We start from the raw sequence: 55,036 nt of genomic DNA on the forward strand, positions 1-55,036 counted from the left end.
TCAGGTCCCTGGTCCACGATGGCCAACGCTTTAAGGTCTTCCAGCCTGAAGAGCAGCGCCTGCACCTCGATTCGGTCCCCTTCTGCCTCGATCGGATAGCGAAGTTTCCATTTCTTTTTTGGTTTCTCATCGACTGCGTAAAGCACGATTTCCGTGGAGGGATACGTCAGGCGAAGCCGCTCCGCCTCCTGCTGGTTGAACTGCAGGAGTTCCTTGCGGCGGAAGGAGAGGAGGCTTTTGTTGAGAAAATCTTTCGGCGCCAGATCCGTCAGGAGTACGGCCTCGTCGGATGCCCTCAGCACGTAGAGGGTGGAGGAGAGGGGGCCTGCGTCTCCAATGGAGAGCGTTTCCTGTTTGTCTCCAGCAGTCAGCGTGATGACTGTGGATGGGTGGTCGAGGCCGAACGGCGTCAATGAAACCGGATGGGTTTCGACAAGGCGCGAGACCTTTCCCATGACCAGGGCGCGGACCAAAGCCTGCACCTGTCGCTGGTCGGCGTCGGTTTGAATGGGGGCGGTGATTGTCCAGGGCTGGCCGAGAGTTTGGCTCAGCACCACCTCACCGGATTGACTGCGGACTGTCAGCGCGGAGATCTGAGCTTCGGCGAACGGCAGAATTTGTTTGGTCTGGGTGGCCGTCGCGACTTCGGTCCGTTGCTCAGGGAGTTCAATGAAATACAGGTAGAGCCCAAGCCCCGCTAAGAGGACGGCCAGTATGAGCGTGGGCCAGTAGCGCGCCATGGGATTACAAACGACGCCGCTTCCGCCAGACCAGGAGGCCGCACAGCACGGTCATTGCCGGGAGCAGGATCACCTGGACATACAGCAGAATGCGTTCCTGGAGCGGATTGGGGGTAAAAGGGCGCACGGCAGGGTCTTTGGGGGTGAGGGAAATGAGATCACGTTCTTCCGAGAGCCAACCCACGGTGCGTTGAAAGAAGTCGCTGTTGCCGACGAAGTTGATAAAGCCGTTACTGGCAAATGCGGAGTTGCCGACGACGACTACGGCGGGGCGCGGTTTGCCTTCTTCGGGCGCTTGCTTGGGCGTCAAGGCTGCAGCCAGGGCGAGGGGGCCCTGGACATCTTCCTTTTCGGTATAGCTGACGACGCGCCCTTTTATGTCGGTTTCGGCCCAACTGCGCGGCGAGGTGCGCGCGAGAGGAACATAGTCCCACTCTTTGCCTATTTCCTCCTGGAACGTAAGATGGCGAGCCAGGGGAAACAGCACGGCCGCCGTCAGCTCATGGGTAATTTCATGGTCGGTGAAGGTGCGAACCAGAAGGGCGGTCAGGTCTCCCTGCGCCAGTCGGTCCTGTAGATCGACCAAGACTCCCGGCCCCAACTCGAGGCCCCAGGTTTTGAGCAGGTCGTCCATGTTCGACTGGGTGTCGGGATCGACCATGACCAGGAGGTGTCCCCCCTTGGCGACGTAGGCCTGGATGCGCTCCTTCTCTTCTTTGGTGACCGCTCGCCGCGGGCCGGCAATGATGAGGACATCAGTGTTCTCAGGCACCGCAGATTCCTGCAGCAAGGTGATGGTGCCGATGTCATATCCTTGCTTCTGCAGCACTTCTTTCGTTAAGGCAAGTCCGCCGCGATCGCTATCCTCCAGGCTCCGCTCACCGTGCCCTTCCAGGAACACCACCCGCTTTTTGGTGTCTTTGGACACGCGGACGAGCGCACCGGTAATTTCTACTTCGGCGGGGGACGTAATGCGAACCGATTGTGGGCCGCTTTCAAAAATGGCGATATCGGTTCGGGTAATGCCATAGTTTTGTGCGACTTTCGGCTGACGCTCGGGGTCGATGAATTGGACGGTCAGCTTGGAGCTGGCCTGCCGATAACTGTCGAAGCGTTCTTTATAGGCCTGGTAGCCGGGGTCCTTTTCCCGCGTGAACACCGTGATACTGATATCTCTGGTGAGGTTGCGAAGGACGCGGTACGTTTCCGGCGCAAGCGTGTAGTTCTGATTCTCGGAGAAGTCCCAGCGGATCGAATGCCGAGCCGCCAGGAAGTTCACGATGGCGAGGATCCCCAGAAACAGCGCCACCATCAGCACGCTGTTGGCACCCATGCGGGTCGATCGTTGGGAGGAAAAGGTCTTGAGGCGGTCATAATGAATGGCAAATGCCCAAATCAAGGAGACGAGGGCCAGCCCTTCCAGGACTGTCACGAGCCACAGCTTGTCGGGCACGAGGGTATAGGCGATCACCCCGGCAATCGCCAGCCCGGTTCCAATGGCACCGATAGGAAGGGGGCGTCGCGTCATTTCCATCGTGACGAATCCACTACGCGGTGAGCGAGGAACAACATTAAGACGGTGCCACTGACGTAATAGACCAGATCTTTCGTGTCGACCAGCCCACGGACTAGATGATCGAAGTGTTCCATGAACGAGAGGTAGGAAACCACGTGGCCGGCTGGCGTGTCACCTAAGAGCGAGCCAAGACCGGCCAACAGCCAACACATCAAGAGCAGGCCGAAGCTGGTAAAGGCGGCCACGATTTGATTCTCTGTGATGGATGAGGCGAAGAGGCCGACGGCCAGAAAGAATCCGCCGAGCAGCGCCATGCCCAGGTAGCCGGTCAAAACGGGGTACCAATCAAAATCGCTAAAGAGGGCCAGTGTGAGCGGGACCAAGGTGGTCAGGAGCAGCATCCCGATAAAGACGAGGTACACGCTGATGAATTTGCCGACGATAATCTCGCTGACCCGTATCGGGGCGGTCATCAAAAATTCAAAGGTCCTGAGTTTTCGCTCCTCTGCCAGGAGTCGCATGGTGAGAATCGGAAGAATCAACAGCAACACGAAGCGCATGCTGGCAAAGAGATTGCGGAAGACCAGATCGTTCAGGTTGATCTGCGCGGTGCTCCCCTGCATCTGCATCAACTGGATGGCTTGGGCGCCGGTGAAGACAATATAGAGATAGGCAAGAAAGCCGAAGGTCAGCAGGAACACCCCGCCGACGACATAGACGATCGGGGAGACGAAATACGAGCGCAGTTCCTTGGCGATAATGGCTTGAACGGGTGGCATCGGGTTAGTGTCGCTCGCCTTCGCTTGTATCGTTCGCTTTCGGCAGGCCATCTTCGCGCTGAGTCAATTTGAGGAAGACGTCTTCCAAGGTCATAGAGACCGGTTTCATTTCAAGTAATCCCCAATCCTGTCCCACTGCAAACCGTGCGACTTCTTCTCGTATATCTCTGCCTAGGGCGCATTCGATGAGAATCGTGTGGGGCTCAGACGTCGTCAGTACATGCTCGACCCCGGCGACCTCGCGAAAGCGCTCGAGGACATCCGTCGGTGGAGTTTTGAGGGTCACGCTGATTTTTTCCGATCGCCGGAGCCGGGCAGACAGTTGGTCGGGCGTGTCTTCGGCGACGATCCGGCCGCCGTTGATGATCACGACGCGCTGACAGACAGCCGTGGCCTCAGGAAGAATATGCGTGCTTAGAATCACTGAGTGAGAGCCGGCCAGGCTCTTGATCAGCTCCCTGATCTCGATAATTTGTTTTGGGTCGAGACCGACCGTGGGTTCGTCCAGGATCAGAACCGGGGGATCGTGAATCAGTGCTTGGGCAAGGCCGACTCGCTGGCGATACCCGCGTGATAGATTGGCGATGAGTCGCTGGCGGACAGATCCTAAGGAAAGCCGTTCCATGACACGGTCCATGCCGGCCGTCAGGTCTGCGCCACTGAGTCCGCGCAGTTTTCCGACGAAAGAGAGGTATTCGGAGACTGTGAGCTCTTGATATACCGGAGGGGTTTCGGGCAAATACCCAATTCGTTTCTTCACCTCGTCCGGTTGCTCTGCGCAATCGAACCCCGCCACCTGGGCGGTTCCTTCCGTCGCCGGAATGAAGGAGGTGAGGATGCGCATCGTGGTCGTTTTTCCTGCGCCATTCGGGCCGAGGAAGGCCAAGACCTCGCCTTTGTCGACACGAAAGGTGACGCGGTCAATCGCTGTCAGATTGCCATACCGTTTTGTGATGTTGCGAACTTCGATCATGCAGTCGAGAGGGACGGCAGAATGGGTGTGATTCCCGCTGTTTGTTGATACGGCACGTGGAGTGGCAAATCGAAGTGGATATTACCGACCGCCCTCGGTGCAGTCAAGAGACGTATACGGGGTTCTGTGTTCGGAATGGCAGGAAAAGACCCGGTCCGTCTTTACAGCGTGATGTGTAACTGCTAAAGTTCCGCGACTTTATCCATCCTGTTGCTTCGCACAATGAATGGAAAGAGGTTCGCCTGGGATGAGGAGTGAGTTCAATCAGCCGAGACCCAGCTTGCTCGGCGTATTAGTGATCGGTGCCGCACTCTGCGTGGCTCTTGCCGGACTCGGAAGTTTTTTGACCTCGGTCTATGCCGCCAGCAACACGGTACACGAGATCAAAGGAACGGTTGAAGCAGTCAATCCAGCGGATGACCCTCCTGTCATTGTGGTCAGGGGGCAGCAGGGAGCCAATGAAGACACGGTGGTCGGTGCGGTGCTCAAGCAGGGTGCCACCATCGTGCGTGGGAAAAAGCGGATCGGACTCGATCGGATTCACGCGGGAGACAAGGTGACGTTGAAGTATGTCAAAACTCGCGACGGCCTCGCCGTTCGGTCAATTGTGCTCCACCGCAATTAGCCAATGACTAGGTGCCAGTTATGGATTTGTTACTCACAAGGAGGTAGAGAGATTTTATGATTCGACAGCATGTGGTGCGGGGGATATCTGCGCCGGTGGCCGTCGGGTTGCTGCTCCTGTTGGGCTGCTCCGGAAAAGGCGACATTATTCCGATGAACCTGACCCCGAAAATGCAAACGGATGCCGCCGGTGCGGCTCAGGTGGTAAAGCCTATGGCGGGGCCTCGAGTGACGGTCATTCCGTTTGAAGATGGGAGGGCCGATCGAACCAAGGTAGGGGGTCGGAGTTCGATGTGGGGCGGAGAAACTTACTTTAACGTGTCGAGCGGGAGTGCCGGCGAGGAAACGGCCCAGGCTTTCGCCGACTATCTCAAGCGCAAAGGATGGCAGGCACAGTACGCCAAGACTGCCCCACCGGCATCAGAAGCCGGTCCCGATGTTGTGCTTTCCGGGAAGATTCTCGAACTGGCGGTTGATGCCAAGCGCGGGGTATTTCTTACTGATATTGAAGCTCGAACCAAGCTGGTTATTCAGGCGAGCAACCGAGAAGACAGCAGCTCACTCGTACGAACCGACGCACATTCAGGTAGCCATGACAATGTGTTGTGGTTCGATCCGCAGGATGGGGAAAGTATTCTGTCTGAAGTGTTGGAGAAGAATTTCGAGCGGTTCGTCGTAAACACCAAATTCGAGGATCGAGCTATTCGATTTCGCTAAACCAGGTCGCCGGCGGGAAATCGAACTGTCGGGCTGGCTTGATTTTATATGGTTGATCCGAGAGCCCGACAATTTGGGATTGTGTTCATTCTTGAACCATCAGTAGTTCTGAGCGGAGAGGCATCCTGCATATCGGTGAGCGGAAGAAACTCCCTTATCTAGTCGGTACGTTCTGTTCAGCAAAATTATAGACTTCTTCTTCGTTGAGCCATGAATTCGCTGCCTGTTTGTAGGGGGCATTGCTACCCAGATGGTATTGTCGTCAAGGGGAATCTTGCGTAGCCTGTCATCACTGAGCACGAGAGTCGTTTGACAGACGGTGATGCGTAGGCTTTCACACGAGGTGCTTCTATGGATCTGAATTCCCGGAACCCTTTCCATCGCAAGGCCGGTTACGCTCTGATTACTCTGGCGGGCTGTCTTCTCCTGAGTGCCTGTTCTGCGTTACCGAAAGGTGAGCTCACCCTGGATCTCGGTATTAAAGATCGGGGGGTGGCCTCATGGTACGGCAAAGAGTTCCATGGGAAACTAGCCGCGAATGGGGAGCTCTTCGATATGACTGCCTATACTGCTGCTCATCGCAAATTGCCGTTAGGTAGTGTGGTCCGTGTAGTCAATTTGACCAATGGGAGGACCGTTCAGGTTCGAATCAATGATCGGGGACCTTACGTTGCGGGGCGTATGCTGGATCTTTCGCATGCTGCGGCTCGCGAGTTAGGCATGGTTGAAGCCGGTACCACGGCGGTGCAGATCGAAGTGATTGGAGATCATCGTCCGGTCGTGCAGATACCCACGACGAAGATCCCTGCTGTCGCCGGTGTGTTGTTGAATATGGGTACGCGCGCAGTGAAGCAACATCGTCGCCCGGAGGAGGGAGTTGAACGACCCGCCCTTCCTGTAAGAATGATGCCACAAGAAGCGCTCTATGTTAGGCGTGAGCGCCGTATCGGCAGCATGCTGGCGGCTGACCACACGGCTCACAATACCGTCCCTGTCCTCATCCTCTCCTAACTGAGCCGCACTCCGTTAGTTGACACTTCTGCCCGTACTTGATTAGACTGCCCCTTCTAAAGTAAAGCCTGATTGTGCCGTCATTTCTTACGTTTGTTGATCTTAATTGTTGGAGGTTGAAAGCTGAATGGCAAAGAAACCAGCCGGTGAATCAGACGAAGTCCGACTCAAGAAGAAAGTTGCAGCACGAGTAACAAAAGAAGCTAAACTCTCAGGTGATTCGGCTGCCCGCTCTTTACGTAAACGGCTCAAGCGGGTGCAGCGCAAGCGGCGCGCGCTTGCATTGAGAAAAAAGCATGCGGCTGGAAATCAGACTGAAGCGAAGTCCTAAACGGTTGCGGGATTGACGAATTTGACCGCCACGCCTACCCCTCTGCGGAACAAGGAACATTGATATGGAACACACTGGTGAAAAAGAAGAACAGGCCCAGGCTGTTTCCCCCATTGGCTCAGTTGAGGATGAGACTCTGACAGATCAGGTCTCGGATCAACTGGCTGCGTCCTTGGATTCTTCGGCAGGGGCCCAGGATCTCACTGACCCATTGCAGGAAGTGGTTCTTGAGGAGGAGCAGGTCAAGGACGAGATCGATATTCAAATCGATCTTCTCAAAGATCCCGATTGGGTGGTCAGGCGAGAAGCTGCAATCACGCTGGGAGAAATGGGCGATGAGCGTTGCGTCGAACCGCTCGCTGCGGCTCTTCGCGATGGCGACTGGCAGGTGAGGGAAGTTGCAATTGAGGGGATTGGGCAGATCGGTTCTCCCGCCGTCGAGGTTCTGCTTAAGTTGCTTCGAGATTGGGACGTGCGGAAGTCGGCCATCATGGCCCTCGGGAAAATTCGGGATGAGCGGGTGCTTGAGCCTCTGATGCAGCAGCTCCGAAATGATGAATTCATGGAGGATGCCACCGACGCATTGGTCAATCTTGGTGAGCCGGCCCTGCCTGGTCTGATCAAGGCGTTGAAAGACAAAGAAGAGTTAGTGCGGAAGCAAGCGGTAATTGCGCTGGGGCGTATTAAGTCTCTCGAGGCTATCGATCCGCTGATTGAAATGTTGCAAAATAAGGACTGGTTTACTCGGCTGACGGCTGCTGCGGCACTTGAAGCTATCGGTGACGAGCGTGGTCGCGAAGCGATCAAGCCGTTGCTGAAAGACAGTGATATGGTGGTCAAGATGCGAGTCGAGCGTATTCTTGCAAAGTGGAAGAAGCAACCGGCCGCCGTTTAGCGAAGGCGTCACTTGCGGAGCAGGAGGTCCAGTTCTTTTTGGATGTCGTCCAGCTTCGTGGCAGGTACCTTCTTTCCGAGGGATAGTTCCAGGCGAAGTTCTCTGATTTTTCCTGCCAGCTCTTTGACCTGAGCGTTAGGATCTACCTGTTTTCCCCCACGTGTAACTAGCTCGAGTGAGTCGATAGCCTCTGCCAATTCCCTTGCCGCATCGGTTGTATTTTTGTTGTAAAGTTCGGCCTTCGCTTGCACCACTTTGGATTTTGCGTCGACTAGGCTTTGGCGGCGATGTAAATCCCGTTCTATCCCCAGTGTGGTATCCACGACATTCCGCGAGAAATCCCGCACTGTTTGCTCAAGATTATTCGCCGGCTGTTTCCCCCAGAGGTATCCGAACCCGAACGAGAGGGCTAGTAGCATCAATAGCCCTATAAATCTGAGCATGCTGATTCCCAGCCCCTAGCGGGCGCTCCCTTGTTTGTCTTTTTGTGACAACACATGGATGAGGCTTCCTGCTGAAGTAATGCGGACTGCGGGGTCCGAATCTTGGAGACCGGTTTTAAGGGGCGAGACAAGGGATTTCTGTCGAAGTTTTCCCAGCGCTCGTGCGGCCATGAGTCGCGGGAGTGGTTGTTGGTCTCGAAGTAAAGTTTCAAGCACGGCCAGGGCATTTGGAGTGGTTGCAGCCGCGAGGGCGTGCGCAGCTCCGCCACGTACTGAGGGGTCGGGATGGCGGGCGAGGTCTGCGGCATTCAAAACAGCGCTGGCATCACCGAGTCGGAGGAGTGCCTCGACGGCGCTGATGCGAACGTGCTCATCAGGGTCCCGCAACAGCGGTTGGATAATGCTGCGAGTTTCACTGTCGCCAAGGCGGCCGAGACTAGAAGCGGCGACACTGCGGACGCGCGGGTTCTCGTCACTTAGAGCGTGTGTCAGTGGAGCGATCCCGTCGGTGCTACCGAATTCTCCTAGAGCCCCCGCGGCAAACGCACGGACCGCAGGATGTGGATCGTAGACAGCTTGACTCAAGATCGACAGGCTCGCAGGTCGTCGTAACCGCCCGAGCATGCCTAGGGCCGCCATACGCACCTCAGGGTCTGGGAGCGTGACTGCATTGGAGATGTCGGTCAGGACGTCCGTTCGTCCAAGTTTGTACAATCCTGCGAAGGCAAAGATTGATTCCGGCCCCTCATCGACGCGGGCGATTTCAGTCAGTTGATCCGTTATGCCGGCCACTTTGGCGTCACTGAGGGCATTCATTGCCGCGATGCGGACGCCGGGAGCTTCATCGCGCAGCGCTCGTTTGAGCGCCGAGGAGCGTTCGGCCAGGCCGGCTCGTCCAATGGCCTCGGCCGCGCGAGCGCGGACCAGCGCCGATGAATCCAGCAAGCCGTCTTCGAGGATCGGTAACGTGTCGCTCTCGCCCATTTCCGCCAGCGCCGTGTAGGCAGCGATGCGGATATGTTCCTGCGTATCACGAACACGAGTGACAATAAAACTTCGTGCAATCTCCCGCAGCAACGCGGGTTCGTCCGGACGATTGTTTGCGACGAGTTTGGTGTAGAGTTTCCAGGCTTCCTCAGGCTTTCCGAGTTTGAGATGACTGCGAATGCTATAGCGTAAGACGTCGAGTCCTGGTTGCTGGCCAGGGGGCAACTGTTGCAAGAGCTCCAACACTCGGTTGTATTCGGCCGCTTGGTAGAGCGTCATGGCCTGTCGCTCGAGTGAGGGGACGGCGGGCTTGGGTGAAGATGAAGCCGCCGCTGCCGGGTGGGGAATGGACAAGACGAACAGTGCAACCCCGGCCGGAAAGGCCCAGGTTGCGTGTCGGCGGATTGGCTGAAGATTCGGGCCAGGCCCGCTTATGCTACCACTTGTTTGGAGTACGCGCGGTGGCCGGTGCATACAGCTGCCTCATGTATTCCTTGACCATCCGTTTAGTGCAAAAGCGGGGCGCAACGGTCTTAATGCTCTCTTTGACGATCTGGAGCCATCCGCGTGGAATGCCATCCAAGTCGCGCTGGTAGAACAGGGGGACGACTTCTTGCTCTAGCAAACGAAACAATTGTTCCGTATCGTGAGCGTCCTGCGCCTGGGTGTCCGCTCCCTCGGGTAGGGGTTGAATGCCCCATCCGTTCGCGCCGTTGTACCCCTCATGCCACCAGCCATCGAGGACACTGAGGTTGATCACCCCGTTGAGTGCGGCCTTTTGGCCACTGGTCCCGCTCGCCTCGAGCGGGGCCCGTGGAGTATTGAGCCAGATATCGACGCCTTGCACGAGGTACTTTGCCATATGCATGTCATAGTCTTCGAGGAAAGCGACGTGACCACCGAGTTTGTGATCGTTGCAGAAACTCAGTACTTCGTGAATGAAGTAGCGCCCCGGTTCGTCGGCCGGGTGCGCTTTGCCTGCAAACACGATTTGGACGGGCCTCCACCGATTGTGGAGCAACTGCTTGAGTCGGTCGAGATCTCGGAACAGGAGTGTTGCACGTTTGTAGGTGGCGAACCGCCGGGCGAATCCGATCGTGAGGGCTTCCGGATCCAGCAGCGTTCCTCTGGCGATCGCTTGCATAGGCTGGAGATGGCCGCGAATCCAGCCGTCCCGGGCACGTTCACGGATAAACCGCATCAGTTTGCGTCGTGTTGTTTGTCGAACGGCCCAGAGGGCGTCATCCGGCAGGTCCGTGACCCGTTGCCAGATGGTGGGGTCATCGACCCGTTCTGCCCAATCGGGGCTGAGGTATTTGGCATAGAGCGAGTTCGCTTCCGGGGAGATCCAGGTGGGCGCGTGGATGCCGTTGGTGAGGCTGCGGATAGGAACGAGATCCTGTGCCAGGCCAGGCCACAGGTGTTGCCACATTTGTCGAGAGACGCGCCCGTGCTCGCGGCTTACGCCGTTGACGTGGGCCGACAGCCGCATCGCAAGGGCGGTCATATTGAAGCCGTGTCCGGCGCTTTCCGGCGTTTCGCCCAAGCGCAGGAACTCTTCTCTGGAAAGTCCGAGTTGGCCCCAATAATTACTGAAGTAGCGATCCATCAGGTGAAACGGAAAAATATCGTGCCCGGCCGGAACGGGGGTGTGCGTGGTGAACACGGTGCTCTGCCGAACCAGGTCACTCGCCTCAGCGTGGCTGTGTCCGGTGGTGACGAATTCCCGGATGCGTTCTATGGTCAGGAAAGCCGAATGGCCTTCATTGCAATGCCAGACTGCGGGACTGATACCCAGGGCGCGTAAGATCCGCACGCCGCCGATCCCGAGCAGAAACTCCTGACAAAGTCTGATTTCCTGGTCCCCACCGTAGAGCCGCGCGGAGAGGGCGCGATCTTCGGGCGTGTTTTCAGGCACATCGGTATCGATGAGATAGAGGGACATTCGTCCGTTACGTACTTGCCACACGAGCACGGTAACCTGGCGATGGCCGATCTCGACCTTGATGGAGCAGGGAATTCCCGTCGGCGTCATCGCCTGGTGAATCGGCGAATCGTGTCGATTGAAGGGCGCGTAGGTGGCTTCCTGCCATCCTTCCGGGTTGATACGCTGTTTAAAATATCCTTGTGGGTACATGAAGCCGATGCCGACGAGAGGAATGCCCAAGTCACTGGCCTCTTTGCAATGGTCTCCGGCCAGGATGCCAAGTCCTCCGCTGTAAATCGGGATGGAAATATGCAGCCCGAACTCAGCCGAAAAGTAGGCGATGGGAGAATTCTGGAGCGCGGGGAACTCCGTCGCCGCCCAGGTGTTCTTATTGCTCAGGTATTCGTCGAAGGCGCGTAACACAGCCGAGTATTGCCGGACGAAATTCGGGTCGCCGGCCAAGGTGACAAAGCGTTCAGGTTTCACCCCTGAGAGCAGCTGAACTGGATTGTGATGAGTAAGGAACCAGAGCGTGGGGTCGATGGACTCAAACAGCTGACGCGCCGGTTGATTCCAACTCCACCAGAGATTGCGGGCCAGTTCACCGAGTCGATGCAGGCTTTGGGGAACCGTATCTTGAGGGGGTTGTATGTGGTCGGGTGCTTGCACGACGCCTCCGTGGAATGTGATCGATGCGTGAGGACGGGGACTGTAGGGTCCCGCTTCCTGAATGCTATGTCAGGCGTGTCCCGCTTTGTGCCAGGATGCCCATTGGTCAGAAAAGGCGACGGTGGCGTAGCGCTCTCCGAGAATCTTGGCGACTCGATTCATGGTCGTCGTCAGTTGTTTCGCCTCCTCCTGCGTCAGGTCCTGGCGGAAACGCGGATGGAGCCCCCATCGCGTCTCGACCTCTTCGCCTTTGATGCTCGACATGACACTTACCAGCTTAATATCGGCGCCGGTGGTTCCTCGAGTCGCGCCGCTTCCCCCGGTTTCAGCCGGGTTGGTAGTAGCCTCGGCGGCGATGGGCGGTGTTTGCCCTTCGAAAATCCCGATGAGGGCCGGAATCACGGCGCTGACACAGAGCGTGGCCGCGGCGGTTACGCCCGGGTTGCGCGGCGCTCCGACCGCACGGGCGACGCGATCACTGAAGTCACGGTACAGGTCGTTCTTGGCAGGGCTGTCCTCCGTCACGAGAAACCGGTAACGCTCATAGGTCTGTCGGCTTTCGGCCACGGCTGTTCCGATCGTCAGCACGATTTCCGTCTGGTCGCTGCCGGCGCCGAAGGCCGGTTCCAGGGCTTTCTTGAGCTGGTCGATGACCGTATCCGTCAACTGGTCCATGAATTGCGGTTGTTCTTTGAGCGGGATGTGGAGGGCCGATACACGATCGGTCAGATTGAACATGACGCGTAAGAATTCGAGATAAATGGTCCACTCATCCTGGTGTTTCAGCTTTAAGGCCTGTTCCGGGGCCGCACGTTTGATGACGGAGACGGACTCTCCTGCCACTGCGAGCATGAGCTCCGCCACGGTTTGCATCTGCTGAGCGAATGAATACGGTCTGGTTGTCATAGAAGTCCCCTGCTGGTCCGGCATTATATACAACTCAATTTGAAGGTCCAAGTGTTGATCTCGATGCCTGCGCGCGGAGCAGGCGACTCGCAGCTCTGTCGTTGCAAGGTCTCCGGTGGTATGTTATACAGCGCGACCGCTCCCGTCATGAGCCTCACTGCCCAGTCGGATGCCAACATGGACCGAGAGATCAAGCCCTACATTCTGAAACGGACTTCGGATCAAGACCAGGTCCGGAAGTTCTCGTTGGACTATGCCAAGGAGCTCAACGCGCAGCAGTATGCGGCCGTGACGGCGGCCGATGGCCCTGCGCTGGTCATTGCCGGTGCCGGAAGCGGCAAAACGCGGACGCTCGTGCATCGCGTCGCCTATCTGATTGATTCCGGGGTGGATCCCTCGCACATTTTGCTGCTGACCTTCACGAGGAAGTCTTCGGAGGAGATGCTGGAGCGTGTCGGCGCTTTGATCGGATCGCGCAGCCAGCGAGTTTGTGGCGGCACCTTCCATTCGGTCGCCAACATGCTGCTGCGGCGCCATGGACGAGTCCTCGGGATCGAACCGGGCTTTACGATTATGGATCGCGGCGATGCGGAAGATCTGATCGCTCTCCTGCGCGCCCAATTGGGCCTGAACGAAAAAGATAAGCGATTCCCTCGCAAGGGAACGATTGCGGAGATTTACAGCAAGTGCGAAAACACGCTGCGTGGATTAGAAGAGATTGTCCTCGACGAGTTTTCCCACTTTGCCGATCATCTGGAAGCGCTAGGGAAGCTTCAGCGCGCCTACCAGGCCGCGAAGCGCCAGCGCCAGCTCCTTGATTATGACGATCTTCTGGTGCTGCTGCGGGACTTGTTGACGAAAGATGAGCCTACCAGGCGGGCGATCTCACAGCAATTCCGCTACATTTTGGTGGATGAGTATCAGGATACGAATCGGCTGCAGGCGGAACTCATTCGGAAGCTGGCTGCCACGCACGACAATGTCATGGTCGTGGGTGACGACTCCCAGTCCATTTATGCGTTTCGGGGCGCGACGTTCCGCAACATCATGGAATTTCCCTCCTGGTTCCCCGGCGCCAAGATCTACAAGTTGGAGGAAAATTACCGCAGCACCCAGCCGATTCTGAGCCTGGCCAACGAAATCATTCAGGAAGCCCCCGAGAAATATACGAAGCATCTGTTCACGCGCAAGCTGGATGGACCCTTGCCGGCGCTGGTGGAGGCGGCCGGGGAGAATGCGCAGTCTCGATTTGTGGCCCAAAAAATCCTGGAACTGCGAGAAGAAGGCGTTCCGCTGAGTGAGATTGCGGTACTTTTTCGCTCCAGCTTTCACTCCTTCGATCTGGAAATCGAGTTGTCGCGTTGCGGGCTGCCGTTTGTGAAGCGGGGCGGGATCAAATTCATCGAGGCAGCCCATGTCAAGGATCTCCTGGCTCACTTGCGGGTGGTCGTGAATCCTCAGGATGCAGTCAGTTGGCATCGCGTACTCATGCTGGTCGAAGGGGTGGGTCCCAAGAAGGCGCAGGATCTGGTGGCGGCCATGGTGAGGGTGAACGATCCGTACCAGGTGTTGCGGGACAGTAGCGGTCGTTCGGGCAAGGGGTTGAAAGAGTTGGGGGTGGTGCTTGAAAACCTGTCGAAGAGTGATGATTTGAGTCCGACCGAACAGGTGAATCGGGTGTATGAATATTATCTACCGATCCTCAAAGATCATCATGATGACTATCCCAAGCGGATTCGGGATCTGGATCATCTGCATACCATTGCCGAAAGTTATCCCGGCTTGACTGAGTTCCTGGCTGATTTGGCGCTGGCACCGCCGGACGGCAGTGCTGTGGGCGTGGAACCGTCGGGGCGGGACGATGAGCAGGTGGTGCTGTCCACGATTCATTCGGCGAAGGGGTTGGAGTGGCAGTGCGTATTTTTGTTGTGGGTCGTCGACGGAAAGTTCCCTTCTGTATTTTCTTTCAACACCGATGAAGAGCTGGAAGAGGAGCGGCGCTTACTGTATGTCGCGGTGACTCGGGCGAAGCGCTACCTGTTCCTGACCTATCCGATCAATGTGTACGACCGGACTTCCGGTATGTTGTTGTCCAAGCCGTCGCGATTCCTGGATCACGTGTCGCCCCGTTTGTTTGAAACATTGGCTCTGGTCGAGGAAGGCCATGGGCATGAATGGGGGCACGAGCATGATCGGTACGTCTAGGTCGATCGTTCCCACCGTCTAACTCTGGTTTGGGCTGCCGTACTCCATTCTACGATTCAGGATGAACATGCGTCGGGTGCACGTCCATAGCGGTTGGTTCGGAGCTGTTTTGCCCGCGATGGCTGCGGGGCTGGTACTGGGACTTCTGGTCTTCGGCCAGGCCAGAGCAGAGACGGCCGCGCCAGCTTCGGACCCCTCGCACGTCTGGGGCACATTGGTGGCGGAAGCGAAAGCCCTCCATCTTCCCACTCGGTTCCTCGAACAAATTCCCGCGCAGTTTGTGGCGTTTGAGTTTGAGGATCTGCACGCGTTTGCTGCGGAGTATCACCCGTCCGAGCATCGCATGGTGTTGGATCGATCGCTGTCTTTGAATGCAGCGGGGAGGACCCTGCGTCCATTGTCGCGGTTGACGCACAAGGAGTTGGAAACGCTTTATCACGAACTGTTTCATGCCTACATGGATTTTCTCGAACAGGAGCGTGCGCCGTCGGCTGCCCACGCGTCGTTTATGGCGTTCGCCCGCGAGCGGCAACGGTGCCGCTATCAGCAGGTCCTCATCACGCCGGTGCTCCAAAAGAAAGATTTGAAAGAGGAGCGCTTTCTCAGCGAGACGGAGTCCTGGGAAGCGTTGAATGAAACCTGGGCTGTGTTTGTGGGATGGGCGATCTGGACCCATCTGGAAGTGGAGAAAAAGGGGGCGCGTGAACTTCGATCATCCGGCCGGGCGCTGAATGTTCCGGCTTGGATCGCCCGGCTCAGTCAGGCGGAGCAGGATGCCAGCCTGAGTGGATATTACGAGCCGGAGGATCCGGGTGAAAAGGCGCTGGCACGCAAGCGGTTTCTTGCGCCGGACTTTCGCCTGTCAGCCCCGGAACTCTTATTGCTCATGAAGGAAGTTCTGGGCAGTTCGGCGGACATGATTCGCCAGGCCGGTCAAGTAATGAAGCGCGCGAGGGCTGTGCCGCCCTCAAGTGGAGCCTGTGACACTCCTGCTGCATCGTAGAATTGTTCCTGCATAGAACATACCCCCTTGACAATGGAACGCGTCGCAAATAAAATCGGCTGCTTTCGAAGCCAGGTCAATCCTCATTTCATCAGCGCTCCAGCCCTGTTGTTTTGCTGGGGAGCTGTGCATGGTGGGGCTTACTTTCATTCTTCTTTCCGGGGAATGAAGTCGCTCTGGTTCGGGAATTACTTGAAATAAATAGTATTCGCTTGAGTTTGGGAACACGCGCCTAGCGGGCAGGTACCCAAGTGGACAAAGGGGGCAGACTGTAAATCTGCTGCCTTATGGCTTCCAAGGTTCGAATCCTTGCCTGCCCACCAAACTGAGCGTATTCGACCGAATATCACGTGAAGCGTGTGCGTCCGGTTGGGTAATGATAATGGGCGCGATCCGGCGATGCGCAGGATTGTGTGGTCGAGCGTGTCGCGTCGGATCGTTGGAGTGTTGGTCGGGTCACCGTGGGCGGGCGTAGCTCAGTGGTAGAGTTCCAGCCTTCCAAGCTGGCTGTCGTGGGTTCAAATCCCATCGCCCGCTCCAAATCCAGCGTGCTCGACCGCGGTGCGGACAGAGCGTGTGAGGGCGGACTAAGACTGTGAGTTCAGGGCCCACGTAGCTCAGTTGGCAGAGCACGTCCTTGGTAAGGACGAGGTCACGCGTTCGATTCGCGTCGTGGGCTCCATAGTCAGGTTTGTCCGGTTAGAGTCGCTGTCTGCTGCTGGAGAGCCGGAATATACGGTTAGGGTTCTGGGAAAACAGTGTTTTGAGAAAAGGAGTGAATCATGGCGAAGGCGAAATTTGAGCGACGGAAGCCCCACGTGAACATCGGGACGATCGGGCACGTGGACCATGGCAAGACGACGCTGACGAGTGCGCTGACCAAGATCTGCTCGGATCGCGGGATGGCGAAATTCGTGAGCTATGACGAAGTGGCGAAGGCGAGCGAAAGTCAAGGGCGCCGGGATGCCAGCAAGATCATGACGATCGCGATCAGCCACGTCGAGTATGAGACGGACAATCGGCACTATGCGCACGTTGACTGCCCGGGCCACGCGGATTATGTGAAGAACATGATCACCGGCGCCGCGCAGATGGATGGAGCGATCCTGGTGGTGAGTGCCGCGGACGGCCCGATGCCGCAGACGCGGGAGCACATTTTGTTGGCGCGCCAAGTCGGCGTCCCCTACATCGTGGTGTTTCTGAACAAGGCGGACAAGGTCGATGACAAAGAATTGTTGGAATTAGTCGAGCTCGAAGTGCGGGAGCTGCTGACCAAGTACGACTTCCCGGGCGATAAGATTCCGATCGTGCAGGGCTCGGCGCTGAAAGCGGTCGAAGGGGATCAGGGGCCGTTGGGCGTGCCGTCCATTCTGAAGTTGCTCGAAGCCGTCGATACCTACATCCCGACGCCGACCCGGGCGATTGATAAGCCGTTCCTGATGCCGATCGAAGACGTATTTACGATCAGCGGACGCGGCACGGTCGTGACGGGCCGATGCGAGAAGGGGATCGTGAAGGTCGGCGACGAAATCGAAATCGTCGGCTTGCGGCCCACGCAGACGACCATCGTGACGGGCGTGGAAATGTTCCGCAAGGTGCTCGATGAGGGGCAGGCGGGGGACAATATCGGCGTCTTGCTGCGCGGCACGAAGAAGGAAGATGTGGAGCGGGGCATGGTGTTGGCCAAGCCGAAGAGCATCACGCCGCACACGAAGTTCAAGGCGGAGATCTATGTGTTGACCAAGGAAGAAGGTGGACGTCATACGCCGTTCTTTAATGGCTACCGGCCGCAGTTCTACTTCCGGACGACCGACGTGACGGGGATCGTGACGTTAACGCCGGGCGTGGAGATGGTGATGCCGGGAGACAATGTGACGGTCACGGGCGAATTGATCAGTCCGATCGCCATGGATCAGGGGTTGCGGTTTGCGGTTCGAGAGGGCGGCAAAACCGTCGGCTCGGGCGTCGTTACGGAAATTTTAGCGTAAGAATGCGCGATCAGCGATCAGCGGTCAGCTCACGAAGTGGGGTTGACGGCTGAGCGTTGACGGCTCAGGGGATGGCAAATGCGAGATATCATCGACTTGGCCTGTACGGTCTGCAAGCAGCGAAATTATACGACCCGCAAGAACAAGAAGAACGATCCGGATCGCTTGGAGCGAAACAAGTTCTGTAAGTTCTGCCGGAAGCACATCGCTCATAAGGAAGTGAAGTAGGGCTCCTCTGCTGGGTTGGGCATGGTCCTTGGCTCGGCAGCGCTCATGTTCCGGCTGGAGGGGCATGGTGTCAACGGCAGCACATCGGTCTCCAAAACCGAGAGTCTAGGTTCAAATCCTAGTGCCCCTGCCAAGCCCTTGTTTGTAAGTGAGTGGGTGTCCGGCGTCGGCGAGGCCGGCTCGATAAACTGTCTGAGAAGTTCGGAGAGAGGATTGTAACCGTGTTTCAGCGATTGATCGCCTCTATTCGAGAATTCATCGAGGGTGTGCGCGGTGAACTCAAGAAGGTCTCGTTCCCGTCGAGGACGGAAACGATCGGCGCCACCACGGTCGTGATCGTGTTTTGTATCCTCATGTCCCTTTATCTGTCGATGATGGATTCCGTGCTGGGCTGGCTGATGCGCAAGGTCATTTAGTTGCGTGGTGCGGCTGGACAGGTCCGGCGTTGCCCGGACGATACGATGCTGGATGTTCAGCTGAGAGGAGATGATGAGCAATAAGAACTGGTACGTCATCCATACCTATGCGGGGTTTGAGGGTCGCGTGAAGACCAGTCTCCTTGAGCGCGCAAGTCAAATGGGGCTCACCGAGCGACTTGGGCAGGTCCTGGTTCCGACGGAAGATGTAATCGAGATCAAGGACGGAAAGCGACGCACGTCCCGGAGAAAATTTTTCCCGGGTTACGTTCTGATTGAACTCGAGGCGCCGCTGGCTGATGAAACCTTGCAGATGATTAAGGAGACCCCCAAGGTTACCGGGTTCGTCGGGGGAGGGGCTCAGCCTACACCGCTGTCCTCGGAAGAGGTGGATTCTCTGCTGAAGCAGGTAGATGCCGGCGCGGCAGGACCGCGCGAGCAGGTCCGGTTTATCAAGGGGGACAATGTCCGGATTGTAGATGGTCCGTTCCTCGGTTTTAATGGCGCGGTCGATGATGTGGATGCTGATCATAGCCGGGTAAAAGTTTTTGTAAGTATTTTTGGCCGGTCGACGCCGGTCGAGCTTGGTTTCTTGCAGGTCGAACGTATTTGAGGTCACTGGATTCGAGATGGTGGACTGAGAGCCGTTCTCAGCCCTCGTGCTCAGTCCGCAGTTCTCAGGGAGTAACTCATGGCCAAGGAAGTATCAGCGCAGATTAAATTGCAGATTCCGGCCGGCAAGGCCAATCCTGCTCCGCCCGTTGGTCCGTCATTGGGTCAGCACGGCGTGAACATTATGGAGTTTTGCAAGCAGTTTAACGCCAAAACGCAGAAGGACGGGGATAGCATCATCCCGGTGATCATTACGGTCTATAAGGACCGGAGCTTTACCTTCATCATGAAGACGCCTCCGGCATCGGACCTCCTGAAGAAGGCCGCCGGGATCATCAAGGGGTCCGGCGTGCCGCATAAGGACAAGGTGGGAAAAGTGAGTCAGGCCCAGGTCCGTGAAATCGCGCAGAAGAAGTTGTCCGACCTGAATGCGGCCGATCTTGAGGGCGCCATCAAGATTATCCAGGGGACCGCGCGTAGCATGGGCATCACCGTCCAGTAAGTTTCTGCAGAGTGAACCTCCGGCGGATGTGAAGGAGCAGCAGTATGGGAAAGAAATTGACCGCGGCTCAGGAAAAGATCGAGCCCAGGTTTTATGAGTTGAAAGAGGCTGTCGAGGCTGTCAAGCAGGCGGCCTTTGCCAAGTACGATGAGTCCGTCGATCTGGCGATTCGTCTGGGAATCGATCCCAAGCGGTCGGATCAGATGGTACGCGGGACCACGGCGTTGCCGCATGGGACGGGTAAGAAGCTCCGCGTGCTCGTATTTGCCAAAGGCGAAAAAGAGCAGGAGGCTCGCCAGGCGGGCGCAGATCATGTGGGCTCGGACGACCTGATGGAAAAGATCAAGGGCGGGTGGATGGAGTTTGATTGTGCCATCTCCACGCCTGATTTGATGGCCTCTGTCGGTAAGCTGGGAAAGGTGCTTGGTCCCCGCGGACTGATGCCCAATCCGAAGACCGGCACGGTCACGTTTGAGGTCGGCAAGGCAGTCAGTGAAATTCGCAAGGGCCGTGTCGAGTTCAAGGTCGAGAAAGCCGGAATCGTGCAAGTGCCGGTTGGTAAGGTCTCGTTTGACGTTCAAAAGCTGTATGACAATGCGCAGGCCGTGCTGGAGTCTGTGGTGAAGGCGAAGCCCTCATCCTGCAAGGGCCGATACATCAAGAGTGTGACGATGTCGAGCACCATGGGGCCGGGCGTGAAGCTGGATCCTGTGGCGCTGTCGAAGTTGTGGAGTTGAGAACAGGCAGGTTCTCAGTAAGGGGAGAGGCATGAAGAAAGAAGAGAAGGCAACAGCGATCGCAGAGTTGACGGAAAAGTTCGGTCGCGCCCGCTTGGCGATTCTGACGGAGTGCGCCGGCATGCCCGTCAATCAGATGACCGAGTTGCGCCGGCAGTTGCGCGGCGCCAAGGCGGAGTATTGCGTCATCAAGAATACCCTGGCCGTGCGCGCCTCGACCGGCACGATTCTCGCGGACGCCAAAGATCATTTCAAGGGGCCGACTGGCCTGGTGATCGGGTATGACGATCCGGTTCTGCCGGCGAAGATCTTGCGCGATTTCATTCAGGCTGAAAAGCGGTCTGAGAAGATCAAGGTGACGGTCGGGGTATTGGAAGGCCGGCTGGTGCAGGCTGCGGATCTGAACGCCATTGCGCAGCTGCCGAAAAAGGAAGTGTTGATTGCGATGCTGCTATCGGCCATGCAGGGCCCGATTCGCGGCGTGGTGTACGCGTTGAGCGGAGTGTTAAGCAAGTTTGTGCGAGTCATTGCAGCCATTCAGGATAAAAAGAAAGGGGAGGGCGACATGTCAGCAGCAGGAACCAAGTTGTCACAAGATGAATTGATCAAGGCAATCGAGGGCATGAGCGTGTTGGAATTGGCCGATCTGGTCAAGGGGCTGGAGACGCGTTTTGGCGTGACGGCGGCGGCGCCTGTGGCCGTGGCGGCCGTGGGTGGTGGCGGGGCGGCAGCGGCTCCCGCTGAAGAGAAGACGGCCTTTGATGTGATCCTGGTCAGTGCTCCGGCAGACAAGAAGATCCAGGTCATCAAGGTGGTGCGTGAGCTCACCAGCCTCGGACTCAAGGAAGCGAAGGACCTGGTCGAGGGCGCTCCGAAGCCCATCAAGGCCGGTGCCACCAAGGAAGAAGCCGACACGATGAAGAAGAAGCTCGAGGAAAGCGGAGCGAAAGTCGAAGTTAAGTAACGGTTTACCGGGCGGCAGTGTGAGTTGTCCGTTGGGATGGCGCGGGGCGTTCATCTCCTTATGAGCTTGGAGGGCTAACGAATGTCGGAATCGACTCTTTCGGAGTTTGTCGAACGTAAGGATTTTTCTCGGATTCGTACGAGTATCGATATTCCCGATCTCATCGAAATCCAGAAGCGGTCCTACGAAGAGTTCCTCCAGATGGAAGTCGAGCCGGACCGTCGCAAGGATCAGGGGTTACAGGCGGCGTTAGCCAGCGTCTTTCCCATTACTGACTACAACAACACGGCGGCATTGGAGTTCTCCAACTATTCCTTGGGAACTCCGAAGTACGACGAACGGGAGTGCCTTGAGCAGGGAATGACGTTTGCCGTTCCCTTGAAATTGCGTGTGCGGTTGATTGTCTTCGATAAAGAGGACAAGGGGCCGAAGAAGAAGGTGCTGGACGTTCGGGAGCAGGAAGTCTATGTCGGCGAACTTCCGCTCATGACCGAGCGCGGTACCTTCCTCATCAACGGGACCGAGCGAGTGGTGGTCAGCCAGTTGCACCGCTCGCCGGGCGCGTCGTTCACCCACGATAAGGGGCGGACCCATGCCAGCGGCAAGGTGTTGTACTCTGCCCGGATTATTCCCTATCGCGGATCCTGGCTCGATTTCGAGTTCGACGCACGGGACATTCTGTACGTTCGCATCGATCGCCGTCGGAAAATGCCTGCCACGATCCTGTTGAAGGCGTTCGGGTATAGCACCGACGACCTGTTGCGAATGTACTACCCCGTGGAGGAGATTCGTGTCTCCAAGGGGAAGCTCTACCGGAAGCTTGATCCTGAAATCCATCATGGGTTGAAGTGTTCGACGGAAGTGATGGAGAAGGGCGGTAAGGACCCGCTCGTTCGCGAAGGAGCGAAGCTGACGAAGGTTCTGATCGCCAAGCTGAAGGCGGCGGGCATCAAGGAAATTCCTGTCACTCCCGCCGAGTTGGTGGGGCGCGCGGTGCTGACGGAGTTGGTCGACAGCGGCAAGAAGCAGTCGCTGGCCGAGAAAAATCAGCGTCTGACCGAAGAGATTCTGGAGAAGATCCTTGATAGCGATATCGAGGAATTCAAGGTCATTTATCTGGATACGACCAATGCCACGCTGGTCATCCTCGATACGCTCGACATGGAGCGCACCGGGTCGAAGGAAGAGGCGATGGTCGAGATCTATCGCCGTCTCAGGCCGGGTGAGACCCCGTCTGTCGAAACTGCGCGAGCCCTGTTCGATAATTTGTTCTTAAGTCCGAAACGGTACGATCTGTCGCCGGTCGGACGGCTCAAGCTCAATAAGAAGCTGGGCCTTGATTTCGCCCTTGAGCAGCGGACCCTTACGGCGCAGGACATTGTCGAGGTGGTGCGCTATCTGGTGAATCTCAAGATCGGTCGCGGTGAGATCGACGACATCGACCACTTGGGGAACCGCCGTGTGCGGTCTGTCGGCGAGCTGTTGGAAAACCAGTTCCGGCTCGGCCTTGTGCGTATGGAGCGGAGCATCAAAGAGCGCATGAATCTCCTGGATATGGAGACCGTGTTGCCGCACGACTTGATCAACGCCAAGCCGGTCGTGGCAGCCGTGAAGGAGTTTTTCAGCAGCAGTCAGCTCTCCCAGTTCATGGACCAAACGAATCCCCTCGCCGAGATTACGCACAAGCGTCGACTCTCGGCCCTTGGGCCGGGCGGATTGACTCGTGAGCGCGCGGGCTTCGAAGTGCGCGACGTCCATCCTTCTCACTACAGCCGCATTTGTCCGATTGAGACGCCGGAAGGTCCGAACATCGGCTTGATTACGTCCCTGGCTACCTACGCGCGCATCAATGAATTCGGATTTATCGAGGCGCCCTATCGGAAGGTTGTGAAAGGTCGGGTCAGTGACGAGTTGGAGTATCTCTCGGCGATTGAGGGAGACAAATACATTATCGCCCAAGCCAATTCGAAGGTTGACACCTCAGGTCGACTGGTGTCCGAGACGGTGTCGGCACGTTCAGCCGGCGACTTTATTACTGCGACCCCTGACAAGATCGAATACATGGACGTGTCCCCAAAGCAGGTCGTCAGCGTCGCGACGGCACTGGTGCCGTTTCTTGAGCATGACGACGCGAACCGCGCCCTGATGGGATCGAACATGCAGCGCCAGGCGGTTCCTCTGTTGAAGGCTGAATCGCCGTTGGTCGGTACCGGGATGGAAGCCGTGGTTGCGCGTGACTCAGGCTATGTTGTCCAGGCCAAGCGCGAAGGCGTCGTGGAAAGTGTCGATGCGACCAGAATTGTGGTGCGGGCTGATGCCAAAGAGGGCCGCAAGCGCAACGATTCCGGCCTTGATGTGTATGAAATGATCAAGTTCCAACGCTCCAACCAGAACACCTGTATCACCCAGACCCCGGTGGTTCGGATCGGTGAGCCGGTCAAGAGGGGGCAGGTGCTGGCCGATGGTCCTGCTATCGATCATGGAGAGCTCGCCCTCGGAAAGAATGTGCTTGTCGCGTTCATGCCGTGGGGCGGGTATAACTTCGAAGACGCGATTTTGTTGAGCGAAAAGCTGGTGCGGGAAGATGCCTTCACCTCCATCCATATTGAGGAGTTCGAAGTCGAAGCCCGCGACACCAAGTTGGGCAAGGAAGATATTACCCGCGACATTCCGAATGTCGGTGAAGAAGCGCTTCGGGATCTCGATGAGAGCGGAATTATCCGGATCGGCGCGGAAGTGAAGCCTGGCGACATCCTCGTCGGGAAGGTGACGCCGAAGGGTGAGACTCAACTGACGCCGGAAGAGAAACTGTTGCGCGCAATTTTCGGTGAGAAGGCCGGGGACGTCAAGGATACGTCCCTCACGGTGCCGCCCGGCGTGGAAGGCATCGTCGTCGATGTGAAGATCTTCTCCCGCAAAGGCTTGGATAAGGATGAACGCTCCAAGAGTATCGAGAGCGAAGATCATATGAAGTTGCAGCGCGACCACCAGGAAGAGCTGCGGATCATTGAAGATGAAAAGACCAAGAAGGTCCGCAAGCTGCTGCTTGGTAAAGTAGTTGGACGAGACCTGATGGATCCAGAAACGGGCGATGTCATTCTGAAGAAGAAGGGTAAGCTCACTGCGGAAATTTTGAAGCGGCTTCCGGACGACATGGTGCGGCACATCATTCTCAGCGATCCAGACGAGCAGAAGGAACTGGAGGATGTGGAACGCCGCGCCAAGGAGCAGATTGAAATTCTGCAGACTCTGTACGACGAAAAAGTCGGCCGATTGAGACGGGGCGATGAACTTCCGCCCGGTGTGATCAAGTTGGTCAAGGTCTACATCGCGATGAAGCGGAAGATCCAGGTCGGCGACAAGATGGCGGGGCGTCACGGCAACAAGGGTGTCGTTTCACGCGTGCTGCCGGAAGAGGATATGCCCTATTTGCCGGACGGAACTCCGGTGGAAATCGTTCTGAATCCGTTGGGCGTCCCGTCCCGTATGAATGTGGGACAAATCCTGGAGACGCACTTGGGGTGGGCTGCCAGAGCGTTGGGCATCAAGGTGGCGAGCCCGGTGTTCGACGGGGCTTCTGAGAAAGAGATCAAAGAACTGCTCAAGAAGGCGAAGCTGTCTCCAAGCGGTCAAACGATGTTGATGGACGGGCGTACCGGTGAATCCTTTAGCAGCCCCGTCACGGTCGGATACATGTATGTCTTGAAGCTCCACCACCTGGTGGACGATAAAATTCACGCCCGGTCGATTGGCCCATACTCCCTGGTGACGCAACAACCACTCGGAGGAAAGGCGCAGTTCGGTGGTCAGCGTTTGGGGGAGATGGAAGTGTGGGCACTTCAGGCCTACGGGGCCGCGTCCATTCTCCAGGAATTCCTGACTGTGAAATCCGACGACGTGCCGGGCCGGTCCCGCATGTATGAGGCAATTGTGAAGGGCGAACCGTTCCTGGAGCCTGGATTGCCGGAATCGTTCAACGTGTTAGTCAAAGAGCTGCAAAGTCTTGGGCTCGATGTCGAGCTGGTTAAATCAAAGGACTGATTCTAGTGCTGAGTCTTGAGATCGGAAGCCGAATAGCTCACCACTCAGAACTGCGCTCAGGCGGCCGTTAAGGAGGGATCAACCTTGGAAGGTGTATATACATTATTCGAAAAGCCGCGCGACTCGGTGTCGTTCGACTCGATGCGGATTCGCATTGCGTCGCCGGAAAAAATTCGGTCGTGGTCCTATGGCGAAGTCAAGAAGCCCGAGACGATCAATTACCGGTCGTTCAAGCCTGAAAAGGACGGGTTGTTCTGCGCCAAGATTTTCGGTCCGATCAAGGACTGGGAGTGCAATTGCGGCAAATACAAGCGAATGAAGCACCGCGGTATCGTCTGCGACAAGTGCGGTGTCGAAGTCATTCAATCGAAGGTGCGCCGTGAACGGATGGGGCACATCGAACTCGCCGCGCCGGTTGCGCATATCTGGTTCCTGAAGGGCGTGCCGAGCCGAATCGGGACGTTGCTCGATATGAGCCTCAAGCAGCTCGAAAAAATTCTCTATTTCGAGAGCTACGTCATGGTCGATCCCGGATCGACGAGCATGAGCGAGCAGGAGTTGGTTTCGGAAGAGCAGCTGCGGTCCTTGCAGTCTGAGTACGGGAGCGGTGCGTTCAAGGTCGGCATCGGCGCTGAGGCTATTCGCGAACTGCTCAGGAAAGTCGACATCAACACGCAGTGGGATGAATTGCATGTGAAGGCGAAGGCCTCTGCCTCCGCTGCGCTCAAGAAAAAGTATGCCAAGCGGTTGAAGGTCTTGGAGGCGTTCCGCCGTTCCGGTAATAAGCCGGAATGGATGATTATGGATGTCATCCCGGTGCTGCCGCCGGAATTGCGCCCGCTCGTCCCGTTGGACGGGGGCCGTTTTGCGACGTCAGACCTCAATGACCTCTATCGTCGAGTGATCAACCGGAATAATCGCTTGAAGCGTTTGATCGAGTTGAAGGCGCCAGGTGTCATCATCCGCAATGAAATGCGGATGTTGCAAGAGGCCGTGGACGCGCTGTTTGATAACGGTCGGCGTGGTCGGGCGATTCGCGGGCCGAACAAGCGTCCATTGAAGTCGTTGAGCGACATGCTCAAGGGCAAGCAAGGGCGTTTCCGGCAGAATTTGCTAGGAAAGCGAGTGGACTACTCGGGCCGAACCGTTATCGTCGTTGGGCCGGAGTTGCGTCTGCACCAGTGTGGATTGCCTAAAAAAATGGCGCTGGAATTGTTCAAGCCGTTTATCTTCCACAAGCTGGAAGAGCGTGGCGCGGCCACGACCATTAAGAGTGCGAAACGGCTGGTTGAAAAAGAGCGACCTGAAGTGTGGGATGTGTTGGATGAAGTCATCCGGGAGCACCCGGTGTTGCTCAATCGTGCTCCGACCCTGCACCGATTGGGTATTCAGGCCTTTGATCCGGTTCTGGTTGAAGGCAAAGCGATCCGGCTGCACCCGTTGGTTTGCGCCGCATTCAACGCTGACTTCGACGGAGACCAAATGGCGGTTCACGTGCCGTTGTCCGTGGAGGCGCAGGTTGAAGCTCGTGTGTTGATGATGTCGATCAACAACATTCTGTCTCCGGCCAACGGGAAACCGATTGCCGTTCCCTCGCAAGACATGGTGCTTGGTTGTTACTGGTTGACCAAGGAGCGGGTTGGCGCGAAGGGTGAAGGTAAGTTATTCGGCTCTCCTGAAGAAGCGCGAATTGCTTACGATGCGGGAGCGTTGGACGAGCATGCCCGAATCAAGGTCCGGGTCAACGGAGCGATGGTGCAGACGACCGCCGGCCGCGTCATCCTGGCTGAAATTCTTCCTCCGATGATGCCGTTTGCCGACGCCAATAAGTTGATGACCAAGAAGGAAATGTCGAAACTCATCGATGCGGTCTATCGGCAGGCAGGACATCGCGAGACGGTGACATTCCTGGACAAGATCAAGGATCTCGGGTTCCACTATGCGACCCGGGCGGGCATGTCCATCTGTATCGATAACATGCATATCCCCTCCCGTAAGGAAGACCTCATCGGGAAGGCTCAGCATGAAGTCAACGAAATTGAAAAACAGTATTCCGAAGGTTTGATCACCAACGGTGAGCGCTACAACAAAGTCATCGACATTTGGGCGCACGTCACTGAGCAGGTGGCCAATGAGATGATGAAGGAGTTGGGCGCCGGAGGTGATCCAGCAAAGATCGAATCCTTCAATCCGATCTTCATGATGGCCGACTCTGGTGCGAGAGGTAGTTCGCAGCAGATTCGTCAGCTCGGCGGTATGCGCGGACTGATGGCCAAACCATCCGGTGAAATCATCGAAACCCCGATCACGGCGAACTTCCGTGAAGGGTTAACGGTATTGCAATACTTCATCTCGACACACGGTGCCCGAAAAGGTTTGGCGGATACGGCGCTCAAGACGGCCAATTCAGGTTATCTGACACGTCGATTGGTCGACATCGCCCAGGACGTCATCGTGACCGAGGAGGATTGCGGTACGACGGACGGTATCTTGGTCAGTGCCCTCCTCGAAGGCGGAGAAATCATTCAGCCCTTGGAAGAGCGCCTCCTTGGCCGGCTTGCCGGCGAAGACATTCGCGATCCTGTGACGGGTGAGATCATCGTTTCCTTCAACGAGGAAATCGACGAAGAGCAGGCGAAGGCGGTGGTGGAGGCCGGTGTCGATCGGGTCAAAATTCGATCAGTGCTGACCTGCCAGTCTGCTCGTGGCGTCTGCCGGCTCTGCTACGGACGTGATCTCTCCCGCGGACGTCTTGTTGAAAAGGGCGAGCCTGTTGGAGTCATTGCGGCGCAATCCATCGGTGAGCCTGGTACTCAGTTGACGATGCGTACGTTCCATATCGGTGGTACGGCCAGCAAAGTGGTCGAACAGACGGTGTTGGAGGCTAAGCACGCGGGTCATCTGAAGTACATGAGCCTGGATGCGAAGAAAAACGCCGATGTGCACAATGCGGGCATTGCGGTTCGGAATAAAGAGGGCGAATGGGTCGTCATGAACCGCAACGCCAAAATCGCGATCGTTGACGACAGCGGTCGCGAACGCGAAAAATATCCGGTTGTCTATGGTGCCAAAATCAAGGTGAAGGATGGTGATCGGGTTGATGTTGGTCAGAAGTTGGTTGAATGGGATCCTTATTCACTCACCATCCTGACCGAGACGGGCGGAAAGGTCGCCTATGGCGACATTCTCGAAGGCGTCACCATGAAGGAGGAGTTCGACGAAGTGACCGGACTCTCACGCAAGGTCATCATCGAACAGAGTGGAGCCACGCTTCGACCGCGCGTCTCAATCAAGGATGATAGCGGAAAGACGGCCAAAGTGTCCGGCTCTGGAGGGGCGCCGGTTGCCCGCTATCTCCTGCCGGTCGGTGCGCACATTTTCGTTGAGAAGGGTGCGATGGTGCATCCCGGCGACGTCTTAGCCAAGATTCCGCGTGAAACGACCAAGACCAAGGACATCACCGGAGGTCTCCCGCGCGTTGCCGAACTTTTTGAGGCACGCAAGCCCAAAGAGCAGGCGGTGATCAGTGAGATCGACGGAGAAGTATCGTATGGCGGCTTTGTGAAGGGTATGCGTAAGGTCCTGGTCGACAATAAGATGGGTGACGTCAAGGAGTACTTCATTCCCAAGGGTAAACACGTCAACGTCCATGAGGGCGATTGGGTTCGGGCCGGTGAGCCGTTGATGGACGGGTCAGCCAATCCCCACGACATCTTGGACGTGCTCGGACCAAAAGAGCTGCAGAAGTACCTGGTGGATGAAGTGCAAGATGTCTATCGCTTGCAAGGTGTGTCGATCAACGACAAGCATATTGAGATCATCGTGCGACAGATGCTGCGTAAGGTCAGAATTGAGGATCCAGGGGATACCTCGTTCTTGCCAGGCAGCCAGGTGAGCAAGGGGCTCTTCGATATAGAGAATCAGCGAGTCTTGGAGAAGGACGGGAAGCCGGCTCTCGGCAAGCCGGTCTTGCTCGGCATCACCAAGGCAGCATTGACCACGGATAGCTTCATTTCTGCGGCCTCCTTCCAGGAGACCACTCGCGTGTTGACCGAGGCGGCGATTAACGGACGAGAGGATAATCTCCTCGGATTGAAGGAGAACGTGATCGTGGGCCGGCTTATTCCTGCCGGAAGCGGATTCGAGGAGTATCGGGAGACGTTCGTGGCAAGTGCCAAGGCCCCTGGGGAGTTGTCTGGTGCGCAAGCTCATCCTGTTGCCGTGGGGCAGCCTGCAGCTGGCTCCGTCGGGACTGATTCAGAAAATAATGGATGAAAAGAAAAAGAACGTTCTTGACATAAGTAGTACACATCTCTATAATCCGACGGCTTCGCTCACGAGCATTTTTGAGCAACTGTCTGTTTTTCAAGAAAGAGTATAGTGCATGCCAACAATTAATCAGCTGGTGCGAAAAGGTCGGACCCTCGTAAAGTCAAAGACGAAAAGTCCGGCGCTCAAGCGCTGTCCGCAAAAGCGCGGCGTCTGCCTCCGTGTCTATACCACTACTCCGAAGAAGCCTAACTCCGCGCTTCGGAAAGTGGCTCGCGTTCGTCTGACGAACGGGATGGAGGTTACGACCTATATTCCTGGTGTCGGGCATAATCTCCAGGAGCACTCGATTGTGTTGGTTCGGGGTGGTCGCGTAAAGGACTTGCCTGGTGTGCGGTACCACATCGTTCGTGGCTCCTTGGATGCGGTCGGTGTGGCTGATCGGAAGCAGGCGCGTTCGAAGTATGGGGCGAAGCGGCCCAAGTAGTAATTGATTGTGTCATTGCGTGATTGCGCAATGAAAACCGATTTTATTTTATAGGACAACGATGCCACGCGGACAATTTTTCGGTCATCGAGAGGCGCAGCCGGACTCCAAGTATCGCGACAAGCTTGTCGGGAAGTTTCTGAATGTCCTGATGGGTGGTGGGAAGAAGAGTACTGCTGAGCGGATCTGTTATGGGGCGTTTGATTTGATTCAGGAGAAAACCAATGGTGGTGATCCGATGAAGATTTTCAAGTCGGCCATTGATAATGTGAAGCCGGTGGTTGAGGTGAAGTCTCGTCGGGTTGGTGGTGCTTCTTATCAGGTCCCTGTCGAGATACGCCCGTCTCGTCGTGTTTCGCTGGCTCTGCGATGGATTACCGAGTACTCCCGTTCGCGTGGCGGGAAGAGTATGCAGGATCGGCTTGCCGCTGAATTGTTGGATGCTTCCAATAATACCGGTGCGTCAGTGAAGAAGCGTGAAGATGTTCATCGGATGGCAGAGGCCAATAAGGCTTTTGCTCATTATCGTTGGTAGTGTTGTGTCGTGCTGCTGATGAGCCGGGCTGCAATGCGTTCGAATAAGATTCGGCATTGCGGTGGAAGGTTTGCGGCTCGGATGGCAGCACGTTCGTTTTTTCTGGGGGAGTTGTGGCTAGGCAGACACCGTTAGAGCGAACAAGAAATATCGGCATCATGGCGCACATTGATGCTGGCAAAACTACGACCACAGAGCGGATTCTCTATTATACGGGAATGACGCATAAGATGGGCGAGGTTCATGAGGGCGCCGCCACCATGGATTGGATGGAGCAGGAGCGTGAGCGTGGTATTACGATCACCGCTGCTGCTACGACGTGTTTTTGGCGTGAGCACCGTATCAATATTATTGATACCCCTGGTCACGTAGATTTTACGATCGAGGTTGAGCGGTCTCTGCGTGTCTTGGATGGAGCGGTTGCCGCTTTTGACTCCGTTCAGGGTGTTGAGCCTCAGTCTGAAACGGTCTGGCGCCAGGCTGATAAGTATGAGGTCCCGCGTATTGCTTTCATGAATAAGATGGATCGAATTGGTGCGGACTTTTATGCCAGTGTGCAGTCGATTATAGATCGGCTGGGTGCCAATCCGGTTCCCATTCAGATTCCAATCGGGCGGGAAGCTGAGTTCCGCGGGTCTGTCGATCTCATTTCGATGAAGGGTTATTTTTACGACGACGAAACGTTAGGTGCCAAATATAAGATCGGTGAGATTCCTGCTGATATGGTCGATCAGGCCAATGATTATCGTCAGAAAATGCTCGACGCAGTCGCGGAGTTTGACGATCAGGTTATGGAGAAATATATCAACGGTCAGTCTTTGAGTGAGGAGGAGGTTCGCCGGGTCGTTCGTGCCGGGACTATCGCCATGAAGGTCGTGCCTGTCTTGTGCGGCTCCGCATTTAAGAATAAGGGCGTTCAGCAGCTCCTGGATGGCGTCGTCGATTTCCTTCCTTCTCCGGTTGATATTCCTCCTGTAATGGGCGTCGATCCCAACACGTCGAAGGAGGTCGAGAGGCGTCCCTCTGATTCTGAGCCATTTTCTGCTTTGGCCTTCAAGATCATGACGGATCCGTTCGCTGGTCAGCTCACATTTTTTCGTGTCTACTCGGGCACGTTGAAGACTGGTACGCCGGTCCTGAATGTGACCAAGGGGACGAAGGATCGTGTTGGTCGTCTGTTGAAGATGCACGCCAACAAGCGTGAGGAGATCGACATCGTCTATGCTGGTGATATCGCAGCTGCGGTCGGTCTTAAGAATGCGACAACTGGTGATACGTTGGCCGATGAGAAGCAGCCTGTGTTGCTCGAAATCATGAAGTTCCCTGAGCCGGTTATTGCTATGGCGATTGAGCCAAAGACCAAGCCAGACCAGGAAAAGATGGGTTTCGCCCTGCAGAAGTTGGCGCAGGAAGATCCTTCGTTTAGGGTCCGGACTGATGAGGAGACTGCTCAGACTATTATTGCTGGCATGGGTGAGTTGCATCTCGAGATCATTGTTGATCGACTGATGCGTGAATTTAAGGTTGAGGCCAATGTTGGTAAGCCAGAAGTCGCGTTTCGGGAAACCATCCGTCGGAAGGCTGAGGCGGAGTCAAAGTACATCAAGCAGACTGGTGGTCGTGGTCAGTATGGTCACGTGGTTATGACTGTCGAGCCTTCGGAGCCCGGTAAGGGGCTGGAGTTTATTAACAAGACCGTTGGTGGATCCATTCCGAAGGAATACATTCCCGCCATTGAAAAAGGTGTTAAGGAGCGCATGGAGACCGGCGTTGTGGCTGGATTCCCGTTGCGCGATGTCAAGGTGACCGTCATTGACGGCTCCTACCACGATGTCGACTCGAATGAAATGGCATTTAAGATCGCCGCTTCAATGGGCTTTGCTGACGCCTGTAAGAAGGCAGATCCCGTCTTGCTCGAACCGATCATGAAGGTTGAGGTGCTAGTACCTCAGGACTTCATGGGCGATGTCATTGGTAACTTGAACGGCCGCAGAGGTAAGGTTCAGGGGATGAAGGTGCGCGCCGGTGCTCAGGCTATCGAGGCGACCGTGCCCCTGATGGAAATGTTCGGCTACGCGACTGATTTGCGTTCTAGAACGCAGGGGCGTGCAACGTACAGTATGGAATTTGATCGCTACGATCAGGTGCCGCGTCAGATTGCGGAAGCGATTACCGCAAAGCACCGGGGCGAGTAAAGTTTTTGGTTTTGTGAATTAGGGGAGGATTGGGGATGGCGAAGGCGAAATTTGAGCGACGGAAGCCCCACGTGAACATCGGGACGATCGGGCACGTGGACCATGGCAAGACGACGCTGACGAGTGCGCTGACCAAGATCTGCTCGGATCGCGGGATGGCGAAATTCGTGAGCTATGACGAAGTGGCGAAGGCGAGCGAAAGTCAAGGGCGCCGGGATGCCAGCAAGATCATGACGATCGCGATCAGCCACGTCGAGTATGAGACGGACAATCGGCACTATGCGCACGTTGACTGCCCGGGCCACGCGGATTATGTGAAGAACATGATCACCGGCGCCGCGCAGATGGATGGAGCGATCCTGGTGGTGAGTGCCGCGGACGGCCCGATGCCGCAGACGCGGGAGCACATTTTGTTGGCGCGCCAAGTCGGCGTCCCCTACATCGTGGTGTTTCTGAACAAGGCGGACAAGGTCGATGACAAAGAATTGTTGGAATTAGTCGAGCTCGAAGTGCGGGAGCTGCTGACCAAGTACGACTTCCCGGGCGATAAGATTCCGATCGTGCAGGGCTCGGCGCTGAAAGCGGTCGAAGGGGATCAGGGGCCGTTGGGCGTGCCGTCCATTCTGAAGTTGCTCGAAGCCGTCGATACCTACATCCCGACGCCGACCCGGGCGATTGATAAGCCGTTCCTGATGCCGATCGAAGACGTATTTACGATCAGCGGACGCGGCACGGTCGTGACGGGCCGATGCGAGAAGGGGATCGTGAAGGTCGGCGACGAAATCGAAATCGTCGGCTTGCGGCCCACGCAGACGACCATCGTGACGGGCGTGGAAATGTTCCGCAAGGTGCTCGATGAGGGGCAGGCGGGGGACAATATCGGCGTCTTGCTGCGCGGCACGAAGAAGGAAGATGTGGAGCGGGGCATGGTGTTGGCCAAGCCGAAGAGCATCACGCCGCACACGAAGTTCAAGGCGGAGATCTATGTGTTGACCAAGGAAGAAGGTGGACGTCATACGCCGTTCTTTAATGGCTACCGGCCGCAGTTCTACTTCCGGACGACCGACGTGACGGGGATCGTGACGTTAACGCCGGGCGTGGAGATGGTGATGCCGGGAGACAATGTGACGGTCACGGGCGAATTGATCAGTCCGATCGCCATGGATCAGGGGTTGCGGTTTGCGGTTCGAGAGGGCGGCAAAACCGTCGGCTCGGGCGTCGTCACGGAAATTTTAGCGTAGTGATGTCCCGGTCAATTGGCCGGCATGTGAGGAGCTGAGCGTGAAAGTCGATCAAAGAATTCGAATCAGGTTGCGCGGTTTTGATTATCGCGTGCTTGATCAATCGGTAGTCGAGATCGTTGAGACTGTGAGGCGTAGTGGTGCTCGAGTCGTCGGGCCCATTCCCTTGCCGACTCGCATTGAAAAGTTTACAGTGCAGCGCTCGACTCACGTTGATAAGAAGTCTCGTGAGCAATTTGAGATCCGCACTCACAAGCGGTTGCTGGATATTATGGAGCCGACGCCGGAAACGATGGACTCGCTCATGAAATTGAATCTGGCGGCCGGTGTTGATGTGGAGATTAAGCTCTGATGATTGGGAATGTCCAATCTCCTTTGAGCTGACAGGAAGACGATGACAAACGGATTGTTGGGAAAAAAGTTGGGGATGACCCAAGTTTATGACGAAAGTGTGCTGGCTCCGGTCACGGTGATCGAGGCTGGTCCTTGCCGCGTCGTTTCGATCAAGACGAAAGAACGTGACGGCTATGAGGCGGTGCAGCTGTCCTTCGGCGAAGTCAAGGAGCAGCGGTTGTCTCAGGGGGAGCTGGGTCACCTGAAGAAGCATCAAGCACCTCCGAGTCGTTGGCTACGAGAGTTTCCTAAAGTCGGGGACGTGACCGTCGGACAGACTGTTAAAGTCGATATGTTTAAGAAGGGCGATTGGGTCGATGTGGTCGGTGTGTCTAAGGGTAAGGGATTTCAGGGTGTTGTCCGCCGGCACAATTATGCTGGGGGCCCTGAAACGCACGGATCTATGTTTCACAGGGCGCCGGGATCCATCGGGGCCAGTTCGTATCCTTCCCGCGTTTGGAAAAATAAGGCCCTTCCAGGGCATATGGGGGATGAGCGCGTCACGGTGCAGCGACTGAAGGTAATTGACGCCCGTCCAGATGAAAACCTGTTGTTTGTCCGCGGAGCAGTGCCTGGTGGTGTGAATGGGCTGCTTATTGTGCGGAAGTCAAAAAAGAGTTGAGCCATGCCGATCGTTGATGTCGTTGACTCGAAAAAGAAGAAAGTCGGTACCGTAGACTTGCCGAGCGAAATATTCGGCTGCAAGCCCCATGTACCCTTGGTTCATGAAGCCGTTGTGATGCAGCGTGCTTGTTATCGACAGGGGACCGCATCTACTCTGCGCAGGGGAGAGGTGAGCGGTTCAGGCAAAAAGCCGTGGAAGCAAAAGCATACCGGTCGAGCTCGTGCGGGTTCTTTGCGTTCTCCTGTCTGGAGACATGGAGGGACTGTTTTCGGTCCTAAGCCCAGAAGTTACGCGTTTGGCATGCCAAGAAAGAAGTATCGCGCAGCACTGCAAAGTGCATTGTCGGCAAAGGTGTTGGAAGGGAATGTTGTTGTGGTATCTGATTTATCCATCAATCAGGCCAAAACGAAATTACTCGCTAATGCGCTGACGCAACTCGGTATATCGGGCACCGCCTTGCTCGTTGTTGGTGACGCCAATTCGCATCTCGTTCAGGCAGGAAGGAATCTTTCCAGCGTGACGATCTTAAGGCCTGAAGAGCTGAATGTGTACGACGTCCTTCGATGTCACTCCCTGGTCATCCCGCAAAGTGAATTGGGCCGGGTTAAGGAGGTGTGGTCATGAAGGGCGACCTGCACCAGGTATTGATACAGCCGTTGTTGACCGAAAAAATTACGGCCTTGCGTGAGCAAGGGAATACCGTTGGGTTTTTGGTGCATCCGGACGCGAATAAGATTCAGATCAGGCAGGCCGTTGAATCGCTTCTGAAGGTGAAGGTTTCCCGCGTGAACGTGGTGAATATTCGCGGAAAGGTGAAGCGGCTGGGTCGGTTTGTTGGGAAGCGGTCTGATTGGAAGAAGGCATTTGTCACGTTGAAAGAAGGCGAGAAGCTGGAGCTATTCGAAAGCGTTTAGCCGGTGGGCCTCTCGATAAAGTGAGAATCAGCTATGGCATTAAAAGTTTATAAACCAACGACACCTGGCCGGCGTGGAATGACCGCCATCCAGGGAGAGAAGCTGACTAAGAAGAAGCCTGAGAAGGCTTTGACCGGTTTCCATCTCCGGACAGGCGGGCGTAATAATGACGGTCGCCAGACCATTCGATTTCGTGGGGGTGGGCATAAACGACTTTACCGTCAGATTGATTTTCGGCGGGATAAGGCTGGCATTCCGGCTAAGGTCGCGTCTATCGAATACGATCCTAACCGCTCATCCAGAATTGCTTTGCTGCATTATGCTGATGGGGAGAAGCGTTACATTCTGGCGCCGGTAGGGTTGTCTATCAATGATGTGGTGCAGTCTGGTGTAGGCGCCGAGGTCCGTCCAGGGAACGCGTTGCCGCTCGTGAACATTCCACTGGGTACCACGATTCACAATATCGAACTGAAACCGGGCAAAGGTGGGCAGCTGATTCGCAGCGCCGGTGGATCTGCTCAGGTGATGGGTCGTGACGGGGCCTACGTTCAGATTCGTCTGAAATCCGGCGAGATGCGCAAGGTGCTCTCTACTTGCATGGCCACGGTCGGTCAGGTTGGTAACGTTGATCACGAAAACGTTGTTGTTGGTAAGGCCGGTCGTACGCGGTGGAAGGGGAAGCGCCCTCACGTTCGTGGTGTGGTTATGAATCCCGTCGACCACCCGCACGGTGGTGGAGAAGGAAAGTCAGGGCAAGGCAATCCCCATCCTGTGTCCCCATGGGGCACACCGGCTAAGGGGTATAAAACCCGCAAGAACAAGGCGACAGATAAGTTCATCATCTCGCGTAGGAAGAAGTAGGAGAGCGGACAATGCCTCGTTCAATTACTAAGGGTCCATTCGTTGACGATCATCTGATGAAGAAGGTTGAGCTGATGAATCAGACGAAGGATCGGAAACTGATTAAGACCTGGTCGCGTCGGTCTACTGTTGTGCCGGACATGATTGGTCACACGTTTGCGGTGCACAACGGGAAGAAGTTTATTCCGGTTTTCGTCACGGAAAATATGGTTGGCCATAAGCTTGGTGAATTTGCTCCTACCCGGTTTTTTAAAGGGCATGGACAGGCAAAGACCGAAAAAGCAGTGGCTCTTAAGTAATCGCTGGTTCGCTGAAGGATCGGAAGGTTTGGGTGGGGTCAGCTATGGCAGAAGCAAAAGCAATATTACGATTTGTGAGAGTGACGCCTCGGAAGGCGCGCATTGTCATCGATATGATTCGCGGGCAACAGGTGCCGATGGCGTTGGCTATGCTCCGGCACACTCCGAAGCATGCCGCACGTGTCATTGAGAAACTTCTTCGTTCCGCCGTCGCCAATGCCGAGCAGAAGGAATTGGGCGACAGCGACGAAATGTGGGTGTCTCAAGCCGTGGTGAACTGCGGTCCAATTTATAAGCGTTTTCGGGCGCGATCGATGGGCCGGGCAAACTCAATCCAGAAGCGCACCAGCCATATCACTATTGCGGTTGCTGCTCCTGGCGCCGCGGTGAACAGCTAGAGCTTTTACACTTAGACTGAGGGTTATTCTTCATGGGTCAGAAGACACATCCAATTGGGTATCGCATCGGGTATAACTACACGTGGAGCTCCCGCTGGTACGCGGATAAGGACTATGCAAGGCTTCTCCATCAGGACATCAAGATTCGAAAGATGGTGAAAGCCAAGTTGTACCATGCGGGAGTAGCCAAAGTGGAGATCGAGCGCTCAGGCGATCAGACGAGGGTGATCATTCATACGGCTCGTCCAGGCATTATTATCGGGCGCAAAGGGGCTGAGGTTGACAAGCTCAAGGCGGCTCTGGAGAAGGAATACTCCGGTCAGGCCTACATTACGGTAAAAGAAATTAAGAAACCGGAGTTAGACGCGCAATTGGTTAGCGAGAATGTGGCGACCCAATTGGAGAAGCGCGTTGCATTTCGTCGCGCGATGAAGCGCAGTGTGCAGTCTGCTCTTCGTCTGGGGGCCCAAGGAATCAAGATCATGGTAGCAGGACGTTTGGGCGGTGCGGAAATCGCTCGAACCGAGTGGTATCGAGAAGGGCGTGTCCCCCTTCATACCTTGCGCGCCGAGGTGGACTATGGTTTCGCCGAGGCTCATACCACGATGGGGCAGATTGGTGTGAAGACCTGGATCTACAAGGGTGAACTATTGCCTGCCCTTCAACTGAAACCAGACTCGGCATTAGGCCGTCTTGGCTGAAGAGCCTCGATAAGGAAAAGGTGGGTTTGTGTTAGCGCCAAAGAAAGTTAAGTTCAGAAAAATGCAGAAGGGTCGCATGCGGGGGAAAGCCTACCGTGGCGGGGCGATTACACTTGGTGAGTTTGGCTTGAAGGCATTGGAGCCGGGTTGGGTCACTAGCCGCCAAATTGAGGCAGCGCGTATTGCCATCACCCGCTTCGTCAAGCGTGGCGGGCAAGTTTGGACTAGAATATTCCCGGATAAACCTATTACCAAAAAGCCGGCCGAAACTCGCATGGGTAAGGGAAAAGGCAACCCGGAATATTGGGTGGCGGTGGTCAAGCCTGGTCGGATCATGTACGAAATGAGTGGCGTAGCTCCCGATGTCGCGAAGCAGGCCTTGAAATTAGCTGCTTACAAGCTTCCTATCGCAACTAAATTTGTTGTCCGCGGCGAGTTTCAGTAACCTGTAGCGCGTGTTGAGTGGTGATGTGATGGATGTAAAAGAACTGAGCGGTCTCTCAATTGATGAGTTGGCCGAAAAAGAAAAGCAGTTGCGTCATGAGCTGTTTAATTTTCGATTCCAGCTCGGGATCGGACGGTTAGAGAATCCGATGCAAGTTCGGGCTACGAAGCGTGATATTGCCCGACTCAAAACAGTCAGGCGCCAACTGGAATTGTTGCAGACACAGGGCGATCAGCCGGTCGCCAAGTAGGAGAGAAGGGGCGTATGAAGGAAGGCCAACAACATCGACGTGAATGGTATGGCAACGTCGTCAGTAACAAGATGAATAAGACGGTGGTCGTTGCCGTGGAGCGCTCTGTCATTCATCCCATCTACAAGAAGGTTCTTCGCCGAGTGACAAAGCTTAAGGCGCACGATGAAGGTAACGTGTGCAAAGTAGGGGATCGGGTGCAGCTCAGTGAGACACGTCCCATCAGCAAAGATAAGCATTGGCGTGTGGTGCGCGTCATGGTCAAGGGGCAACCTGAAAAGTAACTACGGAACACACTTGAAACGCTGAGGTGATTTGATCCTTAGCAGTGAGTAGGGCAGGGCATGATTCAGAATTACACATACATGGATGTGGCCGATAATTCCGGCGCGAAGCAAGTCATGTGTTTTCATGTGCTTGGTGGGACCAGGCGTCGGTATGGATCGTTAGGCGACATTGTTGTCGTGGCTGTCAAGGAAGCGATCCCTCAGGCTGGTGTGAAGAAAGGTGATGTGAGTCGGGCAGTCATTGTCCGCACGACGAAGGAAGTTCGCCGTGACGACGGGTCTTACATCAAGTTTGACCGCAATGCCTGTGTGTTGATCAACGCACAAGGTGAGCCTGTTGGTACCCGCATTTTCGGCCCAGTCGCTCGTGAGCTTCGATGGAAGAAGTTCATGAAAATTATCTCGCTTGCGCCGGAAGTCTTGTAGGTGAAGGAAGAAAGGTTCTGGTAGGGATGGCACGAATCAAAACGAAAATTCGCAAGGGCGACACCGTCGTCGTGGTGACCGGCCGTGAGCGCGGCAAATCAGGCAAGGTCTTGTCTGTCGATACTGTAAACGGCAAGGTCTTGGTGGAAAAACTGAATATGATCAAGCGTCATACCAAGCCGAATCAAAAACTTCGTCAGGGTGGGATTCTTGAGCGCGAGGCACCGCTTGCCATTTCCAATGTGATGTTTTTGTGTCCAGTTACGAAGAAGCCAACTCGGTTGGGGGTCAAGCGCCAGGAAGATGGTCGGCGGGCCAGGCTGAGTAAGAAATCCAAAGAAATCGTCGAATAGTCGGAACAGGAAAGACGTTCATGGCAAAAGTAGAGAAGGGTAAGGGCGGCAAAGGAGTTACTCCAAAGTCGTCAGCAAAGAAGGAAGCGGCTGTTCCTGAGATCTCTCAGGACTCCGGCAATGAGCATCAATTCGCGCCGCGACTGAGGGAGACCTATCGCGAGCAGGTAGTTCCGGCTCTCATGAAAGAGTTCGGCTACGGAAATTTGATGCAAGTTCCAAGACTTGAAAGAATCGTCTTAAACGTGGGTATGGGTGAGGCGATTCAGAACGTCAAGTTACTTGAGAGTGCGTCGAATGAACTGGGGATCATCACTGGGCAAAAGCCTGTGACTACAAGAGCAAAAAAGGCCATCGCTGGCTTTAAGCTGAGGCAGGGCATGCCCATCGGTGCGAAGGTTACGCTTAGGAGCCGTCGCATGTGGGAGTTCCTTGATCGATTAATTTCTCTCGCGCTCCCACGAATCCGTGACTTTCGTGGTATATCCCCCAAGGCTTTTGATGGCCGCGGCAATTATACGCTCGGCTTAAAAGAGCAATTGATTTTTCCGGAGATTGAGTACGATAGTGTCGCCTCGATCCACGGTATGGATATCACCATTGTCACTACCGCGAGAACGAATGACGAAGGCAAGGCGTTGCTCAAGCACTTGGGTATGCCGTTTCGGGCCTAGTGCGCATTTAGTTCGCTAGCTGTGGCGTGGTAGGCAAGTACCAGTAAGGGGGATTCAGTGTCTAGATTAGCGCTCAAGAATAAGGCCGCTGCAAAGTCAAAGTTCGCCTGTCGTGACTATCACCGATGCGGGCTCTGTGGTCGCGTCCGAGGGTTTTTGCGCCGTTTTCGGATGTGCCGTATTTGTTTTCGATTTCTGAGCCTCAAGGGTGAAATTCCCGGAGTGCGAAAGTCAAGCTGGTAGTCGGCCTGCTGGAAGCTTGCCGCTGCAAGCGTAGAAGAGGAATGCATGATTACTGATCCAATTGCTGATCTGTTAGTGAGATTAGGGAATGCTGCTCGTCGGCGTCAAGATGTGGTAAAGGTCCCAGTTTCCAAGGTGAAGCGGCAGATTCTCAATATCCTTGGCAAGGAAGGATTCATTCTTGGTTACGGCGAAGTTCAAGAAGACGGTCATCCCTACTTCTCCGTCCAGCTTCGCTACGTTGAGGAGGCGCGACCGATGATCACGGGTATGCGTCGAATCAGCAAGCCTGGGCGTCGCGTGTATGTCGGTCGGGATGACGTGCCTAAGGTAAGGAATGGGATTGGTTTGGCGGTCATCTCTACCTCGAAAGGTCTTATGACCGACAGTGATTCCAGGCGGTCAGGGTTGGGTGGTGAAGTTCTTTGTTCCGTCTGGTGAAAGTGTCGGCTGAGGCGCGGTAATAACTGGGGTCGCTGTAACGTAACGGGGTTCGTATGTCGCGGATAGGGCGGAAACCAATTTCAGTTCCAGCTGGTGTGGACATTAAGGTGGCCGGTCGTGTCGTTTCAGTTAAGGGCCCGATTGGAAAACTTGATTGGAAGTTGACCGATGGATTGAGCGTTGCTGTCAATGACGGGCAGTTAGTGGTCAACCGTTCCGGTGACGCGCGCCAGATACGCGCGATGCACGGGTTGGTGCGTGCTGAGCTCAGTAACATTATCCAGGGTGTCACGAAGGGTTATGAGAAAGCCCTTGAGATTACTGGTGTCGGTTACAAGGCGCAGCTTCAGGGACGGGAGATGAGTTTCAACGTAGGGTACATTAATCCCGTGACGTATACCGTTCCCGCAGGCATTGATGTCAAGGTCGACAAGCAGACCCTCATCTCCATTAAGGGCGTTGATAAACGGCTAGTCGGTCAAGTCGCAGCGAACATTCGCTCGATTAAGCCACCTGATGTGTATAAGCAAAAAGGAATTCGATACGCCGGGGAAGTCTTGAGGAAGAAGGCGGGCAAGACCGGCAAGTAGAGGCATCTGATGAATACTCAAGAAAAAAATAGAAAATTAGCACGCCGTAAACAACGTGTTAGGAAATCAGTCATCGGGACGAGTGAACGCCCGCGTTTGAATGTGTTTCGCAGTCGTGCTCACATTTACGCGCAAATTATCGATGACCTGCGCGGGCATACGGTAGCGTCGGCTTCTACGCTGGACGAATCATTGCGCAAAACCGTGAAGTCGACGGGAAGTATCGAGGGTGCGAAAGCCGTTGGAAAGCTTATCGCCGAGCGTGCAAAGGCTGCCAAGGTCTCTACGGTAGTTTTTGATCGCGGAGGCCGGCAGTATCATGGTCGCGTGAAGGCCTTGGCTGAAGCGTCGCGTGAAGGCGGCCTGCAGTTTTAGGCAAGGAATCGTGCAGATTGCTCGTGACGAGCCAATTGCGACGACTTAAAGGAGAATGACGTTGTGCGAGTCAATCCCGAAGAATTGAGCCTCAAAGACAAGGTGGTATTTATCAACCGTGTCGCCAAAGTAGTTAAGGGCGGTAAGCGTTTTAATTTCTGCGCGTTAGTTGTGGTCGGAGATGGGCAGGGGTACGTTGGTGTGGGGAAGGGCAAAGCGGCAGAGGTGCCCGTCGCAATTTCAAAGGCTGTCGAACAGGCGAAAAAGCATCTGGTGCGCGTTCCCATCAAGGGGGGTACTATACCGCACGAAGTGCATGGACTGTTTGGCGCTGAGCATGTGCTGTTGAAGCCTGCTGCCGATGGAACCGGAATCATCGCCGGAGGCGCTGTGCGGGCTGTGGTCGAACTCGCAGGGGCGCATAACATTATTGCCAAAACATTGGGCCGCGGCAATCCGTTTAATGCCGTCAGAGCCACTCTTCATGGGCTCCAGCAGTTGTGTGATCCTCAAGAAATGATGAGGCTACGCCGCAGCGCTGGAAGCGAAGCGCAGGTACATGTCTAATGGCTACTGAAAAGAAATCAACAATTGCTCAGGCGAGCCTTCGTATCACCCTGAAGCGGAGCCCTATCGGTACGCCGCATAAGCACCGATTGGTGCTGAGGGGATTGGGGCTTCGAAAACTCAATGCCACTGTGTTGCGTCCTGCCAGTGATCAGGTGAAGGGCATGATTGCAAAGGTGGGCTATTTACTGGAAGTGAGTCCCCAATGAAGCTGCATGATCTTGCTCCTTCTCGAGGAGCGAAACACAAGCGGAAGCGAATCGGGCGCGGTCCGGGGTCCGGTCATGGAAAGACTGCGACTAAGGGGCACAAGGGTCTTAAGGCGCGTTCCGGCGGCGGGAAGCGCCCTGGATTTGAAGGCGGTCAGATGCCCTTGATTCGTCGGGTCCCGAAGTATGGCTTCACGAATCAATTTCGAACTGAGTATACGATCATTAATTTGAAAAGTCTGGCTGATCTGGAAACGACAGAAGCCATTACGCCCCAACTCTTGATGAATGAAGGCCTTGTGCGACGAAAGGGAGAGCTGATTAAGATCCTTGCCCAGGGAGAGCTCACGAAGCCTCTGGTGGTTCAGGCTCATAAGTTCAGCAAGTCAGCAGAGGCAAAGATTCAGGCAGCCGGGGGGAGGGCCGAGGTCATTCCCTGTGTTTGAGCGTCTGCTGACTAGTTTTCAAAACATCTTCAAGATTCCTGAGCTCCGCACGCGCGTGTTGTTTACGCTGGGGATGCTCATCGTCTATCGTGTCGGCGCGCACATTCCCACGCCCGGTATCAATGGAGAGGCCCTCTCTGATTTCCTGCAGAAGCAAGGCGGTGCGCTTCTCGGCTTTCTGGATATTTTTTCCGGTGGCTCGCTCTCACGGCTGACAATCTTTGCGCTGGGGATCATGCCCTACATCAGCGCATCGATTATTCTTCAGTTGTTGACGGTGGTAATTCCTCATCTCTCTAAATTAGCGAAAGAGGGTGAACGAGGCCGCAAGAAGATTATTCAATACACGCGATTCGGTACGATCGTAATCGCCTTAATTCAGGGCTTCGGTATCGCCGTCGGTCTTGAGCAAATGAACCAAGGTGCCTTTGTGCTCAGCCCAGGCTGGGGATTCCGATTCATGACCGTCATTACGCTCTGCGCCGGTACCGGCTTTTTGATGTGGCTGGGCGAGCAGATCACCGAGCGAGGAATCGGGAACGGCATTTCGCTGATCATTTTTGCCGGGATTGTAGCCAGACTTCCTGCAGCGGTGGCTCAAACATTCGACCTCTATAAGGTGGGACAACTGAGCTTTCCGCTCCTAGTTGTCTTGGCGCTCATCATGTTTGGCGTAGTAGCGGCCATTGTATTTTTGGAGAGCGGGCGAAGAAAAGTACCGGTTCAATATGCGAAAAGAGTCATTGGCCGACGCGTTTACGGTGGCCAAAGTACTCACATTCCACTCAAGATTAATACGGCTGGAGTCATTCCTCCAATTTTTGCGTCCTCGATCATTGCGTTTCCTGCAACGATCGCTGGGTTTTTTGAGACACCGTGGATCAAAGCCATTGGCTCCCAATTAGCGCCGGGTTCCCTTCTTTATACCTTGATGTATGTTGGCCTGATCGTCTTCTTCTGTTTCTTTTACACCGCTGTGGTGATGAACCCCGTCGATATGGCCGATAATTTGAAAAAATACGGGGGATTTGTTCCTGGCATCAGGCCGGGTCAACGTACCTCCGACTATATTTACTCGGTTTTGACGAAAATCACTTTTGCCGGTGCGATCTATCTCGCCATCGTGTGCGTGATTCCTGAGTTTTTGATCTACAAGCTCAATATGCCCTTCTACTTCGGCGGCACCTCGCTGTTGATCGTAATCGGCGTGGGGCTTGATACCGCCCAACAAATTGAGTCCCATCTGTTGAATCGCAATTACGATGGGTTCCTTCAAAAGGGCAAACTTCGGGGCCGGACGACGTAAGGAAATTCAATGCGTCTCGTGTTTCTCGGTGCACCAGGGGTGGGAAAAGGAACTCAGGCTGATCGGGTGACCGCTCAGTTTGGTTGGCCTAAGATTTCGACCGGCGACATTTTGAGAGAGGCCGTGAGGAATCAGACCGCCTTAGGGATCGAAGCCAAAAAGAGTATGGATGCCGGGAAACTTGTTCCGGACAATGTCGTGATCGGCATGGTTCGCGCCAAGGTGGCTGAGCCGTTATGTCAGAACGGTTTCATCTTAGATGGGTTCCCACGGACTGTTCCCCAGGCCGAAGAGTTGAGTGGAATTTTGTCTGAGCGAGGTGTGAGCCTGGATCGGGTCATTAATTTTCGGGTCTCTCGCGAAGATGTGATTAGACGCCTCAGTGGTCGACGAAGTTGTCCCAAGTGCCAGAGCGTGTTTCATGTAGATTTTGCCGCGCCGAAAATTGATGGGCAATGTGACCGCTGTGGTGCTTCGCTGATTCAACGAAGCGATGACAAACCGGAGACCATTGAAGCCCGTTTGAAAGTGTATGATGAGCAGACTGCGCCGTTAATCGCCTACTATGAAAAGAAGAAAGTCCTGAGCGAGCTTGATGGGTCTGGCGATATGGCTCACGTTTACGATAGGTTATCTAGGGTACTCTCTGGGTTCGGCGCTCAATGATCGTGTTCAAGACGCCGGACGAAGTCTTGTTGATGGCGCAGGCTTCTCGTGTGGTGGCGGAAGTGTTGGAGTTGTTAAAGGAGAAGGTGGCACCAGGCATTACAACCGATGATTTGGATCGCATGGCTGAAGAGGCGATTCGAGGTCGTGGTGCCATTCCCGCCTTCAAAGGATATCGAAACTACCCCAAGACGCTGTGTGCATCGGTCAACGAGCAGGTTGTTCACGGAATTCCATCGAAGCGTCGCCTTAAGGAAGGTGATATTATCGGCCTCGACCTGGGAGCGATCGTCTCAGGCTTCTATGGTGATTCTGCAGTGACAGTGCCGGTTGGTGCGGCCAGCAGCGAGGCTCTACGGCTGATTCAAGTGACCGAAGAATCAATGTACCGAGGCATCGCGAAAGCGGTGGTCGGCAATCGGCTCTCAGATGTTTCTCATGCGGTGCAAACTCATGTTGAGCAGGCTGGTTTTGCCGTGGTGACTGAATTCGTCGGTCATGGTATAGGAAGGCAGCTGCATGAAGAGCCTCAGGTTCCGAATTATGGTCGACCCGGGCAGGGGCCGCGTCTTCAGGTTGGGATGGTGTTGGCAATTGAACCCATGGTGAATATGGGCAGCAGTGCAATTCGTATTTTAGAAGATCGATGGACGGCTGTGACGCAGGATGGACGCTGGTCCGCTCATTTCGAGCACACGATCGCCATTCAGCCGAATGGCCCGGCGCGAATTCTGTCACAGTTATCACATTAAGACTGGGAGGCGTACCGATACGTGCCAAAAGAAGATGTCATAGAAGTGACCGGCACGGTGGCTGAAACACTCCCGAATGCGATGTTTCGCGTAGAACTGGAACACGGGCACAGAATTTTAGCGCACATCTCTGGAAAAATGCGGATGCACTTCATCCGTATTCTTCCTGGCGATAAGGTGACTGTGCAGTTGTCGCCCTATGATCTAACCAGGGGCCGGATTACCTATCGCTTCAAGTAGTGGAGAAATGGAATTGCTATGAAGGTCAAGTCGTCAGTCAAGCCGATTTGTGCGAAATGTAAAGTGGTCCGCAGGCGTGGTGTCGTTCGGGTATTATGCGCCAATCCGCGTCACAAGCAGCGACAGGGTTGACCGGAATGTGGGTTGCCTTGGCAGGGGTATGTCGAGCCTGCAAGAGGCTGGTCGAGGCGACATCTGAACGGTGTTGCGAGGGCCCTTCAAGCCAGCTCACGGTGCAATCAAGGGAAGGAATTAGGGGGTAATTATGGCGCGTATTGCGGGCGTGGATTTGCCAAAAGACAAACGGATCGATATCGGTCTGACCTATGTGTACGGGATTGGCCGGGTGGCCGCTCAGGCCATTCTGAAGAAGGCCGGTGTCGACGGATCTATTCGCGTGAAGGATGTCAGCGAAGACAAAATCGTCAAGATTCGAGAAGTCATCGAACGTGACTACCGCGTGGAAGGTGATTTGCGGAAAGAAGTGTCGATGAACATCAAGCGCCTAGTCGATACCGGAACATTCCGTGGACTCCGGCATCGCAAGGGGTTGCCAGTTCGTGGACAGCGGACCAAGACCAATGCGCGCACCCGAAAGGGCCGACGCTCCGGTGTGGGAAGCAAGCCGCAGAAGCCCGCTGGTTCAAGAGCATAAGAGATTAGACCGAGCAGGCGCCATGCGCTGAGGGAGATTCTATGAGTGTGAAGAAGGGCAAAAAGAAAGAACGGAAGATTGTTCAGAGCGGAGTCGCTCACGTTCAAGCGTCGTTCAATAACACGATTGTGACTATTACGGATATGAGCGGGAACACCGTGGTGTGGGCCAGTTCTGGGAATCAAGGGTTTAAAGGCTCCCGTAAGAGCACACCGTTTGCGGCGCAGAGAGCGGGAGAGGCGGCGGCGAGAAAGGCCATGGAGAATGGTATGCGGCAGGTTGATGTGTATGTCAACGGGCCGGGGGCGGGCCGCGAGTCTGCCATTCGTTCGTTGCAAAGCGCTGGATTGCGCATCAATCTGATTCGAGACGTGACGCCAATCCCCCACAACGGATGCCGGCCTCCCAAGCGCCGACGTGTCTAGTGGTGGTCTCGACGTCATCAGAACAAGGTAATCGCTGAGTTGGTCGTACTTGAGTCGTTGAGGTAGAGGAGGGGTAGTAGCGTGGCAAAATATAGTGGACCTGTCTGCCGCTTGTGTCGGAGAGAGGGCGAGAAGCTCTTCTTAAAAGGGTCTCGTTGCATGACCGAGAAGTGCGCGATTGAGCGCCGGAGTTATCCCCCTGGGCAGCATGGTCAGGCTCGTCAGCGGACATCGGATTACAGTCTGCAGTTGCGTGAAAAGCAGAAGCTCAAGAGGATTTACGGACTTCAGGAGTGCCAATTTCGTGGCATTTTTGAGCGGGCGGAACGGCAAGCCGGCGTCACTGGCGATACGTTGCTGCGGCTCTTGGAATGCCGCTTGGACAATGTGGTGTATCGGCTCGGCTTCGGAGCCTCTCGGAAAGAGGCTCGGCAGTTGGTCAATCACGGTCACCTGATGATCAACGGTCGCAAAGTGAAGGCGCCCGGTGCCCTTGTCAAAGCGGGGGATTCCGTGGAAGTCCGACAGAAGAGCCGTGAACTCCTCCCCATTCAAGGAGCACTGGCGGCCGTGGATGGCCGGGGCATTCCGGAGTGGCTTGAATTGGACCGAGCAGCCTGCAAGGGCACCATTCGTTCGTTGCCGACCAAGGAGCACATCGTGCTCCCGGTCAACGAACAGATGGTCGTGGAATTGTACTCGCGCTAAGAATACGTGGCTGGAGAGCAGCTTACTTATTCCGGCCATGGCTGAACGATAGATGGGCACACACGAGTTAATGAAGGGGGAGTCATGATTAAAGCGATGAAAGACTTTCAGATCCCCATGCGGGTGGAAGTCGACAAGGACACTCTTTCCCCGACATTCGGCAGATTTACGACCGAGGCATTTGAGCGAGGATTTGGCACCACGGTGGGGAACTCCCTGCGTCGAGTATTGCTGTCTTCTTTGACCGGGGCTGCGGTGACCACCGTCAAGATCGAAGGAGTGTTGCATGAATTCTCCACGATTCCTGGCGTGACAGAAGATGTCACATCCATTATTTTGAATGTGAAAAGTCTTCGGTTGGCGTTGCAGGGTGACAAGCCCAAGACCATCCGGCTCAAGAAAAAGGGGCCTGGCGAAGCCAAGGGCTCCGATATTACGCACGACGGCGATGTCACGATTCTCACTCCTGATCTGCACATTGCGACGCTGGACAAAGACGCCTCGCTGGATTTGGAAATGACGATCAAGCACGGCCGAGGGTTTGTGCCGGCTGAACGAAATAAGGAAGAAGGATTGCCCATCGGGGTGATCGCCGTGGACTCGATATTCTCCCCGATCAAGCGGGTGAATTTCCATGTCGAGAACGCACGTGTGGGTCGCATGACCGACTATGACAAGCTGACGCTAGAAATCTGGACGGACGGCACCATCTCTCCGCGTGACGCATTGTCCAACGCGGCAGGCATCCTCCGTGAACATCTGGATATCTTCATTAATCCTGAAGAGCGCTCCGATGCCAAACCGGCTGCGGGCAGTGAAGATTTGTCTGATGAAGTGAATAAGAATCTCTATCGCAGCGTAAATGAGTTGGAATTGTCCGTTCGGGCAGCCAATTGCCTGAAGAATGCCAATATCAAGACGATCGCCGACTTGGTGCAAAAAACAGAAGCAGAAATGTTGAAGACCAAGAATTTCGGGAAAAAGTCCCTCAACGAAATCAAGGAAATCCTGACCGAAATGGGACTGAGCCTTGGAATGAAAGTCGACGCCTTGCCGTCAGGCGATGCGGGCGTACGTTCAGAGTAAGAAAGGAACAGGACTACCGTGCGCCACAAAAAGAAGGGTCGACAGCTCGGACGTCAAACTAAACACCGATGGGCTCTGTTCCGGAGTCTAGTGACTTCGTTACTCGAACACGAGCGAATCGAAACGACGGAAGCCAAGGCCAAGGAAGTTCGCGGTTTTACCGATCGCATGATTACCCTTGGGAAAGAAGGGGGGCTTCCTGCCCGTCGCCGTGCTCTGAGCTTCTTGCGCAGCAAGGCCGTGGTGGCGAAGCTGTTCAGCGATGTCGCATCGCGCTTTCGTGAGCGCCCTGGAGGCTACACGCGTATCATCCGTACCCGTCGGCGGATTGGTGATGCCGCGGAGATGGTGGCCATTGAATTGGTGACCAGGCCGGAGAAGCCAAAGGCCGTACCATCGACGGACGTCGCGGTCGCTGAGAAGAAAGACACGACAGAAAAAGCTTCTGCCCAGGCAGAAAGCTAAACATCGAGGCCACGACGACCTCCCGGTCGTCGTGGCCTTGTTCTCTCCCCACCTCACTCTGCATCGTTATCTCCGATCATTTTCTCAGGCCATGCGCGGGCTGTAGGTTTACTTGGCCAGGGTGGAATGCTACTATCATGCCACCGACTGTGACCTGGGAAGCTCTTTAAATTAGGAGCTTTTTGCCATGTGGGAACGTTGGATTCGACGAGGTCTTCTAGCGCTGAGTGTGGTGCTTGCTACATTCCTTGGGTATTTGCTCGTCACACGCTCCAATCCTGGATCTTCGTCGCGTTCGGTCGCGCCGGTTGACACCGAATCGGCCGACGCCAGAATTCAAGACTTTACCTTCACCCAGACAAAAGGCGATCTTGTTCAGTGGAAAGTTCAAGCCGAACAGGCGCGCCTGTTTGAAAAGGAGAGCCGGGCCATACTGAACAATGTCCAAATTACCATGTATGGGGCTCAGGGAAAGGAACTGACCTTGTCAGGTGATGAGGGCACGCTTGATACACAGACCAAGAACTTTCAACTTTCCAACAGGACCACGCCGATTGTGGTTGAAACTCAAAGTGGCTATATCATTCAGACAAACCATCTTGTGTGGACTGATGCGCGGCATGAAATTCAAACTCCAGACCATGTCACGATTAACGGACATGGCTTGCAAGTCACCGGCAGGGGGTTGCTGGGGAAAATGGATACAGAAGAATTTCAGGTGTTGGACGACGTGCGCGTCGATGTGGTGCCTGCTTCTTAGCGGTGTCGCGCTGCAGTCCAGTCCCTGGGCGCACGGGGCAGAGCCAAGCGCTACGAAAGAGTCGACTTCCAATCCCGCACCGACGACGATTACGTCTCGCACCATGACGGTCAGTAATCAGGCAAATACCGCGATTTTTGATGGGGCGGTAGTCTTGACTCGTGGCCTGCTGGTGGTCCATTCGGATCATATGGTGGTCTCGTTTCATCCCAACCGCAATGGGGCCGACAGCAAGCGTGCTAACGGCTCAACCAAACCGAGGAACAATTCAAGTGGGAGCAAGCCGGAACCACAAGGGCAGGATGCGGGACCCGCGGTCTCGGAGCGTAGTATCCGGATGGTTGAGGCGACGGGCCGAGTGAGAATTGAGAAAGAAGATGGGCGCGCGACCTGCCAGAAGGCCGTGTACTACGAGGATGAAAAGAAAATCATTCTGACAGGTGATCCGGTGGCTTGGCAGAAAGGGACGCGCGTATCCGGCAAGCGGATCATTATGTTCCTGGACGAGGATCGCAGTGTGGTGGAGGGGGACTCTCAGGTGGTCATTGAGGGTGAAAGCGGTGGCAAGCGGTGAGCCCGACCTCTTCCGACACCCAGACATCGGTCGCCCAGGGTGCGACATCAGCGGGCGTGCCGGATCGCCTGGCCGCCAACGGCCTGGTGAAGAGTTTTCGCGGACGAAAAGTGGTCAAGGGTGTATCGCTCGATGTGCAGGCCGGCGAAGTCGTCGGTCTTCTCGGGCCGAACGGCGCAGGGAAAACGACGATCTTCGATATGATGGTGGGACTGTGTCAGCCGGATGAAGGCACGATTGCCTTAAGCGGCCAGGAAATAACCGATTTGCCCATGTATAAGCGGGCTCGGAAGGGCATCGGGTATTTGCCGCAGGAATCGTCTGTGTTTCGCCGGCTGTCAGTGGAACACAATATCCTTGCGATTCTGGAGATGCTGGGCTATTCGAGAAGTGAGCGCATGGAGCGGGTCGAGACATTGCTCAAGGAACTGGATCTGGTGCATATTCGCACAAGTAAGGCCTATGCCTTGTCAGGTGGAGAGCGTCGACGGCTGGAGATCACGCGAGCATTAGCGACCAGCCCCTCATTCATGCTGCTGGATGAGCCTTTTGCCGGTATCGATCCCATTGCGGTGGCCGATATCCAGCAAATCATTATCCGGTTGAAGCAACGGAACATCGGCGTGTTGATTACGGATCACAATGTCCGGGAGACGTTGTCGATTACCGATCGAGCCTACATCATCAATGAAGGCACGATCCTGGAAGCGGGCCCACCCGGGGTAATCGAGAAAAGTGAAATGGCTAGGGCCGTATATTTGGGCGAAGGATTCCGCCTGTAGCGGCAGGGAGTGAGTGTGCGATGAAGCTGCGACTGGATCTCAGGCTCAGTCAAAAACTGATTATGACGCCGCAATTGCAGCAGGCGATCAAATTGCTGCAACTGTCTCGTTTGGAGCTTCAGCAAAGTCTGCAGCAGCATCTCATGGAAAATCCGTTGTTGGATGAATTGGCGACGGAAACGGAAGAAAGCGAGGAGACGGCGACGGCGGAGCGCGAACAGCCTGACACGTCGACCACCGTATCCAGTGAGGTGCGAGGAGAGGGGGACGATAAACCTGCCGAAAGCGGGGAAAACGCCGAGGAATTTTCGGCCTCCAGTTGGGAAGATTATTTCGATACGGACATGCGTCGCGGTGAAACCGAGTACAGCTCTTCCTCGAAGGAGGAGTTCCCCTCATACGAACAAACTGTGGCGAAGTCCACGTCGTTAGAAGATCACCTTGTTTGGCAGTTGTCGTTATCGGGCCTCTCGGATCGAGAAAAAGCGATCGGCCGCCTGATCATCGGAAATCTGGACGACGACGGGTATCTCCGGATGAGTTTGGAGGAGCTGGTCTCCGGCACGGACTATTCGGTGGAGGATGCTGAGTCGGTGCTGAAAGATGTTCAGGGATTCGATCCCAATGGCGTGGCGGCACGGGACCTATCCGAATGTCTGCTGCTTCAACTGAAATTTTTGGGCAGGAGCCAGATTGGCTCCTTAGGATCGCGCCCGGGAGTGCTGAAGGGGACGGTGCTGGAATCCATCGTGCTCCACCATCTGAAGGATCTGGAGAAGAAGCAGTACAACCGCATCGCGAAGGCGCTGAATATTTCGATGGACGACGTTTTCGAAGCGACCCGGATCATCGAAGGCTTGGAGCCAAAGCCCGGGCGCCCGTTCTCCAACACACAGAATTACGCGATCGTCCCGGATGTCTTTGTCGTCAAGAACGAAGGGGTGTGGGAAGTCTTGCTCAATGACGACGGCCTGCCGCGTATGCGGATCAGCCCGTATTACAAGCAGCTGATGTCGTCAGGGCAATCGGGGTCGGCTGAGACCAAGGCCTATCTCGACGACAAATTACGGGCGGCTCAGTGGGTGATTCGGAGTATCGAACAGCGCAACAAGACCATTGTGAAGGTCGTGTCGAGTATCGTGAAGTTTCAAGAAGGCTTTTTCGAGCGTGGAATCCAGCACTTGAAACCGTTGGTTCTCAAGCAAGTCGCTGAGGATATCGGGATGCACGAGTCGACGATCAGCCGGGTGACGGCCAATAAATATATGTATTGTCCGCAGGGGATGTTGGAGTTGAAATTTTTCTTTAACGCCGGACTTCAGCGCGCGGATCAGCCGACGGACATGCTGTCGTCCCTCACGGTGCGCGAAATGATCCGGCAAATGGTCGCGGCGGAAGACGCGCGCAAACCGCTCAAAGATGAAGAGATTGCTGCGCGGCTGCGGACGCAGCAAGTGCTGATCGCCCGTCGCACCGTCGCGAAGTATCGCGCGGAGGACAACATTCCCTCCGCCACCCAACGCAGGAAGTTTTTCTAAGCTGGTCGGGGTTGGCACCAGGGAGGACGTTCCCCTGGGGGTACAATAATCGTCGCAACGGGCTTGCACGTACGGTGGTGCGGGCAGCCTGAGAAACGAGGATGGAATGCGTTTGATGATCACGGGGCGGCATGTGGCAGTCACTCCTGCTCTACGGGAGTATATCGAAACACGCATGGAGCGGCTGGACCGCTACGGGCTGAAGCTCGGGACCTTGCAGATTTTGCTCAGCGTGGAAAAGTTTCATCATGTGGCTGAAGTGGTGGGTGTCGTGCAGAGCCGGCGTTTGCAAGCGAAGACCTCAACCGAGGAAATGTATGCCTCGATCGATGAAGTCGTCGATAAACTCGGTGCCCAGTTGCGGAAATTGAAAGAGCGCAAGGTCAATCATAAATTCGGCGATCAACCACGTGTGCGGGCCGTCGCGCGAAAGGCGCCACGGGCTGCGCGTAACGAAGTCGAAGTGGTTCGGCCGATTCTCGAAGCATTGACGGTTGAAGAGGCTGTCGAGGCGCTCAATTCCGCGAAGCTCGCAGTGCTGGTCTTTGAGAATGCGCTGTCCGGGACGGTTCAGGTTCTCCAGCGCTTGCAGAATGGACGGGTGTCTCTGATCGATCCCGCGAGCAACCGTGCTCGCACTGCTCATGGCCGCGCTTAATCTCGTCGTGATCAGCGGCCTTTCCGGATCCGGAAAGAGCCATGCTTTGAAAGCCTTCGAGGACGCAGGATATTTCTGCGTCGACAATCTTCCTCCGGCACTCCTGCCGACCTTTGTCGAATTATGCTATCAGAAGGGCGGGGAGATTAAGAATGTCGCCCTGGGTATCGATATTCGCGAGCGAGTCTTTTTCGGGGATTTGGCGAAGGTCCTGGGCGAGCTAAAAGCGCAGGGCCACGCGTTGCAACTTGTGTTTCTGGAAGCCCGAGAGGAAGTGCTGGTTCGCCGATTTTCCGAGAGTCGCCGTCCGCATCCCTTGTTGCCGCACATGCCGGTCGTGGAAGGCGTGCGGTTCGAACGTGAGCGCCTCAGCGAACTACGGAAGCATGCCGACCGTGTGATCGACACCTCCAACATTACGGTGCACGAATTGCGCGAGTTGCTGATCCGGCAGTTCCGCCAGGAAACGGCCGCTCGCCGCATGACCATCTCGCTGGTCACATTCGGGTACAAGTTCGGCGTGCCCTATGACATTGACCTGCTCTTCGACGTGCGTTTCATTCGCAATCCGTTCTTCGTGCCCGAGCTCAAAGCATTGACCGGGGAGGATGCCCGCGTGCAGCAGTATGTATTGGGAGATCCCGCGGCCGGTCAATTTCTCGAGCATCTGCAAGGCTTGTTCGGCTTTCTGGTCCCGCTCTATGAGCGGGATCAGCGCAGCTACCTCAGCATCGGCATCGGGTGTACCGGAGGGCGTCATCGGTCTGTGACCATGGCGGTGCATCTCCGGGAACAATTTGCCGCCCTCGGTTATGACGTGTCCGTCACCCACCGCGACATGCAAAAACCCTAGTTCCTGAGCGCTGTTTCGCCGTTTCCTCCCGAGAAATGCCTGCGAGGTCCGCTTTCTTGACAGGTGGACTATATCAACTATACTTAATTTCGTGGGCTCGAAACATGCGATGAATAGCGGCGTTTGA

65 protein-coding genes and 4 tRNA genes (1 of these 69 running past the window's edge) are annotated in these 55,036 nt (G+C 55.5%); 61 read left to right on the top strand and 8 right to left on the bottom strand.

Translation table 11 applies throughout. From position 1 onward, the window contains the following. The 4 genes in view from H8K11_09090 to H8K11_09105 are tightly spaced (at most 4 nt apart) and all read right to left on the bottom strand, a layout consistent with a single transcriptional unit that may run on beyond the window. Positions 1-740: the 5' portion of a DUF4340 domain-containing protein gene (locus H8K11_09090; protein ID MCS6263901.1), read on the bottom strand. Its footprint begins 631 nt before the window's first position; 740 of the gene's 1,371 nt are visible here — the first part of the coding sequence; it begins with the start codon at positions 738-740; the stop codon falls past the left edge of the window. A 4-nt stretch (positions 741-744) separates the two neighbouring features. Then, positions 745-2,274: a GldG family protein gene (locus H8K11_09095; GenBank protein ID MCS6263902.1), complete on the bottom strand. Its 1,530-nt coding sequence runs from the start codon at positions 2,272-2,274 to the stop codon at positions 745-747. Further along, positions 2,265-3,035, bottom strand: coding sequence for an ABC transporter permease subunit (locus H8K11_09100; GenBank protein ID MCS6263903.1), 771 nt, complete (start codon positions 3,033-3,035; stop codon positions 2,265-2,267). Before H8K11_09100 ends, H8K11_09095 begins: the two co-directional genes overlap by 10 nt. Positions 3,036-3,039: 4 nt before the next feature. Beyond that, complete coding sequence (locus H8K11_09105) at positions 3,040-4,008, bottom strand: ABC transporter ATP-binding protein (protein ID MCS6263904.1); 969 nt, start codon at positions 4,006-4,008, stop codon at positions 3,040-3,042. A 247-nt stretch (positions 4,009-4,255) separates the two neighbouring features. Here H8K11_09105 and H8K11_09110 point away from each other — a divergent pair, with 247 nt between their 5' ends. From H8K11_09110 to H8K11_09130, 5 genes are all read left to right on the top strand, one after another. After that, entirely contained in the window at positions 4,256-4,633 is a 378-nt protein-coding gene (locus tag H8K11_09110; protein MCS6263905.1) for a hypothetical protein, read from the top strand. A gap of 56 nt (positions 4,634-4,689) precedes the next feature. After that, on the top strand, positions 4,690-5,349 hold the full coding sequence (locus tag H8K11_09115; protein ID MCS6263906.1) for a hypothetical protein: 660 nt from the start codon (positions 4,690-4,692) through the stop codon (positions 5,347-5,349). Positions 5,350-5,700: 351 nt separating this feature from the next. After that, entirely contained in the window at positions 5,701-6,360 is a 660-nt protein-coding gene (locus H8K11_09120) for a septal ring lytic transglycosylase RlpA family protein (protein ID MCS6263907.1), read from the top strand. A 127-nt stretch (positions 6,361-6,487) separates the two neighbouring features. After that, entirely contained in the window at positions 6,488-6,691 is a 204-nt protein-coding gene (locus tag H8K11_09125; protein MCS6263908.1) for a hypothetical protein, read from the top strand. A gap of 64 nt (positions 6,692-6,755) precedes the next feature. Further along, complete coding sequence (locus tag H8K11_09130) at positions 6,756-7,586, top strand: HEAT repeat domain-containing protein (GenBank protein MCS6263909.1); 831 nt, start codon at positions 6,756-6,758, stop codon at positions 7,584-7,586. A gap of 8 nt (positions 7,587-7,594) precedes the next feature. On the opposite strand, the gene H8K11_09135 is transcribed toward H8K11_09130, so the two are convergent. From H8K11_09135 to H8K11_09150, 4 genes are all read right to left on the bottom strand, one after another. Next, positions 7,595-8,029 carry a hypothetical protein gene (locus H8K11_09135; protein MCS6263910.1) on the bottom strand — a complete coding sequence of 145 codons (435 nt, stop codon included), beginning with the start codon at positions 8,027-8,029 and terminating at the stop codon, positions 7,595-7,597. Positions 8,030-8,044: 15 nt separating this feature from the next. Further along, entirely contained in the window at positions 8,045-9,295 is a 1,251-nt protein-coding gene (locus H8K11_09140) for a HEAT repeat domain-containing protein (protein ID MCS6263911.1), read from the bottom strand. Positions 9,296-9,452: 157 nt separating this feature from the next. Then, a complete protein-coding gene (gene glgP, locus H8K11_09145) occupies positions 9,453-11,612 on the bottom strand; it encodes an alpha-glucan family phosphorylase (GenBank protein MCS6263912.1) in 2,160 nt (719 codons plus the stop codon). Between the two features lie 69 nt (positions 11,613-11,681). Next, the gene (locus H8K11_09150; GenBank protein MCS6263913.1) at positions 11,682-12,518 is read right to left on the bottom strand and encodes a hypothetical protein; all 837 of its coding nucleotides are present in this window, start codon (positions 12,516-12,518) and stop codon (positions 11,682-11,684) included. A gap of 51 nt (positions 12,519-12,569) precedes the next feature. Here H8K11_09150 and H8K11_09155 point away from each other — a divergent pair, with 51 nt between their 5' ends. The 56 genes from H8K11_09155 (at position 12,570) to rapZ (ending at position 54,909) form a co-directional block, all read left to right on the top strand. Further along, positions 12,570-14,723 carry an ATP-dependent helicase gene (locus tag H8K11_09155; GenBank protein MCS6263914.1) on the top strand — a complete coding sequence of 718 codons (2,154 nt, stop codon included), beginning with the start codon at positions 12,570-12,572 and terminating at the stop codon, positions 14,721-14,723. Between the two features lie 67 nt (positions 14,724-14,790). Further along, complete coding sequence (locus H8K11_09160; GenBank protein ID MCS6263915.1) at positions 14,791-15,726, top strand: hypothetical protein; 936 nt, start codon at positions 14,791-14,793, stop codon at positions 15,724-15,726. Between the two features lie 237 nt (positions 15,727-15,963). After that, positions 15,964-16,049 (top strand) — tRNA-Tyr (locus H8K11_09165). A gap of 142 nt (positions 16,050-16,191) precedes the next feature. Continuing rightward, positions 16,192-16,266, top strand: a tRNA-Gly gene (locus tag H8K11_09170). A 66-nt stretch (positions 16,267-16,332) separates the two neighbouring features. Next, positions 16,333-16,408, top strand: a tRNA-Thr gene (locus H8K11_09175). Positions 16,409-16,508: 100 nt separating this feature from the next. Then, positions 16,509-17,714 carry an elongation factor Tu gene (gene tuf / locus H8K11_09180; GenBank protein MCS6263916.1) on the top strand — a complete coding sequence of 402 codons (1,206 nt, stop codon included), beginning with the start codon at positions 16,509-16,511 and terminating at the stop codon, positions 17,712-17,714. Positions 17,715-17,792: 78 nt separating this feature from the next. Further along, positions 17,793-17,942 carry a 50S ribosomal protein L33 gene (gene rpmG, locus H8K11_09185; protein ID MCS6263917.1) on the top strand — a complete coding sequence of 50 codons (150 nt, stop codon included), beginning with the start codon at positions 17,793-17,795 and terminating at the stop codon, positions 17,940-17,942. A gap of 58 nt (positions 17,943-18,000) precedes the next feature. Then, positions 18,001-18,075 (top strand) — tRNA-Trp (locus H8K11_09190). A gap of 88 nt (positions 18,076-18,163) precedes the next feature. Next, positions 18,164-18,358, top strand: coding sequence for a preprotein translocase subunit SecE (gene secE, locus H8K11_09195; GenBank protein ID MCS6263918.1), 195 nt, complete (start codon positions 18,164-18,166; stop codon positions 18,356-18,358). 73 nt (positions 18,359-18,431) lie between these two features. Next, positions 18,432-18,971, top strand: coding sequence for a transcription termination/antitermination protein NusG (nusG, locus tag H8K11_09200; protein ID MCS6263919.1), 540 nt, complete (start codon positions 18,432-18,434; stop codon positions 18,969-18,971). A gap of 78 nt (positions 18,972-19,049) precedes the next feature. After that, complete coding sequence (rplK, locus tag H8K11_09205; GenBank protein ID MCS6263920.1) at positions 19,050-19,472, top strand: 50S ribosomal protein L11; 423 nt, start codon at positions 19,050-19,052, stop codon at positions 19,470-19,472. A gap of 44 nt (positions 19,473-19,516) precedes the next feature. Beyond that, complete coding sequence (locus tag H8K11_09210) at positions 19,517-20,209, top strand: 50S ribosomal protein L1 (protein MCS6263921.1); 693 nt, start codon at positions 19,517-19,519, stop codon at positions 20,207-20,209. A gap of 31 nt (positions 20,210-20,240) precedes the next feature. Next, complete coding sequence (gene rplL / locus H8K11_09215) at positions 20,241-21,173, top strand: 50S ribosomal protein L7/L12 (GenBank protein MCS6263922.1); 933 nt, start codon at positions 20,241-20,243, stop codon at positions 21,171-21,173. An 81-nt stretch (positions 21,174-21,254) separates the two neighbouring features. Further along, complete coding sequence (gene rpoB, locus H8K11_09220; protein MCS6263923.1) at positions 21,255-25,214, top strand: DNA-directed RNA polymerase subunit beta; 3,960 nt, start codon at positions 21,255-21,257, stop codon at positions 25,212-25,214. A gap of 84 nt (positions 25,215-25,298) precedes the next feature. Then, positions 25,299-29,489 carry a DNA-directed RNA polymerase subunit beta' gene (rpoC, locus tag H8K11_09225; GenBank protein ID MCS6263924.1) on the top strand — a complete coding sequence of 1,397 codons (4,191 nt, stop codon included), beginning with the start codon at positions 25,299-25,301 and terminating at the stop codon, positions 29,487-29,489. A 109-nt stretch (positions 29,490-29,598) separates the two neighbouring features. After that, complete coding sequence (locus H8K11_09230; protein ID MCS6263925.1) at positions 29,599-29,970, top strand: 30S ribosomal protein S12; 372 nt, start codon at positions 29,599-29,601, stop codon at positions 29,968-29,970. A gap of 61 nt (positions 29,971-30,031) precedes the next feature. Continuing rightward, on the top strand, positions 30,032-30,505 hold the full coding sequence (gene rpsG, locus H8K11_09235) for a 30S ribosomal protein S7 (GenBank protein MCS6263926.1): 474 nt from the start codon (positions 30,032-30,034) through the stop codon (positions 30,503-30,505). A 113-nt stretch (positions 30,506-30,618) separates the two neighbouring features. Continuing rightward, positions 30,619-32,700 carry an elongation factor G gene (fusA, locus tag H8K11_09240; GenBank protein ID MCS6263927.1) on the top strand — a complete coding sequence of 694 codons (2,082 nt, stop codon included), beginning with the start codon at positions 30,619-30,621 and terminating at the stop codon, positions 32,698-32,700. 35 nt (positions 32,701-32,735) lie between these two features. Further along, positions 32,736-33,941, top strand: a complete 1,206-nt coding sequence (gene tuf, locus H8K11_09245; GenBank protein ID MCS6263928.1) for an elongation factor Tu — start codon at positions 32,736-32,738, stop codon at positions 33,939-33,941. A 40-nt stretch (positions 33,942-33,981) separates the two neighbouring features. Then, positions 33,982-34,293, top strand: coding sequence for a 30S ribosomal protein S10 (gene rpsJ / locus H8K11_09250; protein ID MCS6263929.1), 312 nt, complete (start codon positions 33,982-33,984; stop codon positions 34,291-34,293). Between the two features lie 42 nt (positions 34,294-34,335). Further along, a complete protein-coding gene (gene rplC, locus H8K11_09255; GenBank protein MCS6263930.1) occupies positions 34,336-34,956 on the top strand; it encodes a 50S ribosomal protein L3 in 621 nt (206 codons plus the stop codon). A gap of 3 nt (positions 34,957-34,959) precedes the next feature. After that, positions 34,960-35,583 carry a 50S ribosomal protein L4 gene (rplD, locus tag H8K11_09260; GenBank protein MCS6263931.1) on the top strand — a complete coding sequence of 208 codons (624 nt, stop codon included), beginning with the start codon at positions 34,960-34,962 and terminating at the stop codon, positions 35,581-35,583. Beyond that, entirely contained in the window at positions 35,580-35,873 is a 294-nt protein-coding gene (locus H8K11_09265) for a 50S ribosomal protein L23 (GenBank protein MCS6263932.1), read from the top strand. Before rplD ends, H8K11_09265 begins: the two co-directional genes overlap by 4 nt. 33 nt (positions 35,874-35,906) lie before the next feature. Continuing rightward, entirely contained in the window at positions 35,907-36,734 is an 828-nt protein-coding gene (gene rplB / locus H8K11_09270; GenBank protein ID MCS6263933.1) for a 50S ribosomal protein L2, read from the top strand. Positions 36,735-36,745: 11 nt separating this feature from the next. Then, the gene (rpsS, locus tag H8K11_09275) at positions 36,746-37,033 is read left to right on the top strand and encodes a 30S ribosomal protein S19 (protein MCS6263934.1); all 288 of its coding nucleotides are present in this window, start codon (positions 36,746-36,748) and stop codon (positions 37,031-37,033) included. A 44-nt stretch (positions 37,034-37,077) separates the two neighbouring features. Then, positions 37,078-37,431, top strand: a complete 354-nt coding sequence (gene rplV / locus H8K11_09280) for a 50S ribosomal protein L22 (protein MCS6263935.1) — start codon at positions 37,078-37,080, stop codon at positions 37,429-37,431. A gap of 32 nt (positions 37,432-37,463) precedes the next feature. Next, positions 37,464-38,132, top strand: a complete 669-nt coding sequence (gene rpsC, locus H8K11_09285; protein MCS6263936.1) for a 30S ribosomal protein S3 — start codon at positions 37,464-37,466, stop codon at positions 38,130-38,132. Positions 38,133-38,160: 28 nt separating this feature from the next. Then, on the top strand, positions 38,161-38,577 hold the full coding sequence (rplP, locus tag H8K11_09290; GenBank protein MCS6263937.1) for a 50S ribosomal protein L16: 417 nt from the start codon (positions 38,161-38,163) through the stop codon (positions 38,575-38,577). Between the two features lie 28 nt (positions 38,578-38,605). After that, positions 38,606-38,827 carry a 50S ribosomal protein L29 gene (gene rpmC / locus H8K11_09295; protein MCS6263938.1) on the top strand — a complete coding sequence of 74 codons (222 nt, stop codon included), beginning with the start codon at positions 38,606-38,608 and terminating at the stop codon, positions 38,825-38,827. Positions 38,828-38,841: 14 nt separating this feature from the next. After that, complete coding sequence (gene rpsQ, locus H8K11_09300; GenBank protein MCS6263939.1) at positions 38,842-39,111, top strand: 30S ribosomal protein S17; 270 nt, start codon at positions 38,842-38,844, stop codon at positions 39,109-39,111. Between the two features lie 60 nt (positions 39,112-39,171). Continuing rightward, positions 39,172-39,540 carry a 50S ribosomal protein L14 gene (gene rplN, locus H8K11_09305; GenBank protein MCS6263940.1) on the top strand — a complete coding sequence of 123 codons (369 nt, stop codon included), beginning with the start codon at positions 39,172-39,174 and terminating at the stop codon, positions 39,538-39,540. 26 nt (positions 39,541-39,566) lie between these two features. Next, positions 39,567-39,893, top strand: coding sequence for a 50S ribosomal protein L24 (locus tag H8K11_09310; protein ID MCS6263941.1), 327 nt, complete (start codon positions 39,567-39,569; stop codon positions 39,891-39,893). Positions 39,894-39,994: 101 nt separating this feature from the next. Continuing rightward, positions 39,995-40,567: a 50S ribosomal protein L5 gene (gene rplE / locus H8K11_09315; GenBank protein ID MCS6263942.1), complete on the top strand. Its 573-nt coding sequence runs from the start codon at positions 39,995-39,997 to the stop codon at positions 40,565-40,567. A 57-nt stretch (positions 40,568-40,624) separates the two neighbouring features. Beyond that, complete coding sequence (locus H8K11_09320; GenBank protein ID MCS6263943.1) at positions 40,625-40,810, top strand: type Z 30S ribosomal protein S14; 186 nt, start codon at positions 40,625-40,627, stop codon at positions 40,808-40,810. Positions 40,811-40,855: 45 nt separating this feature from the next. Beyond that, the gene (gene rpsH, locus H8K11_09325) at positions 40,856-41,251 is read left to right on the top strand and encodes a 30S ribosomal protein S8 (protein ID MCS6263944.1); all 396 of its coding nucleotides are present in this window, start codon (positions 40,856-40,858) and stop codon (positions 41,249-41,251) included. A 56-nt stretch (positions 41,252-41,307) separates the two neighbouring features. Next, positions 41,308-41,844: a 50S ribosomal protein L6 gene (gene rplF / locus H8K11_09330; protein ID MCS6263945.1), complete on the top strand. Its 537-nt coding sequence runs from the start codon at positions 41,308-41,310 to the stop codon at positions 41,842-41,844. Positions 41,845-41,853: 9 nt separating this feature from the next. Then, positions 41,854-42,219, top strand: coding sequence for a 50S ribosomal protein L18 (locus tag H8K11_09335; GenBank protein MCS6263946.1), 366 nt, complete (start codon positions 41,854-41,856; stop codon positions 42,217-42,219). Positions 42,220-42,282: 63 nt separating this feature from the next. After that, positions 42,283-42,786 (top strand): 30S ribosomal protein S5, encoded by a 504-nt coding sequence (gene rpsE / locus H8K11_09340; protein ID MCS6263947.1) that lies wholly within the window; start codon positions 42,283-42,285, stop codon positions 42,784-42,786. Continuing rightward, positions 42,786-42,995, top strand: a complete 210-nt coding sequence (gene rpmD / locus H8K11_09345; protein ID MCS6263948.1) for a 50S ribosomal protein L30 — start codon at positions 42,786-42,788, stop codon at positions 42,993-42,995. Before rpsE ends, rpmD begins: the two co-directional genes overlap by 1 nt. After that, positions 42,992-43,441, top strand: coding sequence for a 50S ribosomal protein L15 (gene rplO, locus H8K11_09350; GenBank protein MCS6263949.1), 450 nt, complete (start codon positions 42,992-42,994; stop codon positions 43,439-43,441). Before rpmD ends, rplO begins: the two co-directional genes overlap by 4 nt. Then, the gene (gene secY / locus H8K11_09355) at positions 43,434-44,747 is read left to right on the top strand and encodes a preprotein translocase subunit SecY (protein ID MCS6263950.1); all 1,314 of its coding nucleotides are present in this window, start codon (positions 43,434-43,436) and stop codon (positions 44,745-44,747) included. Before rplO ends, secY begins: the two co-directional genes overlap by 8 nt. Positions 44,748-44,756: 9 nt before the next feature. Further along, the gene (locus tag H8K11_09360; GenBank protein MCS6263951.1) at positions 44,757-45,413 is read left to right on the top strand and encodes an adenylate kinase; all 657 of its coding nucleotides are present in this window, start codon (positions 44,757-44,759) and stop codon (positions 45,411-45,413) included. After that, a complete protein-coding gene (gene map / locus H8K11_09365) occupies positions 45,410-46,165 on the top strand; it encodes a type I methionyl aminopeptidase (GenBank protein MCS6263952.1) in 756 nt (251 codons plus the stop codon). Before H8K11_09360 ends, map begins: the two co-directional genes overlap by 4 nt. A 21-nt stretch (positions 46,166-46,186) precedes the next feature. Beyond that, positions 46,187-46,405: a translation initiation factor IF-1 gene (gene infA, locus H8K11_09370; protein ID MCS6263953.1), complete on the top strand. Its 219-nt coding sequence runs from the start codon at positions 46,187-46,189 to the stop codon at positions 46,403-46,405. 18 nt (positions 46,406-46,423) lie between these two features. Next, entirely contained in the window at positions 46,424-46,537 is a 114-nt protein-coding gene (rpmJ, locus tag H8K11_09375; protein ID MCS6263954.1) for a 50S ribosomal protein L36, read from the top strand. Positions 46,538-46,670: 133 nt separating this feature from the next. Further along, positions 46,671-47,060: a 30S ribosomal protein S13 gene (gene rpsM, locus H8K11_09380; GenBank protein MCS6263955.1), complete on the top strand. Its 390-nt coding sequence runs from the start codon at positions 46,671-46,673 to the stop codon at positions 47,058-47,060. A gap of 41 nt (positions 47,061-47,101) precedes the next feature. Then, complete coding sequence (rpsK, locus tag H8K11_09385) at positions 47,102-47,485, top strand: 30S ribosomal protein S11 (GenBank protein MCS6263956.1); 384 nt, start codon at positions 47,102-47,104, stop codon at positions 47,483-47,485. A gap of 81 nt (positions 47,486-47,566) precedes the next feature. Then, a complete protein-coding gene (gene rpsD, locus H8K11_09390) occupies positions 47,567-48,193 on the top strand; it encodes a 30S ribosomal protein S4 (GenBank protein MCS6263957.1) in 627 nt (208 codons plus the stop codon). A gap of 84 nt (positions 48,194-48,277) precedes the next feature. Next, positions 48,278-49,279, top strand: a complete 1,002-nt coding sequence (locus tag H8K11_09395; GenBank protein MCS6263958.1) for a DNA-directed RNA polymerase subunit alpha — start codon at positions 48,278-48,280, stop codon at positions 49,277-49,279. Between the two features lie 18 nt (positions 49,280-49,297). Next, complete coding sequence (rplQ, locus tag H8K11_09400) at positions 49,298-49,744, top strand: 50S ribosomal protein L17 (GenBank protein MCS6263959.1); 447 nt, start codon at positions 49,298-49,300, stop codon at positions 49,742-49,744. Positions 49,745-49,931: 187 nt separating this feature from the next. Continuing rightward, a complete protein-coding gene (gene lptC, locus H8K11_09405) occupies positions 49,932-50,504 on the top strand; it encodes an LPS export ABC transporter periplasmic protein LptC (GenBank protein ID MCS6263960.1) in 573 nt (190 codons plus the stop codon). Further along, complete coding sequence (locus H8K11_09410) at positions 50,485-51,078, top strand: hypothetical protein (GenBank protein MCS6263961.1); 594 nt, start codon at positions 50,485-50,487, stop codon at positions 51,076-51,078. Before lptC ends, H8K11_09410 begins: the two co-directional genes overlap by 20 nt. A 56-nt stretch (positions 51,079-51,134) precedes the next feature. Further along, positions 51,135-51,860, top strand: a complete 726-nt coding sequence (gene lptB, locus H8K11_09415) for an LPS export ABC transporter ATP-binding protein (GenBank protein MCS6263962.1) — start codon at positions 51,135-51,137, stop codon at positions 51,858-51,860. 20 nt (positions 51,861-51,880) lie between these two features. Beyond that, a complete protein-coding gene (rpoN, locus tag H8K11_09420; GenBank protein ID MCS6263963.1) occupies positions 51,881-53,398 on the top strand; it encodes an RNA polymerase factor sigma-54 in 1,518 nt (505 codons plus the stop codon). A gap of 106 nt (positions 53,399-53,504) precedes the next feature. After that, positions 53,505-54,056 carry a ribosome-associated translation inhibitor RaiA gene (gene raiA / locus H8K11_09425; GenBank protein ID MCS6263964.1) on the top strand — a complete coding sequence of 184 codons (552 nt, stop codon included), beginning with the start codon at positions 53,505-53,507 and terminating at the stop codon, positions 54,054-54,056. After that, positions 54,043-54,909: an RNase adapter RapZ gene (gene rapZ / locus H8K11_09430; protein MCS6263965.1), complete on the top strand. Its 867-nt coding sequence runs from the start codon at positions 54,043-54,045 to the stop codon at positions 54,907-54,909. Before raiA ends, rapZ begins: the two co-directional genes overlap by 14 nt. The last annotated feature ends 127 nt before the right edge of the window (positions 54,910-55,036 follow it).

It is taken from the genome of Nitrospira sp. (assembly GCA_024998565.1).
GTDB lineage: Bacteria > Nitrospirota > Nitrospiria > Nitrospirales > Nitrospiraceae > Nitrospira_A.

What these genes read in the sequence shown, in the direction of transcription:
- H8K11_09230 (MCS6263925.1), top strand. Translation starts at nt 29,599, where the DNA reads ATGCCAACAATTAATCAGCTGGTGCGAAAAGGTCGGACCCTCGTAAAG.
- rplD (MCS6263931.1), top strand. Translation starts at nt 34,960, where the DNA reads ATGCCGATCGTTGATGTCGTTGACTCGAAAAAGAAGAAAGTCGGTACC.
- rapZ (MCS6263965.1), top strand. Translation starts at nt 54,043, where the DNA reads ATGGCCGCGCTTAATCTCGTCGTGATCAGCGGCCTTTCCGGATCCGGA.
- rplB (MCS6263933.1), top strand. Translation starts at nt 35,907, where the DNA reads ATGGCATTAAAAGTTTATAAACCAACGACACCTGGCCGGCGTGGAATG.
- H8K11_09130 (MCS6263909.1), top strand. Translation starts at nt 6,756, where the DNA reads ATGGAACACACTGGTGAAAAAGAAGAACAGGCCCAGGCTGTTTCCCCC.
- tuf (MCS6263916.1), top strand. Translation starts at nt 16,509, where the DNA reads ATGGCGAAGGCGAAATTTGAGCGACGGAAGCCCCACGTGAACATCGGG.
- H8K11_09310 (MCS6263941.1), top strand. Translation starts at nt 39,567, where the DNA reads ATGGCACGAATCAAAACGAAAATTCGCAAGGGCGACACCGTCGTCGTG.
- rpoB (MCS6263923.1), top strand. Translation starts at nt 21,255, where the DNA reads ATGTCGGAATCGACTCTTTCGGAGTTTGTCGAACGTAAGGATTTTTCT.
- H8K11_09115 (MCS6263906.1), top strand. Translation starts at nt 4,690, where the DNA reads ATGATTCGACAGCATGTGGTGCGGGGGATATCTGCGCCGGTGGCCGTC.
- rpoN (MCS6263963.1), top strand. Translation starts at nt 51,881, where the DNA reads ATGAAGCTGCGACTGGATCTCAGGCTCAGTCAAAAACTGATTATGACG.
- map (MCS6263952.1), top strand. Translation starts at nt 45,410, where the DNA reads ATGATCGTGTTCAAGACGCCGGACGAAGTCTTGTTGATGGCGCAGGCT.
- rpmC (MCS6263938.1), top strand. Translation starts at nt 38,606, where the DNA reads ATGGATGTAAAAGAACTGAGCGGTCTCTCAATTGATGAGTTGGCCGAA.
- H8K11_09095 (MCS6263902.1), bottom strand. Translation starts at nt 2,274, where the DNA reads ATGGAAATGACGCGACGCCCCCTTCCTATCGGTGCCATTGGAACCGGG.
- H8K11_09105 (MCS6263904.1), bottom strand. Translation starts at nt 4,008, where the DNA reads ATGATCGAAGTTCGCAACATCACAAAACGGTATGGCAATCTGACAGCG.
- rpsG (MCS6263926.1), top strand. Translation starts at nt 30,032, where the DNA reads ATGCCACGCGGACAATTTTTCGGTCATCGAGAGGCGCAGCCGGACTCC.
- H8K11_09140 (MCS6263911.1), bottom strand. Translation starts at nt 9,295, where the DNA reads ATGACGCTCTACCAAGCGGCCGAATACAACCGAGTGTTGGAGCTCTTG.
- H8K11_09265 (MCS6263932.1), top strand. Translation starts at nt 35,580, where the DNA reads ATGAAGGGCGACCTGCACCAGGTATTGATACAGCCGTTGTTGACCGAA.
- rpsH (MCS6263944.1), top strand. Translation starts at nt 40,856, where the DNA reads ATGATTACTGATCCAATTGCTGATCTGTTAGTGAGATTAGGGAATGCT.
- rplK (MCS6263920.1), top strand. Translation starts at nt 19,050, where the DNA reads ATGGCCAAGGAAGTATCAGCGCAGATTAAATTGCAGATTCCGGCCGGC.
- H8K11_09395 (MCS6263958.1), top strand. Translation starts at nt 48,278, where the DNA reads ATGATTAAAGCGATGAAAGACTTTCAGATCCCCATGCGGGTGGAAGTC.
- lptC (MCS6263960.1), top strand. Translation starts at nt 49,932, where the DNA reads ATGTGGGAACGTTGGATTCGACGAGGTCTTCTAGCGCTGAGTGTGGTG.
- H8K11_09120 (MCS6263907.1), top strand. Translation starts at nt 5,701, where the DNA reads ATGGATCTGAATTCCCGGAACCCTTTCCATCGCAAGGCCGGTTACGCT.
- rplO (MCS6263949.1), top strand. Translation starts at nt 42,992, where the DNA reads ATGAAGCTGCATGATCTTGCTCCTTCTCGAGGAGCGAAACACAAGCGG.
- rpsM (MCS6263955.1), top strand. Translation starts at nt 46,671, where the DNA reads ATGGCGCGTATTGCGGGCGTGGATTTGCCAAAAGACAAACGGATCGAT.
- H8K11_09360 (MCS6263951.1), top strand. Translation starts at nt 44,757, where the DNA reads ATGCGTCTCGTGTTTCTCGGTGCACCAGGGGTGGGAAAAGGAACTCAG.
- rpmJ (MCS6263954.1), top strand. Translation starts at nt 46,424, where the DNA reads ATGAAGGTCAAGTCGTCAGTCAAGCCGATTTGTGCGAAATGTAAAGTG.
- H8K11_09210 (MCS6263921.1), top strand. Translation starts at nt 19,517, where the DNA reads ATGGGAAAGAAATTGACCGCGGCTCAGGAAAAGATCGAGCCCAGGTTT.
- rpsQ (MCS6263939.1), top strand. Translation starts at nt 38,842, where the DNA reads ATGAAGGAAGGCCAACAACATCGACGTGAATGGTATGGCAACGTCGTC.
- rpmG (MCS6263917.1), top strand. Translation starts at nt 17,793, where the DNA reads ATGCGAGATATCATCGACTTGGCCTGTACGGTCTGCAAGCAGCGAAAT.
- tuf (MCS6263928.1), top strand. Translation starts at nt 32,736, where the DNA reads ATGGCGAAGGCGAAATTTGAGCGACGGAAGCCCCACGTGAACATCGGG.
- H8K11_09100 (MCS6263903.1), bottom strand. Translation starts at nt 3,035, where the DNA reads ATGCCACCCGTTCAAGCCATTATCGCCAAGGAACTGCGCTCGTATTTC.
- rpsC (MCS6263936.1), top strand. Translation starts at nt 37,464, where the DNA reads ATGGGTCAGAAGACACATCCAATTGGGTATCGCATCGGGTATAACTAC.
- H8K11_09125 (MCS6263908.1), top strand. Translation starts at nt 6,488, where the DNA reads ATGGCAAAGAAACCAGCCGGTGAATCAGACGAAGTCCGACTCAAGAAG.
- rpsK (MCS6263956.1), top strand. Translation starts at nt 47,102, where the DNA reads ATGAGTGTGAAGAAGGGCAAAAAGAAAGAACGGAAGATTGTTCAGAGC.
- rplL (MCS6263922.1), top strand. Translation starts at nt 20,241, where the DNA reads ATGAAGAAAGAAGAGAAGGCAACAGCGATCGCAGAGTTGACGGAAAAG.
- H8K11_09150 (MCS6263913.1), bottom strand. Translation starts at nt 12,518, where the DNA reads ATGACAACCAGACCGTATTCATTCGCTCAGCAGATGCAAACCGTGGCG.
- rplN (MCS6263940.1), top strand. Translation starts at nt 39,172, where the DNA reads ATGATTCAGAATTACACATACATGGATGTGGCCGATAATTCCGGCGCG.
- rplC (MCS6263930.1), top strand. Translation starts at nt 34,336, where the DNA reads ATGACAAACGGATTGTTGGGAAAAAAGTTGGGGATGACCCAAGTTTAT.
- H8K11_09410 (MCS6263961.1), top strand. Translation starts at nt 50,485, where the DNA reads ATGTGGTGCCTGCTTCTTAGCGGTGTCGCGCTGCAGTCCAGTCCCTGG.
- rplV (MCS6263935.1), top strand. Translation starts at nt 37,078, where the DNA reads ATGGCAGAAGCAAAAGCAATATTACGATTTGTGAGAGTGACGCCTCGG.
- H8K11_09335 (MCS6263946.1), top strand. Translation starts at nt 41,854, where the DNA reads ATGAATACTCAAGAAAAAAATAGAAAATTAGCACGCCGTAAACAACGT.
- H8K11_09160 (MCS6263915.1), top strand. Translation starts at nt 14,791, where the DNA reads ATGCGTCGGGTGCACGTCCATAGCGGTTGGTTCGGAGCTGTTTTGCCC.
- rpsS (MCS6263934.1), top strand. Translation starts at nt 36,746, where the DNA reads ATGCCTCGTTCAATTACTAAGGGTCCATTCGTTGACGATCATCTGATG.
- H8K11_09110 (MCS6263905.1), top strand. Translation starts at nt 4,256, where the DNA reads ATGAGGAGTGAGTTCAATCAGCCGAGACCCAGCTTGCTCGGCGTATTA.
- rpmD (MCS6263948.1), top strand. Translation starts at nt 42,786, where the DNA reads ATGGCTACTGAAAAGAAATCAACAATTGCTCAGGCGAGCCTTCGTATC.
- rplF (MCS6263945.1), top strand. Translation starts at nt 41,308, where the DNA reads ATGTCGCGGATAGGGCGGAAACCAATTTCAGTTCCAGCTGGTGTGGAC.
- nusG (MCS6263919.1), top strand. Translation starts at nt 18,432, where the DNA reads ATGAGCAATAAGAACTGGTACGTCATCCATACCTATGCGGGGTTTGAG.
- raiA (MCS6263964.1), top strand. Translation starts at nt 53,505, where the DNA reads ATGCGTTTGATGATCACGGGGCGGCATGTGGCAGTCACTCCTGCTCTA.
- H8K11_09135 (MCS6263910.1), bottom strand. Translation starts at nt 8,029, where the DNA reads ATGCTCAGATTTATAGGGCTATTGATGCTACTAGCCCTCTCGTTCGGG.